This window comes from Agrococcus sp. KRD186, assembly GCF_017168255.1.
GTDB lineage: Bacteria > Actinomycetota > Actinomycetes > Actinomycetales > Microbacteriaceae > Agrococcus.
The window spans coordinates 1484947-1526051 of record NZ_JABFAP010000001.1 but is presented as its reverse complement, the minus strand read 5'-3'; the positions used below and the strand labels follow the sequence as shown (position 1 = coordinate 1526051).

Below are 41105 nucleotides of genomic sequence, written 5' to 3'. Positions count from 1 at the left end.
AACTGAGGCCGATACGCCGGTCCGAGCCGACCCTGTAGTAACACGACCCCCACACGCCCAACCGTCAACTTCCGCGCCACCGCGCGGAATCCCGGGCAACGTGTGCTCACCAGTTGCGGAACTCCGGACTATCGGGCTCGTGCCTTGGTGGGAGCTCGTCGTCGTGGTGGTGTCTCAGTCCATGGTCTCATTCGCGTTCGTGGGGATCGTCGGTTGGAGCCTTGTGGCGGACTGGCTGCAGACCGACAGGAGTAAATCCACAGATCGTCCATGACCCTTGCCGCTTATTGCTTGGAGTCCGAAATGAATGACGTGCAGGACCGAGCCGCCGTGGCATGTCCGGGCGATCTCGTCGTATCGGGTGGGCGGGCGTGCCACTTCTAGTTCACAAGACGGGCATTCCACGCGTGCTAACTGAGTAGCCATCGGTACATAAAGAATAGGACTCAGGGCCCACTGCAGCCGAAGGGTTCGCTTCCCGGTGGGGACCGCGGGAACGTCGGCCGCCGCCGGCGCAGCACCTGAGTCTATTTCTAGGTTTTCCGGCCGGTGGGCCGCCTTGCCGACACGCAGGTCCGGGACTGCTGCACGGATAGGTGTCGTTGATGATGGACCTAGATCGAGCCGTCTCTGTGGTCCTGAACCGGATTGACATACTCACGGCCTCGTAGTTTTGGGCCAGCATCTGGGCCTTGACGTCCGTCACTCTCTGCTGCGTCACGTTCACCCCGTTGTCGCGCAGCAGCTTCGTCATCGCTGATGGCGCGACCTCGTACTCCTTGGCTAGTGATCGCGCGCTTGCACCGGCTCCGGCTCGGTGCACGATCTCGGCGATGCGCTCAGGGCCAAGCCGTTTCTTCGGCGCCTGGGCGCGGTACGAAGGTGCCGTACCCGAACCCTCGTCTCGATCGCCAGGGATCGCCAGCTTCCGCAGCTGACTAGGGTTAAACCCTGCGATGCAATGGTTCGAGCAGACGTCAAGTAGGCCAGCAGTAAAGCCCTCGCAGACGCGGGGGCTTTCTTCGTTGCTGGCCTTCCCGCCAGCACTCCCTGCACCCCTGGTCGGTCCCGGCTGCGCATGCCATCCTGGCCGTGTGGCGGGGGAGTGGAAGAACTGGTCGGGGAGCGTGCAGTGCTCGCCCCGGCGACAGCATCGCCCGCGCGACGCTGACGAGGTCGCGACGATCCTGCGGCGTGCCCACGAGCGCGGCGGCACGGTCCGCCCCCTCGGTGCGGGGCACTCCTCGATGCCCCTCGTCGCGACAGACGACGAGCTCGTCTCGCTCGAGCGCATGACCGGCGTGCTCGCGGTCGACGCCGCGGCCGGCACCGCCGAGGTGCTGCCGGGCACGCCGATGGACGAGCTCGGCGCGCAGCTGGTCGAGCGCGGCGTCGCGATCGACAACTACGGCGACGTCGACTACCAGGCGATCGCCGGCGCGATCGGCACCGGCACCCACGGCTCCGGTGCGCGGCTCGGCAACCTCTCGTCGATACTCGTCGGCGGCACGCTCGTGACCGGCACCGGTGAGGCCGTGCGCTTCACGCGCGACGGCCACGACGCATCCGCCGACCTCGGTCAGGACGCGCTGCTGCCCGCTGCGCAGGTCTCGCTCGGTGCGCTCGGCATCTTCACCTCGCTCACCCTGCGCGTGCGGCCCGCCTACGAGCTGCACCGCACGAACTGGATGACGCACATCGACTGGGTGCTCGAGCACTTCCACGAGCTCGTCGAGGCCAACCGCTGCTTCGACTTCTACTGGTACCCGCGCAGCGACCTCGCGCAGGTGCGGATGCTGAACGAGCCGGGCGACGAGCCCGGCATCCGGCCGCCGGGGGAGCTGCGGCGAGAGGAGACCGGGCCCTCGTACGAGATCCTGCCCAACGATCGGCACCTGCGGTTCGAAGAGATGGAGCACATGCTGCCGCTCGATCCCGAGCTGCGGGCCTTCCGCGAGGTGCGCGAGCGGGTGAAGGCGAAACACCGCACCCGCGTCGGCTGGCGAGTGCTCGTGCGCACCATCGCCGCCGACGACGCGATGCTTAGCGGCGCGCAGGGGCGCCCCACCATGACGATCGCGCTGCTGCACAACGCCTCGCTGCCCCACGAGCACTACTTCGGCGACATGGAGCCGCTGCTGCTCGAGCACGGCGGCCGCCCGCACTGGGGCAAGAAGCACACGATGCGTGCCGCACAGCTGGCACCGCTCTACCTGCGGTGGAACGAGTTCGCACGCGTGCGCGAAGCGCTCGACCCCGATGGGGTGCTGCGCAACGAGCACCTGAGCGAACTGCTCATCGGCTCATCGGAAGGAGCATGATGTCGCACGATCCCGCGCGCACCCGGTGGGCGCTCTCGGCCGGCTGGATCCCCGAGCGCAGCACCGGCCACGAGCCCGAGGCGACCAGCCGCAACGTGCTGTGCCTGCTCAACACGACCGAGCGCGACGGCTGCGCGTCGATCATGATCTACCACGAGGACGCCGAGCCCGTGGGGCCCTACGAGGTGCCCGTGCGCGCTCGGCGCGTGCGCCACATCCGCATCAACGACCTCATCGACCCAGAGGCCGTGCCGCTGGGCGTGCCCTACGGCATCGCGGTCGAGTGCGACGTGCCGATGGTGGTGCAGCTCGCGCTTGTCGACACGAGCGACGGGCGATACGCCGTTGCGCTGCTGGGCGGCGTCGCCGGCGACTGAGCGGCGGCGCTCCTGCCGAGCCCGGAGCGCTCAGGCGAGTGCCAGGAACAGCTTCTCGAGCTCTTCGGTCGTCATCCCGTCGCGCGGGCTCTCCGGGTTTGCGACGCAGTCCTCCATCGCGTTCGCGACCACCATGAAGCCGGCGCGGTTGAGCGCGTGCGTCGCCGCCGAGAGCTGCGTCACCACGTCGCGGCACGGTTCGCCGTCCTCGACGGCCGCGATCACCGCATCCAGTTGCCCGCGTGCACGTTTGAGACGGTTCACGATCCGGCGCTGCTGCGCCGCCCGCTCCTCGGCGGCAGGCACGTCAGGCCTGGTCGGCAGTGGATGCGCGAGCAGCCTCCTGCTCGGCGATCTTCGCGCGCACCTCATCCATGTCGAGGTCGCGCACGGCGCCGATGAGCTGCTCGAGCTGCGGCTCGGGCAGGGCACCGGCCTGGTTGAAGACCATCACGCCGTCGCGGAAGGCCATCAGCGTCGGGATCGACGAGATCTGGAACCCTGCGGCGAGCTCCTGCTCGGCCTCGGTGTCGACCTTGCCGAAGGTGATGTCGTCGTGCTGCTCGGAAGCCTGCTCGAAGATGGGGCCGAACATGCGGCACGGGCCGCACCACGCGGCCCAGAAGTCGAGCAGCACGATGCCGTCCGACTCGATCGTCTGCTCGAGGGTGTCCTTCGTGATCTCTGTCGTCGCCATCCGGACAGCGTATACCCCGGGGGTATCGAGCGCCACTGGAGTGTCGCACGGTGGCGACTCGCCGCATCGAGTGCGAACCACGTGCATGCACGCCGCCCATGGGTCCCGCGGTCGTCGTCGCCGGCATCGCCGCCATGCTGTCGGGCGCTGTGCACGCGTGAATTGTCGGGCTCGAGACGCTGCGCTGGGAGCAGCTCTGGACGCGCCGCATCTTCGGCACGACCGCCGAGCAGGCGGCGCAGTCGAAGCGGCTCGCCGCCAATCAGGGCATCGACAACCTGCTGTTGGGCATCGCCGCGATCGCGGGCGTCGTCCTGCTGATGCTCGGTGTGACGGATGCGGAACTGGCGGTCGTGCTGACCGCCATCGGCATCATGCTCGGCGCGAGCGCTCGCCGACTGCTGCGCGCGGCGCTCGCGACCTGAGGTCCGCTGCGCGAACCGGAGCGGCGCTCCGAGCCGTCCCCGCGCCCGTCGTCAGCGCGGCGCCCGGTCTCACCGGCATCCGTCGTGTGCGCGTCGTCGTCCTCGGGCAGCGGCGACCCGTCCGCCGGGTCGCGCTCCGCTCGCAGCAGGCGGTCCTGCTGCTGGACCTCGTGTCGTAGCGCCTCACTGCTGGCGGCATGTCGCCGATCGATGAGTGGAGGTGCTCGGCGTTGTGCCCGTATCTCCACGAAGCGGTGCCCCGCTCGACCTGCCGCCAGCCGCGTCAGGTGGCCCATTCGTGCTCGATGACCTCGGTCTTGACCCGTGCGATCGTGGATGGCAGTCGAGGAGTCGGTGGGCCGCCGGAGGTTGAGCACGGAGTGCCAGGCAGGCCGATGCGATTCGATGGTGACCGAGCGGACGGACGCACCCGGTCAACTCCCCGCAACCTCAGGCCTGATATGCGACGACCCCCATCATCCCCGCTTCGCCGTGGTAGATGTTGTGGCAGTGGACGAGCCATCGGCCGGGATTGTCCGCGTCGAAGTCGACCGTGAGCGTCTGCTGCGGCAGCACCACTGAGGTGTCCTTGCGTGGTCCGCCGCCAGCGTGCTGGAAGGTATGTCCGTGCAGGTGCACCGGGTGCCACATGTCGGTCGAGTTGGTGAACTCGATGCGGACCCGCTCGCCGCTCCGGATCTGCCATGGCTGGTCCAGCGGCCGGTCGAAGTCGAAGCGGCGCCCGCCGAAGCCCCAGTCGTACTGCTCCATGCTCCCTGTGAGCTCGATCGCGAGCTGGCGGTCCGGCTGCCGGTTCGGCAGCGCCACGTCGCTCGCGGCCGTGAGCCGGTCCGCCGTCGCGACGAGTCCGCTGAGCTCCGGGATGTCGGCGTCGGGCGCCGGCGCGGACCCGGATCCGGTGCGGACGATGGCGAACCCTCGCGCTTCCTTGCCCTCGGCCGCCGCAACGAGAGGGAAGGCGCCGTCCGCGAGCGTGACGAGCACGTCGTACCGCTCGCCCATGCCAATCAGCACAGCGTCGGCCTCGAACGGCGTCACGGGGAAGCCATCGGTGTGCACGACGGTCATGCGATGGCCGCCGAGCGCGACCCGGAACGCGGTGTCTCCTCCCGCGTTGATCATGCGGATGCGCACGCGGCGACCGGGGGACGACGAGTAGGTCTCCGGGTCGGCAGCGGGCCGCCCGTTGATCAGGTACTCCGGGTAGAAGACGTCTCCGGCGTCGCCGCCCAGCAGGTCGGACTCCGCGCCCATCAGCATGTTGCCCATCGCCATCGGGCCCATGCCCTCCATGCCGGACATCGGCTGCATCCCGGCAGAGAGCTCCTCGAGCACCTGGTCCGGCGTCGCCGTCACCCCGTCGAGCCAGTCGTCGAGGATGACCACCCACTCCTCGTCGTACCGCAGCGGCTCGTTCGGATCATCGATGATCAGCGCGCCGTACAGCCCTCGATCGATCTGGGTGCCCACGTGCGGGTGGAACCAGTAGGTGCCGGCGTGCGGGGCGGTGTACTCATAGGTGAACGCGTCGCCAGCGGCGATCGCGGGCTGGGTGACGCCCGGCACGCCGTCCATGTCGTTGCGCAGCGCGAGGCCGTGCCAGTGGATCGTCGTCTCCTCCGGGAGCCCGTTGTCGAGCTTGACCCGGATGGTGTCGCCCACGCTCGCGCGAAGCGCCTGCGCGGGGATCGAGCCGTAGCTCCAGGTCTGTGCGCTCTTCCCAGCCAGGTCGAGCGCCGTGGGCGCCGCGCGCAGGTCGAACGACACCGTCCGGCCGGTGACCGCGCGTGCTGCTTCTGCTGTCCGCACCGGGCTCGAGGTCGGCGTCAGCAGCCGCGAGGATGCTGGCGTGCACGCCGTGAGCGCCATGAGCGTCACTGCCGAGAAGCCGGCGCCGAGCACGGCCCGGCGGGAGACGACGGCATCAGGGCGGGGGTTCACAGGCACAGCGGCTCCTTCGGCGGCGGGGCGCACCGTTGCCCCGAGGGGTGGATGGACCCGCTGCGAACGTCCTTCGCGCGCCGCGCAGGTGACGGTCCGGGGTCGATCTTGGAGGTCTCAAGCCTAGCGTGCGGCGCCACCCCTTCGACTCACAGCACCGAGAACACGACTCCTGCGGCGACGCCGAGCAGCAGGCTGAGCGCTGCGGCGACGACGGCGGTGCGTGCTGCCCCGACCCGGAGCGGTGCAGTCGGCTCGACGTGTGCGGGGTCTGCGGGACGGTAGAGGGGGATGATCCACCGCAAGTAGTAGTACAGGCTGATGACGCTGTTGGCCATCACCGCCACGGCCAGCCACACCGCGCCGCCCTGCCAGGCCGCGGCGGCGACGGTCAGCTTGCCGACGAAGATCGCGGTCGGCGGCGTGCCCACGAGTCCGAGCAGCGCGACGACCAGGGCCGCAGCAAGAGCCGGGTGCCGCCGCGCGAGTCCGCGGTAGTCCGCGAGGCTGCGGAAGCCGGGAAGCGCCAGGGTCACCGAGAATGCCGCGGCGTTGGTGACGGCATATGCCAGCACATAGAACAGCAGCGCCGGCAGCGCCAGCGTGCTCGTCGTCGCCACCGCTACCGGAACCAGCAGGAACCCGGCCTGCCCGACAGTCGACCAGCCCAGCAGCCGCCGCGGGTCGTCCTGGGTGTATGCCGCGAGGTTCCCCAGCGTCATCGTGAGGAGAGCGAGGACGCCGACGAAGACGGCGGCCGGCGCCGGATCTGGCAGAGCCTCCACGATCCGGAATGCGGCGAGGAACGCGCCGAGCTTCGGCACGGTCGTCAGGAAGGTCGCGACCAGCCCGTTCGCCCCCTGTGCCGAATCGGGCACCCAGAAGTGGCCGGGCACCGCTCCGGCCTTGAACATCAGACCCGAGAGCACCGCGGCGGCACCCACCGTCACCGCGCCGCCCGGAGCATCGGCGAGCGCGACAGGCAGCTCGCTGTACACACTCGTGCCGGACAGTCCGGTGAGGAGGGTGACTCCGAGCAGCAGCACGATGCCGAACAGCGCGCCGAGCAGGTAGGTCTTGAGCGATGCCTCCGCAGCGCGCGCTGTGCCCGCGAGGCCGATGAGGCCATAGAGCGGGACGCTCGCCAGCAGGAAGCCCACGGCGAGCACGAGGAGGTCCCCTGCCCCGGCGACGACGAGCGTCCCCGCGGCACCGAGCAGGACCAGCACAGTGGTCTCGCTCTCTCTCGGGGATCCGGCGATGCTGCCGCGGCCAGCGAGGAGCACGAGCGCAGTGGCACCCGTGACCGCGATGCGCGCCACCTGTGTCGTGGTGTCGACGAGGTAGTTGCCGGCGAACACAGCCTCGGGAGCGGCGCCGAACGTCATGGGCGCGACCGCGGCGCTCAACAGCGCCGTCGCTGTGGCGATGCCGTACGCCACGCCCTGTCTGGAGCGGGGGAGGAACGAGCCCGAGAGCAGCACGACGAGCGCGCCCGCGATCAGCACGATCTCGGGGAGCATCGCCCAGGCATCCATGCCCATGTCGGACTCCACCGGTCACCTGCCCACGAGGTCGACGAGTGTCGCAGCGGCCGGTTCGATCACATCGAGGATGACCCTCGGAAGCACACCGATGAGGAGCGAGAGCGCCAGCAGGGGTCCCGCCGACCACAGCTCGGTCGCCGACAGGTCGCGGAACCCGATCGAACCGCCGCGCGTCTCGCCGGCGAAGAGGCGCTGCACGGCCCGCAGGAACATCGCGGCGGTGAGCAGGATGCCGAGCAGCGCCACGGCGGTGATCGGGGCGGTGCCGACGGCACCTGCGAAGATCTGGAACTCGGCGATGAAGCCGGAGAAGGCTGGGAGCCCGAGCGACGCGAACGCGCCGATCGCGAACAGGGTGGTGAGCCTCGGTGCAGGACCCGCGAGGCCTCCGTATGCCGAGAGCTCGTAGGTGCCCGCTCGATCGCGCAGCACGCCGACGAGCAGGAAGAGCGCCGCGGTGATCAGTCCGTGACTCACCATCTGCGTCTCCGCCCCGACGATCGCCAGGCGCCGGGCATCGTCCGTGCCGCTGCCCACGAGGCCGGCCACGCCGACCGCGAGCACGACGTAGCCCATGTGGTTGACGGATGTGTAGGCGACCATGCGCTTGACGTCCCGCTGAGCGAGTGCGACGAGAGCGCCGTACAGCACCGAGACCACGCCGACGATGATGATGGGCCACGCCCAGTCCTGCCACGCTTCCGGGAGCATCGGCATCGCGATGCGCACGAAGCCGTAGGTGCCCATCTTCAGCAGCACCCCTGCGAGCACCGCGGACCCGATGGCGGGCGCATCGGTGTGGGCTGGCGGGAGCCAGGTGTGGAAGGGAACGGTGGGGGTCTTGACGGCCAGTCCGATCAGGATGGCCGCGAGCACCGCCCCGCCGATCACCGGCTCGCCCTGCAGCGGCATCATCTCGACGAGCTCGACCATGTCGAACGTCGGCGTGTCGGCAGAGACGTACAGTCCGATGAAGCCCAGCAGCAGTGCGAGCGACCCGAGGAAGGTGTAGAGGAAGAACTTCAGCGCGGAGCGCCCGGCAGTGGCTCCGTGACCCCAGCCGGCGATGACGAAGTACATGCCGACGATCGAGAGGTCGAAGAAGACGAAGAAGAGGATCAGGTCGGCAGCGACGAACACGCCGAGGCTGACGCTCTGCAGGAAGAGGAACAGTGCCGCCTGGATGCGCGGGCGGTCGTCGTCCCGCAGCGCATAGATGGCGCACGCGAGGAAGACGATCGCCGTCATCCCGACGAGCGGCAGGGACAGACCGTCCACGCCGATGTGGTAGCTGGCGCCGACGCCCGGGATCCACGCCAGGCGCTCCTCGAACGCGAGCTGGCCCTCCGGCGGCTCCTCGAAGTTCGCCCAGACCACGGCGACCAGCGCGAGATCCACTGCCGCAACCGCTACCCAGATCCAGCGTGCGACGCGATCCGGGATGGCCGGCACGGCGAGCAGCAGCGCGGCGACGAGCGGCAGGAAGACGATGGCACTCAGCATGGGTCACCTTTCGATCACGAGGAGGAGCACGACTGCAACGCTGAGCAGAGCGACCGCTTGCGCGTAGTAGTGGTGCAGTTGGCCGTTCTGCGCACGTGCGCTGTCGCGACCTGCGCGCCAGATGCGTCGGGCGAACCCGTCGACCGAGCGGTCGACCCCCCGATCGTCGAACGAAGCCGCACCGCGCGCGATCGCCAGCGACGCAGCCGCCGCGCCGTCGGCTGCCGCATCGATCCCGGCGTCATCGAGGGAGGCTGCCCTGCGCGCGATCGCCAGCGATGCCGTCGCCGCGCCATCCGCGGCCGCGTCGATGCCGGCGTCGTCGACACGCGCGAGGCGGTCCGCGAGTCGCAACGTGGGCCGTACCAGGAGCCGATCCGCGGCCAGCTCGAGTCCCAGCCAGTCGGCGGCCCAGCGCGGCTCGGGGGGCCGCCACCGCGTCGCAGCGAGCACCAGCACCAGGGCGATGGCCCCTGAGGCGACCAGCTCCCAGACGCCCGGCGCAGCAGGCTCCTGACCGATCGCCTGCGCGACCGCGCCACTGAGCGGCGGGAGCGCGAGCATGCCGAGCACCGCCGCGCCGGCTGCGAGCACCGCGACAGGGGCCGATTCGAGTGCGCCGACATGGCGGGTCCCTCGCTCGTCCTCGTCGTAGTGCGTCGCGGTCTGCGCGTCGGGTCTCCGCCAGATCGCGACGATCAGCTTGCCGGCGTAGACGGCCGACAGCGCGGAGGCAGCGAGGCCGACGATGTAGAGCCACAGCGACTCCTCGAGCGCTGCGGTGAGCACGGCATCCTTCGTCGCCCAGAGCGACAGGGGTGGGATGCCCGCAAGGGCGAGGGCCGCGATGCTCGCGGACACACCGAGCACGCGCCAGCGCCGCGCGGCACCGGCCAGGCTGGAGAGGCGTCGTGTGCCGAGCGCGGTCAGCCAGGCGCCGGCGGCGATGAACAGCGCAGCCTTGGTCGAGGCGTGCGCGACCAGGTGCGCGACACCGGCGCCCTGCGCGCTGAGGCCAGCGGCAAGCACGACGAACCCCAGCTGTGCCGCGGTGGAGGCGGCGAGCAGCTGCTTCACATCCCGCTGTGCCACGGCGACCGCGCCCAGCAGCAGCGCGGTTGCGGCACCGATCCATGCCGCAGCCGTGTCAGCCCAACCGGTCGATTCGAGCAGCGGCGCGGCGCGGAGCAGGAGATAGCCGCCCATAGCCACCATTGCCGCGGAGTGCAGCAGCGCGCTGACCGGACTCGGGCCATCCATGGCTCGGGAGAGCCAGAACGAGAAGGGCAGCTGCGCCGCCTTGCCGAGCGCCGCGACGAGGATGCCGGCGGCCACGACGTCCCGCCAGCCTGCCGTCGCGTCCGGAAGCGCGGCGAGTCCGAGGCCAGCGCCCCCGCCGAGCGCAGCACCCGCCGCCGCGTAGAGCCCGAGATCCCCGGCGCGGGTGGTGATGAACGCTGTGGTGCCGCTTGCCAACCGGTGGCCGTCGCGCCACCAGAACCCGATCAGCGCATAGGAGGTGGCTCCCATGATCTCCCAGGCGAACAGCAGCGTGACGAGGTTCCCGGCGACGGCGGTGAGCAGCGCCGCGGCGGCGAAGATCAGCATCAGGCCGTAGAACCGAGGGCGTCCCTCCCGGATGTCACCAGCAGCGAAGATCAGCACCAACAGCGTCACCGCGGCGACCGTCGGCAGCAAGATCGCGGAGAGCCCATCTACGCGCAGATCGAATCCGGCGCCGGCGATGAACGGCACGGCGGCGGTCGGCTGGGCGACCGCGACCACGACGGCGAGGACGAGGCTGACAGCGGCGACACCGACCGCGACGACTCCTGCCACGCGCTCCGCCCGTGGCAGGAGGCACAGCAGCGCACCGGCGATCGCAGGCAGCAGCACCAGTAGCCAGAGTGCGGCCGTCGCGCTCATCGCTCGACCCCGAGCCGGCTCACTGCTTCAGCTCCGACGCTGTGTCGGTCATGTCGCTGCCACGCACACGATGCACGAGCGTCGCCAGCGCGAAGCCCATGGCCATCTCGATCGTCATCGCGGCGATGATGACGAGCAGCAGCACCTGACCGGTCGGCTCGGGCGAGAGGAACCACCAGAACGCGCCCGCGGCGAGGATGACACCGTTGAGCATCAGCTCCAGGCCCATCATCACCATCACCACGACCTGCTGCGAGATCGCCCCGTACAGGCCCACGCTGAACAGCGCGGCCGCGATCAGGAGCACCATCTCCAGGGTCATCGGCCCACACCGCCCGGCTGCGGATCGTCGGCCTTCGGCCGTTTGAGGTCGTCGCCGTAGCGGTCGTAGCGACCGCGGTGCAGACTGAGGCTCACGCCGGCGATGATCGTCGCCACCATCACCGGGCTCAGCACGATCATGGCCAGCATCTTCGACTCCATGAGCGCCTCGCCGAGCGCCATGGTGACGCCCTCGGTCGGCGCCGGGCTGCCCGCGGGCCACGGTGTCAGCAGGATGCCGGCGGCGAGCAGCGCGAACGTGACGAGCGCGATGACGAGCGAGAGCCGCTTGTCGTGCACCATGCTCATCGGCATGAGCGCCGGGTTCATCCCCATGAACATGATCATGTAGACGGCCATGACCGCCATCTCCATGACCATCATCAGGATGGTGATGACGCCCAGATATGCCTGGTCGAGCAGCAGCAGATGCAGGCCGACCGCCACGAACGATATGGCGAGTGCGTAGGTGGCCCGCGCCATGGAGTTCACCCAGAACACCGCGACGCCGGAGAGCACGGCTATCACGCCCAGCGCCCAGAACATCACGTCGCCGATCAGGGTCATCGGTTCACCACCACCATTGCGACCAGTAGGTCCTGCAGCATCCCCGCTGGAATGAGCAGCATCCAGCCGACTTCCATGAACTTCTCGGGTCGCATCAGCGGGATCTTGCGCCGGATCCAGACGAAGGCGGCGAGCACCAGCACGGTCTTCAGCAGCGACCAGGACCACTCCGGCAGGAACGCGCCCGAGCCTCCGCCCAGGAACAGTGGCACCGCGAATGCCGCGCCCGCGACGAGCACGCCATAGCGGCCGGCGAAGAAGACGAGCCGGTCCACGCCCGACAGCTCGGCGGCGACCCCGCCGGCGATGTCGGATCCGAGCGACGAGCCGAACGGGCCCCACACGGAGAACGCGACCACACCGACCGAGTAGATCACGAACGCCACCGGCATCCACACGATGAACCAGAGCTCCGACTGCGCTGCCACGATCGTGCCCACATTCAGGCTCTCGGCGGCGATCGCCGGGGCGATGAGCGCGAACATCAGCGGCAGCTCGTACGCCACGGCGAGTGCGAGGAAGCGGTAGCCGCCCACGAGCGCGTGCGCCGAATTGCCGCCCCAACCGACGAGCCAGACGAAGGCCCAGACCAGCACATCCATCGCGTTGAACCAGACCAGTCCCGCCTCGAAGTCGAACAGCGTCCACTCGCCGAACGGGACGACGGTGATCTTCAGCAGTGCCGCGACGAGCATTCCGCCGCCGCCGATGCGCCACAGCAGCGAGTCCGCTGCCACGGTGGTCCGTCGGCGCTGCCGGAGCAGGCGTGCCGTTTCCGCTGCGGGCCAGCGGAGCGCTGCTGCTGGAGATCCGCCCTGCGCCCTTGCAGCAAGCATCCCGTCGAAGGTCACCGCTGCGAACACCAGTGCCGCGAGCAGTAGGGCGCCAACGACCGCCCACCATGGTCCGACCTCGATCACGGTGTCAGTCATGAGCATGCCGATCTGCGGCGAGCGAAGGCAGACCGAGACTTGCGACGACGAGCCTTGCGGCTGCGAGGTCGAGACCGGTCACGAGCTGCGGCAGCGCCGTGATGAGGCGTCTCGCGTCTCGTCGTTCCTCGGTGGAGCCGTTGATCGCATCGCGCGCGGCGCCGAGCATCCCCAGGAGCCGATCGAAGACGCCGCCCGCGTGCGCCAGACCGAGGTGCTGGGCGAGCGCGGAATCGTCCACGACTCCCAGCCGGCCCAGGCTCCAGCGGAGCAGAGAACGGCGGATGCGGCGCTCGAGACGTTCCAGTGCCGTCCCGGCCGTCGAGGCGTCGCCGCGCAGCAGCGCGCTGCGGAGTCGGCGCGCATCGGCTGCGAGGTCTGACGCTCCCGCGAGCGCAAGCACCGCGGCCGCATCGTCGCAGTGTCGAGCTGCCGCGTCGCGGCCGCCAGGCGCGCTGAGCCCCTCCCACGCGTCGTCGAGCGCACGGGCCTGCGCCCGGGTGATGACGTCGCCGTTCAAGGAGCAGTGCAGCACGAGGCCCGGCGGCCAGTAGGGCAGCACGGGACCGAGCTGTACCTTCAGCGTGTCCATCTCCAGTCCATCGCGGTCGGTGGCCCCGTCGGCCAGAGGGATCCCCCCTGGTGCCATGTCCATGCCGGAGTGGTCCATGCCGGAGTGGTCCATGCCGGAGTGGTCCATGCCGGAGTGGTCCATGCCGGAGTGGTCCATGGTGCTGTGGTCCATGCCGGAGTGGTCCATGGTGCTGTGGTCCATGCCGGAGTGGTCCATGGTGCTGTGGTCCATGCCGGAGTGGTCCATGGTGCTGTGGTCCATGCCGGAGTGGTCCATGGTGCTGTGGTCCATGCCGGAGTGGTCCATGGTGCTGTGGTCCATGCCGGAGTGGTCCATGGTGCTGTGGTCCATGCCGGAGTGGTCCATGGTGCTGTGGTCCATGCCGGAGTGGTCCATGGTGCTGTGGTCCATGCCGGAGTGGTCCATGGTGCTGTGGTCCATGCCGGAGTGGTCCATGGTGCTGTGGTCCATGCCGGAGTGGTCCATGGTGCTGTGGTCCATGCCGGAGTGGTCCATGGTGCTGTGGTCCATGCCGGAGTGGTCCATGGTGCTGTGGTCCATGCCGGAGTGGTCCATGGTGCTGTGGTCCATGCCGGAGTGGTCCATCTGGCTGTGGTCCGTGCCGCCGTGGCCCATGCCGGAGTGGTCCATGCTGGCACCGCCTGGCGACTCGCCGTGAGCTCCGCTCGCCGAACTCACGCTGGCGACGCGCGGACGCGTCCTCGCGTCGTCGGCATGCGCGTCCACCGCGGACAGGTTGCGGCGCGCCTGCTCCAGACCCGGTAGCACCTCGGCCGCACGGTCGACCTGGATCCGCACGCGCGGACCGGGGAGCTGCTCCCAGATGCGGTCCACGGTCGCCGCCAGTTCCGGCCCCGCGGAGCCGCACACCACCAGCACATCCGCATCCGCGGGAGACAACGATACGTGCCACCCGAGTGCGACGGTCGCATGCTCCGCCTCCACTCGCGCCCGCCAGCCGTCCGGCGCCTCGACGAGGAGGACGTGGACACGCTGCGCGGCAAACTTCGCGAGCGCATGCGTCACGCCCACCGGAAAGCACCTTCCCGCCAGGCCCAGAACACTGCGACGAACAGGACACCGAGGAACAGGAACATCTCCACGACGGCGGTCGGACCCATCGTGGCCACCACGACCGCCCACGGATACATGAAGAGCATCTCGATGTCGAAGGCGAGGAACACGACGGTCGCCACGTACCAGCGCGCGTGGAAGCGGGAGAGCGCGTGCTGCTCCGGGTCTGAACCTGAAAGGTACGGCAAGGAGACGATCGGGCGGCGGTCGACGGTGACGAGCAGCGAAGCACCGTACAGCAGAACGATCGCCACCAAGGCGATCCCAAGCATCGTCACGACCCCAGCCACGGTTGCCCCTTTCCTCCTCGGACCCTACCGAAGAGGTGTCCCAGGGCGCACCTCCTGAGCAGTCGACCTCCTCCGCGCCGTCGCGCCCGGGCGGAGTCGCAGCCGATCAGTATGCGTCGGACCTACCGCGGGAGTGCTTCAGTCGCGCGACCGCCGCTTCCGAGCCGCGCGCCATGAGCGTCACGTCAGCGGCGACGAAGACGAAGGATGCGCCGCGGGCGATGCAGCGGTCGGCGTCGGCCTCCGCGAAGGTGTTGACGCCGACGGGCTTGCCCGCAGCCCGCACCGCATCGATCGTCGCGTCGACCGCATCCACCACCGCCTGCTCCGAGGGACGCCCAGGGTGACCCATCGATCCCGCGAGATCCGCGGGGCCGATGAACACCGTATCCACCCCGTCGACCGCTGCGATCTCGGCCGCGTTCGCGACGCCCGCGGCGGTCTCGATCTGCACGGTCACCGACACGTGCGCATCCGCATCCTGCACATAGCCCGCGATGCGGCCCCAGCGCGACGAGCGGGCGAGAGCCGAGCCGATGCCGCGAGTGCCCGCGCGAGCGTCCTCGCCGCCCGGGTAGCGGGCTGCGCGGACGGCAGCCTCGGCATCCGCCGCCGTCGAGATCATCGGCACGAGCAGGTTCTGCGCGCCGAGATCGAGCGCCTGCTTGATGATGACGGGGTCGTTCCACGGCACGCGGATGATCGTCGTCACCGGGTATGCGGCGGCCGCCTGCAGGATCGGCAGCATCTCGGAGATCGAGATCGGTCCGTGCTCGCCGTCGACGAGCAGCAGGTCGGCGCCGGAGCCGGCCATGATCTCGGCGGCGACGGAGCTGCCGGATGCGTTCCACAGGCCCACGAGCGGAGCCTGCGCCGCGGCGAGCGCGTCGCGGAAGGTGCTCACCGGAACGTCACCGCGACGGTGCCCATGTCCTGGAAGTGGACGGTGACGACGTCACCGGGCTGCACCCACACCGGACGCGTGAAGGAGCCGGCGAGGATGAGCTCGCCCGCCTCGAGCCGGTCGCCGTGCTGGGCGAGCTTGCCCGCGAGCCATGAGACGCCGTTGGCGGGGTGCCCGAGTACGCCGCCGGAGACACCGGTCTCGATGATCTCGCCGTTCACGAGGCAGTGCGCCCCGACCCACGCGAGGTTCCGCTCGCGCGGGCCGACCTCGACGTCGCCGACGACGATCGCGCCGAGCGCCGCATTGTCGCTGATCGTGTCGACGATCGTGCGGCCCTCGAGCTCGATGTGCGAGTCGAGGATCTCGAGCGCCGGCACGACGACCTCGGTCGCGTCGAGCACCTGCTCGACGGTGAGGCCCTCGCCCTCGAGGGGCGAGCGCAGCACGAAGGCGAGCTCCACCTCGACGCGCACGTTCGACCACTGCGCGTGCTCGACCGTGTCGCCGGAGCGGTAGGCCTGGTCGGCGAAGATGACGCCGTAGTCGGGCTCTGCGATGCCGGTCGCGAACTGCATCGCCTTGCTCGTCAGGCCGATCTTGCGGCCGACCAGCCGGGCTCCGGCCTCCTCGCGGCGCGCGCGCCAGATGCGCTGCACCGCGTAGGAGTCCTCGATCGTCGCCTCGGGGAAGCGGGTCGAGATCCTCTCGATCGTGCCGCGCGAGCGTGTGGCCTCGGCGAGCTCGTCCGCGATCCGCGTCACGGTCGCGTCGTCGAGGCCCCGCCCGGGCCCGGATCCGGCGGACCCAGACTGCACAGGACCGGCCGTCACAGCTGGTGTCCGAGCTTGAAGCCCTTCGCCGCCTCGCCGCGATACGTGCCGTCATCGTCGCCGGCGCGCGTGTAGGAGAAGCCGTCGGCCCCGATCGTGACCTCCAGCTCGCTGGAGTCGGTGCGCTCGACGACCTCGACGAGGTTGCCGTCGAGGTCGAGCACCGGCGATGCCTCGGTGTACCAGGAGGGCACGACTGGGTTGCCCCACCAGTCGCGGCGCTGGTTGTCGTGCACGTCCCACGTGATGACGGGGTTGTCGGGGTCGCCGGTCCAGTAGTCCTGCGTGTAGATCTCGACGCGGTGCCCGTCGGGGTCGGTGATGTAGAGGTAGAACGCGTTGGACACGCCGTGGCGGCCCGGGCCGCGCTCGATGTGGTCGGACATCCGGAGCGCGCCGAGCTTGTCGCAGATCTGGATGATGTTGTGCTTCTCGTGCGTCGAGAACGCGATGTGGTGCATGCGCGGGCCGTTCCCGCCCGTGAGCGCCGTGTCGTGCACGGTGCCCTTCCGCTGCATCCACGCGGCGTAGGTGACGCCCTGGTCGTCCTGGATGTCCTCGGTGACGCGGAAGCCGAGGTCCTCGAGGTACTTGCGGCCGCGCGGCACGTCAGGGGTGACCTGGTTGAAGTGGTCGAGGCGCACGAGCTCGCCCGCCGAGATCAGGTCGTAGCGCTGGTGCAGGCGCTCGGCGTGCTCGGTGGCGTAGAAGAACTCGTACGGGAAGCCCAGCGGGTCCTCGACGCGCACGCTGTCGCCGAAGCCCTTCTGGAAGCCGTCGGCACGACGCTCGGTGCGGCAGCCGAGCTCCCGGTAGTAGGCCTCGGCGCGGTCGACGTCCTCGGGGGTGCGCACCCGGTAGGCGAACGCGGCCACCGCCGCGACCGGCCCCTTGCGCAGCACGAGGTTGTGGTGGATGAACTCCTCGAACGACCGCAGGTAGATCGCCTCGTCGTCCTCCTCGGTCACGTGCAGGCCGAGGATGTCGACGTAGAAGCGACGGCTCGCCTCGAGGTCGGTGACCACGAGGTCCATCGCCGCGCAGCGGATGATGTCGGGTGCGGGGACACCGGGCTTTGGGATCTCGGGCTTCGGGATCTCGGGCTTGGGGATCTCGTTCATGGGTGCTGCTCCTTCGAAGTGTGCGGGGGTGTCAGGCGGATGCGCCGAAGCGGGTGGTGTGGACGTCGCCGAGCGTGATGTGCACGGCCTGCTGGTCGCTGTAGAAGTCGAGCGAGCGGTAGCCGCCCTCGTGGCCGAGGCCGGACGCCTTCACGCCGCCGAACGGGCTGCGCAGGTCGCGCACGTTGTGGCTGTTGAGCCACACCATGCCCGCTTCCACGTTCTGCGAGAACAGGTGCGCGCGCTTGAGGTTGTTCGTCCAGATGTAGGCGGCCAGGCCGTAGCGGGTGTTGTTCGCGAGCTCGAGCGCCTCCTCGTCGGAGTCGAACGGGGTGATCGAGACGACCGGGCCGAAGATCTCCTCCTGGAAGATGCGCGCATCCGGCGCCACATCGGCGAACACGGTCGGGGCGACGTAGTTGCCCTCCGGCAGGCCCTCGGGGCGGCCGCCGCCGGCGAGCAGTCGGCCCTCCTGCTTGCCGAGCTCGACGTAGGACATCACCTTGTCGAAGTGCTCGGGGTGCACGAGCGCGCCCACTTCGGTCTTGGGGTCGTGCGGGTCGCCGACGACGATGTTCTTCGCCCGCTCGGCGTAGCGCTCGAGGAACTCCTCGTAGATCGAGCGCTCGACCAGGATGCGGCTGCCGGCGGTGCAGCGCTCGCCGTTCAGCGAGAAGACGCCGAAGAGCGTCGAGTCGATCGCGGCGTCGAGGTCGGCGTCGGCGAAGACGACGGCCGGGCTCTTGCCGCCGAGCTCCATCGAGAGCGCCTTCAGGTGCGGCGCGGAGTTGCCGAAGATGAGCTTGCCGGTGCTCGACTCGCCCGTGAACGAGATGAGCGGCACGTCGGGGTGCTTGACGAGCGCGTCGCCGGCGGTCTCGCCGAAGCCGTTGACGAGGTTGAACACGCCCTTGGGCAGCTCGGCCTCCTCGAAGATGCCGGCCCAGAGCGAGGCCGACAGCGGCGTGAACTCGGCGGGCTTCAGCACCACCGTGCAGCCGGAGGCCAGCGCGGGGCCGAGCTTCCACGACTCGAGCATGAAGGGCGTGTTCCAGGGGGTGATCAGGCCTGCGACGCCCTTGGGCTTGCGGTTGACGTAGTTGACCTGGCTGCCGGGCACCTTGTAGGTGTCGTCGCGGCCGGCGACGATGAGGTCGGCGAAGAAGCGGAAGTTCTCGGCCGCGCGCTGCGCCTGGCCCCTCGCCTGCGTGATCGGCAGGCCGGAATCCCAGGACTCGAGCTGCGCGAGCTCCTGGTCGCGCGACTCGACGATGTCGGCGATGCGGCTGAGGATGCGGGCGCGCTCGCGGTTCTTCATGCGCGGCCAGGGGCCCTCGTGGAAGGCGCGCGTGGCGGCGGCCACGGCGAGGTCGATGTCGGCCTGCTTGCCGGAGGCGGCGACGGTGTAGTCCTCGTTCGTCACCGGGTTCAGCACGCCGAACGTGTCGCCGTCGACGGAAGGCACGCGCTCGCCGTCGATGTAGTGGGGGATCAGGTCGGGGATGCCTGCGGGCTGGTTCGCCATGGTGGCTCCTTACGGTCGGTTCTGGCTGGTGTCTGCGTGCGAGCGGTGGAAGTAGGCGTCGGGCGTCGCGAGCCGGTGGGCGCGCACGGCGAGCTCGATGCTCCGCGGGTCGGAGCCCTCCTCGATGAGGCCGAGGATCGCCTCGTGCTCGTCGACGGAGGGTAGTGCGCGGCTGGGCACGAAGGAGAAGGTCGACTGACGCAGTCGGGCGAGGCGCTTCCAGCACGTGTCGATCACGTCGCCGAGGACGGCGTTGGGCGAGACGTCGCTGAGCCGCCGGTGGAAGGCCTCGTTGAGGGCGGTGAACTTGACCGGGTCGAAGGCCGCCAGTGACTCGCGCATCTGCTCGTTGATCGCGCGCGCCTCATCGACATCGCTCTTCGAGTAGAGGCCGGCGGCGAGCGAGATGGCGGCGCCCTCGACGAACGAGAGCGTCTCCATCGTGTCGTGGTACTCGAGCTCGTCGATCTCGGCCACCCGGGCGCCGATGTTGCGCTCGAAGGTGACGAGGCCCTCGGCCTCCAGTCGTCGGATGGCCTCGCGCACGGGCACGACGCTCATGTCGAGCTCGCGGCCGATCGCGTCGAGCACCAGGCGGTAGCCGGGGGAGTAGCTGCCGTCGACGATGCGGTCGTGGAGCAGCTGGTAGGCGCGCTGCGACTTCGACGGCGCGGTGGCGCCAGCGGTTTTGGCGACCTCGGCCGCCTTGGCGCGCGTGGGGCTCATCGCTCGTCCGCCGCCGGCGCGGAGCCCTGCGTCGCCTCATACTTCGCGCGCCACTGGGCGTTCATCGGGAAGAGCCCGTCGAGGCGCTCACCGGCATCCATCTGCTGCGCGATGTACTCCTCGGCGCGCTCTGCCTCGATGCACTCGGCGACGAGCTCGCGCACCAGCGCGGGCGGGATGACGAGCACGCCGTCGCCGTCGGCGACGATGACGTCGCCGGGCTGCACGGTCGCGCCCCCGCAGGCGACGGTCTCGTCGAAGCTCCACGGCACGTGCAGCCGCCCGAGCACCGCGGGGTGGCCGCCGCCGTGGTAGGTCGGCACGCCGATCTCGGTGACGACGTCGAGGTCGCGCACGCCGCCGTCGGTGATGATGCCGGCTGCGCCGAGGTGGCGGGCGCGCAGGGCGAGGATGTCGCCGAGCGTGCCGGAGCGGTTGTCGCCGCGCGCCTCGATGACGACGACGTCGCCCTCGTGCAGATCGTCGAAGAGGCGCTTCTGCGCGTTGTAGCCGCCGCCGTGGCTCTTGAACAGATCCTCGCGGTTGGGCACGTAGCGCAGCGTGCGCGCCGTGCCGACGATGCGCTTGCCCGGCTGCGTCGAGCGCAGGCCGTCGATCGAGACGTTGTTGAGCCCGCGCTTGCGCAGCGCGGAGGAGATGGTCGCCAGGGCGATGGTCGAGAGCTGCTCGCGCAGCTCGTCGTCGAGCACCGGTGCGGCCGCCTCCTGGAACTCGGAGATCGGGCGACCGGATGCGTCGGCCCACTGCTCGGGCGTCGGCTTCGGCTGTGCGGAGTACGCCGGCAGCTGCTGCTCACCCACCCGCACGGTGGAGGTGAGGCGGCCGGTGGAGACCTGCTCGCCGCGCAGCGTCGTGGCGGTGACCTCGACCTCGACGGACTGGCCGGGGGAGAAGGTGGAGGCGTTCGCGGGCGTGCCGGTGAGGATGACGTCGCCGGGCTCGAGCGTGACGAGCTGTGAGAGATCGCTCACGATCTGCGCGAGCGAGAAGATCAGGGTGGAGGTCGAATCCGCCTGCACGAGCTCGCCGTCGAGCCAGGTGCGCACCTCGATGGCGTTCGGGTCGAGCTGCGCGGCATCCAGCAGCTTCGGGCCGATCGGGGTGAAGCCGTCGCCGCCCTTGGAGCGGATGTTCGAGCCCTTGTCGACCCAGCGCAGGTCGAACACGCCCAGATCGTTCGATGCGGTGACGTACGCGACGTGACCCCACGCATCCGCTTCACTCACAGCGCGGGCAGCGGAGCCGATCACGACGGCGATCTCGCCCTCGAAGCCGAAGATCTCGGTGCCTGCGGGAGCGACGACCTCGCCACCGAGGGAGAGGGAGGTGGCGGGCTTGAGGAAGTAGCCGGGGGCCTCGGGGGTGCGGCCCTTCTGGGCGGCACGGGCGCGGTAGCCGATGTGCATCGCGAAGATCTTCGGGGGCCGGGAGCCGAGCAGCTGCCAAGCGTCGACTGCGGCCTGAGGGGCGCCCGTATCGGGCTGCGACGATGCATCCATGCGGGCATCGTATACGATTCCGAATCTCATCTGCAAGGGGGTGACCGGTCCCGCGACGACACGCCTGGGACAGCCCCCTTGACCGTCGTGCATGAAATCGTATATGTTCCATCCAGTCCCGGGCCGAGCGGCCCTCTTCCTGACAAAGGAGTCAGCGTGTCCCACAGCACGACTCACACCAGCGCACGCGAGCGCAACAAGGTCCTCGCCGCTGTCGTCGTCGGCACCACCATCGAGTGGTACGACTTCTTCATCTACGCCTTCATGGCGAACCTGGTCTTCGCGCAGCTCTTCTTCGAGCCGGCCGGCGCGCAGCTCGGCCAGATCATCTCGCTGGTGTCGATCGGCATCTCGTTCCTGTTCCGACCGCTCGGCGCCTTCCTCGCCGGCCACTTCGGCGACAAGGTCGGCCGCCGCCCGATGCTCGTCATCACGCTGCTGCTGATGGGCGCGTCGACCACGCTCGTCGGCGCACTGCCCACCTACGAGGCGATCGGCATCCTGGCGCCGATCCTCCTGATGCTGCTGCGCATCCTGCAGGGCCTCTCGGCCGGCGGCGAGTGGGGCGGTGCCGTGCTCATGGCCATCGAGCACGCCCCGTCGAACCGCCGCGGCCTCTACGGCTCCTTCGTGCAGGCGGGCGTGCCGATCGGCATGCTGCTGGCGACGGGCATCCTGGCTGCCATCCGTGCGATGTTCCCCGGTGACTCGTTCCTCGAGGTCGGCTGGCGCATCCCGTTCTTCATCTCGATCATCCTCGTGCTGGTCGGCTTTATCGTGCGCCGCTCGGTCGACGAGTCGCCCGTGTTCCAGGAGATCAAGCAGACGGCGCAGCAGGAGTCCGCGCCGATCATCCAGGTCTTCAAGAAGTACGGCGCGATCGTCGCGTTCGCCGCGATGGTCTTCATGGCCAACAACGCCACCGGGTACATGACCACCGGCGGCTACGTGCAGGGCCTGGCATCGCGCCCGGTCGACGGCACCCCGCCCGGCTACGGCTTCGACCCGGTGGGCGTGCAGCTGGCGGCGTTCGCCGGCTCGCTGTCGTGGCTCGTGTTCACGTTCGTCGCGGGTTGGCTGTCGGACCGCATCGGCCGCAAGACGCTCTACCTCATCGGCTGGGCGACCCTCGCCGCGGGCATCGTGCCGCTGTTCACGCTCGTGCAGACCGGTGTCGCCGGTGTCGCGTGGGCGACGATCATCCTGGGCGTCGGCCTCGGCCTCACCTACGGTGCGCAGGCCGCCTGGTACGCGGAGTCGTTCCCGGCCTCGATCCGCTACTCGGGCGTCTCGATCGCCTACGCGATCGGTGCAGTGATCGGTGGCGCGTTCGCACCGACCATCGCGCAGGCGCTGCTCAACGCGACCGGCTCGACGTGGGCGATCGTCGGCTACCTGCTGGCGACGGTCGTGATCTCGGTCATCGGGACGCTGCTGATGAAGGACCGCACCGGTGTGCCGCTCTCGATCGAGTACGAGCACTCGGGCCACTGGGAGACCTTCCGTCGCGGCGACGCGTACGAGGAGCTCTCGCCGGTCGACGCCGAGGCGCACGCCGCCGCCGAGCGCCCGAAGGCCTGATCGGTCGCTTCGCCGCGCAGACGGGTCCCGCTTCGGCCGGGCCCGTCTCGCGTTGCGCCGGGGTCAGTCGACGACAGTCGCGTCGTCGAGCGGCGTGCCGCGCTCGTAGGGGCCGAAGAACAGATCGGCGCCGTCCTCGGTGAGCGCAGCGCCGGTCGCGCGCACGCCGTCGAAACCGCTGAGGGTCGCGAACCGCAGCCGCGCGGGGGCTTCATCGGGATCGGCGATCTCGAGCGCCCAGTCGCCGTCGCCGCCCACGATTGCAGGATCGGCGATGACCACGCGCATCATGCCGCTGTGACCGGTGAGCGTCACCGTGCCGCGGAACGCGAGGTCGCCGGCGGCGGGGAAGCGGAACCCGCCCTCGACCTCCTCGGCACCGCCGGCGAGCGTCACAGCGCCGTCGGGCATGCCTCGCACGTAGCCGAGCAGGGAGGCCTTGATGCCCCAGCGCAGGGCGCTCATCGGGGCTGCGGCCAGGGCAGCGACCTGGCGTAGTCGATGAGCGCTCGGGCGCGTGCGGTGGGAGCCGGAGTGGCCGGCCAGATGACATCGACGCCCACCGGCGCGACCGGCGGCGCGATCTCCTTCATCGCCACAGGATAGCCCTCGTAGCTCGCCGGATTGGCGGGCCGCTGCACCAGGATGCCGTAGCCGAGGCCGCGCCCCACCAGCGCCCGCACTGCCTCGTAGCTCTGCACCCGGTGGCGCACTCGCGGCGCGAGCCCGCGGGCGGCGAACAGCGACATCGTGTGCTCGCTCGAGGGCGGCGCGTCGAGCAGGATCAGGTCGCGCTCGACGAGCTCGTCGAGGCGCACCGAGTCGGCGCTCGCGAGCGGGTCATCACCGGCGACCACGACGTGCGCGGGCAGCTCGAAGAGCTTCGCGCGCTGCGGCTCGCCGGGGATGAGCGTGTCGTAGACGAAGGCCACATCGACCTGCCCAGCCTCGAGCCGGCCCTGCAGGCGGTCGTGGGTGGCCTCGAGGATCGCGAGCTCCACACGCGGGTGGGCGCGCCCGAACCCCTGCAGCAGGGCGGGCAGGATCGTGGGCGCGAGCGTCGGGTAGCAGCCGATGGTGACGGGCCCGACGAGCTCGCCCGGGGCGCCGCGCAGCGACGCCTCGAGCTCGCGGGACGACGCGAGCAGCGCGCGGGCGCGAGCGACGACATCCGCCCCCGTGCTCGTCAGCGTCAGGCCCCTCGCGCGACGGCGCACCGTCAGCGGCGTGCCGAGGCCGCGCTCGAGCTCGGTGATCGCCTCGGAGACCGCCGAAGGGGAGGCGTGCAGCCGCGCGGCGGCGGCGGCGATCGTCCCCTCGTCGGCGGCGCAGACCAGGAAGGAGAGCTGCCGGAGCGTGAAGGCGGGCGCTTCCAAGCGTTCGATCATCGGTTCCTCCGATGTTGATGTGTCGATAAATCCGCTTTCCCAACGGTAGCGGGCGCGGGCACACTGAGATCGTGCGCGATGGATGCGCACCGACCACGAGGATGTGTGTGCCATGCCGAGCAAGGAAGCTCCCGTCGCCGACTGGGTGACGATCCCGGACCTCTACAGCGACCCGTTCCCGATCTACGAGCGCCTGCGCGCCGAGGGCGGCGTGCACTGGGTGCCGGCGGTCGGGCGCTACCTCGTCTCGTCGTACCAGGCGGTGCACGAGACCGAGCTCGACCAGACGACCTTCTCGGCCAACGAGCAGGGCTCGCTGCAGATCCGGGCGATGGGGCACTCGATGCTGCGCCGCGACGACCCCGAGCACTACCTCGAGCGCAGGGCCTGGCAGCCGACGCTGCGGCCGGGCGTCGTCAAGCGCCACTGGCGGGGCGTGTTCGAGCAGACCGCCGAGCGCTACCTCGAGGAGATGCTCGCGAAGGGCAGCGCCGCCGATCTGATCTGGGACTTCGCCGCCCCGTTCGCGGCCGAGAGCCTGCGCCAGATCATCGGCCTGCACAACGCCACGCAGCAGGATCTGCAGCGCTGGTCGCAGACCCTGATCGACGCGACCGGCAACTACGCCGACGACCCTGCGGTGTGGGCGAAGGGCAAGCGCTCCTTCGACGAGGTCGACGCGGTGCTCGACGAGATGCTGCCGTGGCACGCGGCCAACCCGAACGAGTCGCTGCTGTCGCAGCTGCTGCGCATCCCGGGCTACGAGATGCCGATGGAGCGCATCCGCGCGAACGTCAAGATGACGATCGGCGGCGGGCTCAACGAGCCGCGCGATGTGCTCGGCGTCGCCGCCTGGGGGCTGCTGTCGCACCCCGAGCAGCGCCGCGCCGTCGAGGCCGACCCGAGCCTGTGGCATGCGGCGTTCGACGAGACGCTCCGCTGGATCGCCCCGATCGGGCTCTACTCCCGCCAGACGACCCGCGAGGTCGACCTGACCGGTGTGCGGCTGCCCGCCGGGGCACGACTGGGCATCTGCATCCTCTCGGCGAACCGCGACGAGCGCGTCTGGGACGACGCGTCCGCCTTCGACATCCGCCGCGAGGTGAAGCCGCACCTGGCCTTCAGCAAGGGCGTGCACGTGTGCCTCGGCGCCTGGGTCGCGCGCTCGGAGATCGCCGATGTGGCGCTGCCGATGCTCTTCGGGCGACTGCAGGGGCTGGAGCTGGTGCCGGAGGACCCTGCGGAGATCGGCGGATGGGTCTTCCGCGGCATGCTCAAGCTGCCGGTGCGCTGGTCGTCGGTGACGTCAGGCGCCGCCGCTGCCACGACCGCGCCGACTGCCGCGGTGCGGGCGGGCGGGCCCGCGCCCCGGATCGGCATCGTCGGCTCGGGACCGGCTGGCTCGTTCACCGCGCAGGCGTTGCGCCGGCGGCTGCCGGCCGCCGAGATCGACGTGCTCGACGCACTGCCGGTGCCGTACGGGCTGATCCGTTCGGGCGTCGCCGCCGACCATGGCGGCACGAAGTCGGTCGCGCGGCAGTTCGACCGGCTCTTCCTGCACGAGGGCGTGCGCTTCCGCGGCAACCTGCGCGTCGACAACGGTGCGCGCGAGGGGGCCGTCTCGATCGACCGGCTGCGCTCGGCGTACGACGCGGTCGTGCTCGCCTCGGGGCTCCGGCTCGACCGGCCGCTCGGCATCCCGGGCTGTGAGCTGGGCGGTGTGCACGGCGCCGGCCGCATCACCCGGCTGCTGAACGCGCACCCGGACGAGCCCGCCGCGCCGTCGCTCGGCACGACGACGCTCGTGGTCGGGCACGGGAACGTCGCGATGGATGTCGTGCGGCTGCTGGCCCGCGACGAGGCGGAGCTCGACGGCACCGACGTCGACGACGACGCCCGGCGCGCGCTCGCCTCCGAGCTGCGCACCATCCACGTCGTCGGCCGCAGCGCGCCGACGGCCGCGAAGTTCGACCCCGTGATGGTGCGCGAGCTCGCCGGCCTCTCCGGCGTCGCCCATCGCGTGCACGGCGCCGACCTGGGGCTCGTCGAGCCCGGCAAGGACGCCCGGCTCGACGCGGTGCGGCTGCTCGACGAGACGCGCCCGCAACTGCCGCGCATCACGGTCCACTGGTGGTTCGGGCTCACGCCCGAGCGGCTCGTGGGCGACGGCTCGGTCGAGCACATGGTGTTCGCCGGCACCGCTGCCGACGCCGAGGTCTCGATCCCGACCGACTCGGTGGTGACCGCGGTCGGCTTCGCCGGCGACGCCGAGACGCTCGCGGTGCCCGGCGCCCATCAGGACGGCCGAGTGGAGGCGGGCCTCTACACCGCCGGCTGGCTGCGGCGCGGCCCGCGCGGCACCATCCCCGACCAGCGCACCGACGCGCGCGAGCTCGCCCGCACGATCGCCGAGGACCTCGAGACCGGTGCAGTCGCGATCGGCGCGCCGGGCCTGCCGGCGATCACCGGCGAGACCGGCTTCGACGGCTGGCGCCGCATCGACGTGCGCGAGCAGCTGGGCGCCGCGCCTGGCCGCTCGCGCGCGAAGCTGCGCGGCGTCGCGGCGCTGCTCGAGGCGGCCGCCGACGAGACGATCCCGCTGCCGGAGATCGAGGCAGAGACGGATGCGACCGGTGACGGCGGTGCGCCGGTCACGGTGCTGTTCGGCACCGAGTCGGGCGGCGCGGAGCTGGTCGCCGAGGAGCTGCGTCGCACGCTCGCGCACCGCGCCGACGTGGTGGTGCAGGATCTTGCCGACATCGCGCCCGACGACCTGGACGCATCCCGCCTGCACCTGGTGGTGTGCGCGACCTACGGCGACGGCGAGGTGCCGACGAGCGCCCGACCCTTCCACCGGGCGCTGGCAGCGCGGCCGGATCTCGCGGGGCTGCGCTACGCCGTGTTCGGCATGGGCGACCGCAGCTACACGAAGACCTACTCGCGCGGCTCGGAGCTCATCGACGAGGCGCTCGCCACGTGCGGTGCGATCCGGGTCGGCGAGTACGGCCGGCACGACGCGGGCGGGCCGGTGCCGGCGGCCGAGGCAGCAGTGGACTGGGCCGACGGCGTGCTCACCGAGGCGCTCACGCCGGTCGCGACGGTGTAGCGGCGCGGCGGCTCAGCCCTCGGCCATCGGCTGCTTCGGCAGTCGCTTCACCCGCGCCCGGCGCTTCGGGCGGGCCGGGATCATCGAGCGCATCTCCTCCAGCCGGCCGAAGCACAGCAGCCGGTCCTCGGCCTGCAGCACCTCGCGCCCCTTGGGGTTCGGGATCACCGCGGTGCCGCGGTGCAGCGTCAGCACCGTGATGTCGCGATCCCACAGGCCCGACTCCTTGATGCTCAGCCCGACCAGGTCGGCATCGCCGTGCACCTCGAGCTCGGCCACGCCGAAGCCGGTCGAGACGCTCAGGCGCTCGCGCACGTCGATCTGCGGGAAGGCGACCTGGTTGCCGATGTAGTCGATGATCGCGCCGGCGATGTCGAGGTTCGTCGCGAGCTCGATGCCCTCGAGACCGGGGGAGGAGTTGACCTCCATCACGAGCGGCCCGTCGTTGCCCTCGAGCATGTCGACGCCCGCGACCTTGAGGCCCATGATCTGCGCCGCGCGCACCGCGACCCGCTCGTACTCCGGCTCGAGCGCGACCGCCTCGACGGTGCCGCCCCGATGCACGTTCGAGCGGAACTCGTCGCCGACGGCGGTGCGGCGCATCGCACCGACCACCCGGTCGCCCACCACCAGGGCGCGGATGTCGCGGCCCTTGCTCTCCTGCACGAAGTGCTGGATGAGCACCTGCTGCCTCGTGCTCTGGAGCGTCTCGATGATCGCCTCCGCCACCTTGATCGAGGGCGCCAGGATCACGCCGATGCCCTGCGTGCCCTCGAGCAGCTTCAGCACCACGGGCGCCCCGCCGACGCGCTCGATCGCGGGGATCACGTCAGCCCGGTTGCGCACGAACGCCGTCTCGGGCATCCCGATGTCGTGCCGTGCCAGGATCTGCGTCGCGCGCAGCTTGTCGCGCGAGTTGCTGATGCCGTTGGCGGTGTTGGGCGTGTAGACGTCCATCTGCTCGAACTGCCGCACGACCGCGGTGCCGAAGTAGGTGATCGAGTTGCCGATGCGCGGCAGCACCGCGTCGTAGTCGCGCAGGTGCTTGCCGCGGAAGAGCAGATCGGGCGCGCCGCCGGAGAGGTCGATGGCGAAGCGCAGCGTGTTCAGCACCTTGACGTCGTGGCCGCGCTCGACCGCGGCCGCGCGCAGGCGCCGCGTGCTGTACGAGCGCGGTGCGCGGGAGAGGATCGCGAGCCGCACGAGGGCACCTGCCTTTCCTGGTTGGATTGCCGCATGGGCAGAGACCATCCAAGCACCCCGGCGACCGCCGGCTGGCGCGAATGGGTCGCACTGCCGGCGCTCGGGGTGCCGCACGTGAAGGCCAAGCTCGACACCGGTGCCCGCACGAGCGCGCTGCACGCCTTCGACCTCGAGGAGCTCACGCGCGACGGCGCCGACTGGGTGCGGTTCGCCGTGCACCCGTGGCAGCGCTCGAAGGCCGACGAGGCGGTCGTCGAGTGCCCCGTGCACGATCGCAGGCGCGTGCGCTCGTCGACCGGCCACGAGCAGGAGCGCATCGTCATCCGCACGGCGATCGCGCTGCTGGGGCGCTCGGTGACGACCGAGGTGACGCTCACGCGCCGCGATGAGATGGGGTTCCGGATGCTCGTGGGGCGAGAGGCGCTGCGGCAGGGGTTCCTGGTGGATTCGGCCGCGTCGTATTTGGGCGGCCGCCCGCCCCGCGGGGTGCGGCTTCGCAATCGGGGGCGCAGTGGCGCGTGAGTCGTTCGCGATCGGCGCGGTGCGGGTGCGCGCCGGTCAGGCGAAGAGCGTCGAGCTGCCGATCACCAAGCTCGTCACCGGCGGCGACGTCTCGCTGCCGGTGCGGGTCGTGCACGGCCGCGAGCCCGGGCCGGCGGTCTGGCTCGACGCGGCGATCCACGGCGACGAGGTGCTCGGCGTCGAGGTCGTGCGGCAGGTGCTCGCCCTGGTCACGCCACGCACGCTGCGCGGCACGCTGCTGGCGGTGCCGGTCGTCAACGTGCTCGGCTTCATGACCGGCGATCGGTACCTGCCCGACCGGCGCGACCTCAACCGCTCGTTCCCGGGCGCGGCGCGAGGCTCGCTCGCGAGCCGCATCGCTCACCTGCTGATGACCGAGGTGGTCGCCAAGTGCGACGTCGGCATCGACCTGCACACCGGCGCCGACCACCGCGACAACCTGCCGCAGATCCGTGCCGATCTCGACCACCCCGAGACACGCAGGCTCGCGGAGGCGTTCGCCGCCCCGGTGATGCTGCACGCGAAGCTGCGCGACGGCTCGCTGCGCCAGGCCGCGCGCGAGGCGGGCGCCATCGCCCTGCTCTACGAGGCGGGCGAGGCGCTGCGCTTCGGCGCCGAGCCGATCGCGGCCGGCGTCGACGGCGTGCTGCGAGTGCTCGCCGCGCTCGACATGATCGACGACGCGCCCGAGCCCGCGGTCGCACCTGCCGAGAGCCGCGAGAGCGGCTGGGTGCGGGCCCGCGGCACCGGCATCCTGCACCTCGACGTCGAGCTCGGCGAGCGGGTGGAGGCCGGCGCCAGGCTCGGCAGGGTGGCGGATGCGTTCGGCACGGCCGGCCGCATCGTGCGTGCCGATCGGGCCGGCATCGTCATCGGCCTCACCCGTGCCCCGATCGTGCACGCGGGTGATGCCGTCGCGCACATCGCGGTGCCGGTGGCGCTCGAGGCCTGAGCTCAGCCCAGCAGACCGAGCGCGCCCGTCACGATCAGCGCCGCTCCGCCGAGCACCGACAGCGCGATGATCGACCAGCGCACCACGGTGGGCTTGACGAGGTGCGCGAGGCGATTGCCGAGCAGCACGCCCCCGACCACCGGAATGCCGAGCACCAGCCACGCCCACAGCGGCCAGTCGGGGCTGCCCTCGGGCGCCACGAACGGCCGGATGGCGACGATCACGCCGCTGACGATCACCCAGAACGGCTGCATGGTGGCGACGAAGGTGCGGTCCTGCCAGCCGGAGAGCAGCGTGTAGACGCCGAGCGCGGGTGCGCCCATGCCGACGCTCGCGTTCAGCACGCCGATCGTCGCGCCGGTCACCACCCGCAGCGCCGGCCCGTCGTGCGAGCGCTCGGCGCTCGTGAAGGCGACCGTGATGACGACGCCTGCCATGGCGATGACGCCGACGGCGATGCGCAGCACGTCGGTGTCGAGCCCCTTCGCCAGCAGCAGCCCCGGCACCATGAGCGCGATCGCGGGCACGGCGAGCCAGAGCAGTCGCTTCCAGTCGATGTCGTGCCACACCTTCGGCAGGATCACGATGCAGGCGATCGCGCCGTAGAGGTTCACGACCAGCACCGCCGCGAGCGGACCGGCGACGAGCGCGACCGCGGGGGTGACGACGAGCCCCCAGCCCATGCCGATCATGCGCTGGCCGGCGGCGCCGATCAGCACGGCCACCAGCGCGACGACGAAGGAGACGAGATCCATGCGCGGCGACCCGCTAGCGCAGGTCGGCCTCGATCGCCCTGGCGGCCCGCAGCACGGCGGCGCCCAGCGCCTGCGCATCCGGCTCGCCGACCGTGACCACCGCGACCGACGCATCCGTCGTGCCGCGCGCCCTGATCGGGGCGCCGACCGAGGTGATGCCCTGGATCACCTCGTTCGCGCTCACCGCGAAGCCCTGCGCGTGCACGTCGGCGACGGCCGGGTGCATGGGCTCGTCGTGGCCGAGCTCGCGCCACGCTGCCTCGCTCAGCATGGCCTGCAGGGCGATGCCGGGCGCGCCGAGCGCGATCGGGTGACGGTGGCCGGGATGCTGGGCGACGGATGCGTTGACGCCGCGGGGCACGGCCGTCACGAGGGTGACGGCGTCGTCGCCGTCGCGCACGGTCAGGAAGGCGGTCGCGCCGAGCTCATCGGCGAGCTGCTGGAGGTGGGTGAGCGAGGCCGACTGCAGGTCGTGCTCGACGTCGCGGGCGAGGATGACCAGCTGCGGGCCGAGCGAGAGCATGCCGCCGCTGTCGCGCACGACCAGGCGGTGCTCCTCGAGGGTGCGCACGAGGCGGTAGGCGACCGAGCGGTGGACGCCCAGCAGCGCTGCCAGCGACTGGATCGACTGGCTGCCGTGGTCGGCCAGCAGCGACAGGGCGGTGAGCCCGCGGGAGAGTGTCTGCGAGCCGCTGGTCTCGGGCTTGCCCGCAGCGCTCTCGGGCTTCGCCGTGGTCTCGGGCATCGTCGCTCGCTCTCGTCACCATCGCGCCCGCGGGCCGTTCGGCTGCGGACTCATGATCGAGCATAGAACAGCGCGTTCAGATAGTGGAACCTGCGGGCGCACTCGTCATGCGGTGCCGGCGATGCCCGCGATCCCCGTCGCGATCACCGCTGCGCCGCCGATCAGCGAGAGCACCACGATCGTCCAGCGTGCGACGCTCGGCGAGATGCGGTGGGCGATGCGATGCGCGAACACCGTGCCGGCGGCAGCCGCCGCGCCCGAGCCCAGCCACGCCCACCACGGCCACTGCGGGAAGCCCTCGGGCACAAGCACTGCGCGCTGCCCGAGCGTGACGAGGTTGAGGATGACCCAGAACGGCTGCATGGTCGCGGCGAGCACGCGCGCATCCCAGCGGCTCACGAGCGCGTACGCGCCCACGAGCGGCGCGCCGACGCCGACGGCGGCGTTGAAGCCGCCGATCGCGACGCCGGAGACGAGCCGCGTGGTCGCGCCGTCGAGCGTGTGCGAGGTGCGGGTGAAGGCGACGGAGACCAGCACGCCCGCGATCGCGACGATGCCGATCGTGATGCGCAGCGCATCCGTCGACACCACGCGCGCCAGTAGCAGTCCCGCGACGCTCGCGGGGATCGCTGGCACCAGCAGCCAGGCCATGCGGCGCCAGTCGATGTCGCGCCAGACCCCGGGCAGCATGAGGGTGCAGGCGACGACCGCGAAGATGCAGTTGAGCGGCACCGCGGCGATCGGGCCGGCGACGATCGCCGAGACCGGGCCCATGACAAGCCCGAAGCCCAGGCCGATGACGCGCTGCGCGACGGTCGCGACGAAGAGGGCCGCCGCGTAGAGCAGCAGCGTGACGGGATCGATCACGCGACGGGGGCAGTCGCCCGCGCGCGATCAGCGCGGCGAGTCAGAGCTCGATCGCGTCGCCGGGGGAGAGGCGGTGGTGCTCGCCGCCGCCCTCGCCGACCGCGCCCTCGATGCGCGCGTGCGCCATGGCCAGGCCCATCTCCGACAGCGGGGCGTCGTGCACGGCGAAGGTCATCTTCGGCGCGACCTCGGTCACGAAGTCCATCACCTCGCCGATCTTCAGCCAGGGCGCGCCGGCGGGGGTCGCGAGCAGCTCGACCGGCACGTCGGGCACCGCGTAGGAGTCGCCCGGGTAGTAGAAGCGCTCGTTCACGAGCACGCCGAGGTTGTCGACCAGCGGGATCGAGCGGTGGATCTCGGCGTGTGTGCCGCCGAAGAAGCGCAGCCGGAAGGGGCTGGCGGTGACCCGCTCGCCCGCCTCGACGACCGTCACGTCGAAGCCTTCTGCGGCCTCGGCGACGCCGGCGGGGCCGTAGATCGGCACGTTCGGGTTGCTGGCGCGGAGGGTGGCGAGGTGCTCGGCATCCCAGTGGTCGGCGTGCTCGTGCGTGATCACGATCGCGACGAGTCCCGGCGCCGAGATCGGGCCGGTCTGGTTGCCCGGGTCGATGACGAGGCTCTGCCCCTCGTCGCCGAGGATCATGCACGCGTGCTCTCGCTTGGTCACTCGCATGCCAGCCACGATATCGGCCGCGCGCCCGAGGGGTCGAGTCGCGCGTGTCCGGCGGTCCGGCGCGGCGCTCGCCGCGGCGGCGGCGGCCGTAGGCTCAGACGGTGCAGGTCGTCGTCGCCTCCAACCCCACTGCGCGCTTCGGCCGCGCCGCGCCGGTGGGCGCGATCGTGGCCGCCCGCATCGCCGACCTGGGCCATGCGGTGCAGCACATCGCCGCGGTCGACTACGCCGGCCAGCTGGAGCAGACGCGCTTCGCGATGATCGGGGCGGATGTGCTGGTCGTCGTGGGCGGGGACGGCATGGTGCACCTGGCGGCCAACATCGTCGGCGGCACGTCCAAGCGGCTGATCATCGTGCCCAGCGGCAGCGGCAACGACTTCGCGAAGACCCTCGGACTCGGTTCGACCGAGCAGGTGGTCGCCTCGTTGGAGGCGCTGCTGGCCGCCGAGCCCGACCGCATCGACCTGGTGCGCATCGAGCATCCCGACGGCGTCGCGCTGGCCGCCGGCATCGTCTCGGTGGGCTTCGACGCCGACGTCAACGTGCGCTCGTTCGGCTTCACCCGGGTGCCGAGCCGGCTGCGCTACCAGGCCGCCATCCTCGCCACCGTGCTGCGGCCGAGGCACCGCAGCTTCCAGGTGCGGCTCGACGGCGGAGAGGCGCGCACCTGGCGCACGCTGGTGGCCGCGATCGCCAACAACCGCATCTTCGGCGGCGGCATCCCCATCGCGCCGGGGGCCGATGTGCGGGACGGTCGGCTGACGGCGGTGTTCGCCGACGAGCTCTCCTACCCGCGCTTCCTGTGGCTGCTCGGCAAGGTGCTGCGCGGCCGCCACGAGGCCGATCCGCGCGTGCACGTGGTCGAGTGCGAGACGGCCGAGCTGGCGAGCGGCGAGACCGTGATCGTGTGCGCGGACGGCGAGATCGTCGGGCGCCTGCCGGTGCGCTGCAGCGTCATGCCGGGGGCGCTGCGGGTGCTGCGCATCCGCTGATCGCGAGCGCGCCGCCGCCGATTTGGCGCACGGGCAGATCGTGTGGCAAACTATCCAGGTTGCAAACGCAAGTGAAGCGACAAGGCCCCATCGTATAGCGGCCTAGTACGCCGCCCTCTCACGGCGGTAACGCGGGTTCGAATCCCGCTGGGGTCACAGCAAAAGAGCCCCCGGTCCACAGACCGGGGGCTCTTCGCATGCGCGGGCAAGGATCCCGCGGGCAGACCGCGCGCTGCGCGGCCCGCGCCGAGCGCAGACGGGACGGACCCCGGCCGCCGGCCGGAGCCCATCCGCTCGCCCGTGGCTACCGCGAGGCGGGCCGCAGCGCGCCGCGGAAGAACGCCGCCAGCTCGGCCGTCGCGCCCAGCGGCAGGATGTGCGCCACGTAGTGGTCGGGGCGCACCACGACGACGGCGCCATCGCGCGAGATGCCGCGGATGTCGAAGATGTCGTCGTCCGGCAGCGCCGCGTAGACGTTCTCGAGGTTGACGAGCTCGAACGGTCCCACGATCGGCTTGAACGCATCCGGCACCCGGTTGAGCCAGACGTCGTCGTGCTGCTGCTGGTAGATCGCCCGGATGTCGAACAGCGAGCTCGTGTCGGCACCGGCGGGCGTGTGCACGACGATGGGCGATTCGGGGGCGTTCGCGATCCACTCGGCCCAGTCGGTCATCGCCGATGCCTCGCCCGGAGCTGCCGCGTCGGCGAAGGCGTAGATGCGCCAGCGGCCGTCAGCGGTGTGGAAGTGGCCGATGTGCACGTCGTTCGTGTCAGCAACCTTCGTCGCGCGCGCCGACTTGAAGCGCTTGCCGAGCGGGAAGCCGGTCGCGAGCTCCTGGTGCGCGGTGTCAGCGACGATCATCGACGGCACGTACTCGGTCATGAAGCCGGCCGGGAACTCCATCGTCTGCGTGTAGAAGTCGGCGACCGCCTGCGGGTTCTCGAACTCGCTCGCGGGCTTCGCCATGAGCGTCGACCACTCCTTGTCGAAGTCGATGAGGTTCTGCGCGACCACCTGGCGCTCGAGCGAGTAGGTGTCGAGCAGCGCCTCGTCGGCGCGGCCGTCGAGGACGTGGCCGAGCTTCCAGCCGATGTTCCAGCCGTCCTGCATCGACACGTTCATGCCCTGGCCGGCCTTCGCGCTGTGCGTGTGGCAGGCGTCGCCGGTGATGAACACGCGCGGCGTGCGCGTGCCGCGGTCCTCGGCCAGCACGTCGTCGAAGCGGTCGGTGATGCGGTGCCCGACCTCGTAGATCGAGCTCCAGGCGATGTCCTTCACGTCGAGCGAGTACGGGGCGATGATGTCGTTCGCCTTGCGGATGACCTCTTCCATCGGGGTGCTGCGCACCTTGTGGTCGTCGTCCTCCGCCACCTCGCCGAGGTCGACGTACATGCGGAACAGGTAGCCGCCCTCCCGGGGGATGAGCAGGATGTTGCCGCCCGAGGCCGACTGGATCGCGCACTTCGTGCGGATGTCGGGGAAGTCGGTGTTGGCCAGCACGTCCATGACGCCCCAGGCGTGGTTGGCCGACTGGCCGGCGAGCGTGCAGCCGATCGCGCTGCGCACGCCGCTTCGGGCGCCGTCGGCGCCCACGACGTACTTGGCCCGGATGGTGCGCTCGCCGGTGCGCACGCCGTCGGTGTGTGCGACGGTCGCCTCCACCGGGTACTCGCCCTCGCCGGTGACGGTGAGTCCCTTGAGCTCGTAGCCGTAGTCGGGCGTGAGGCGGCCGGGGGCGAAGGCCGCGGCCTCGGCGAAGTAGTCGAGCACGCGCGCCTGGTTGACGATCAGGTGCGGGAACTCGCTGATGCCGGCGGGGTCGTCCTCGGGGCTCGAGGTGCGGATGATGCGCGAGGGGTCCTCGGGGTCGGGGCCCCAGAAGGCCATCTCGCTGATGCGGTAGGCCTCGGCGATGATGTGGTCGGCGAAGCCGAACGCCTGGAACGTCTCGACGCTGCGAGCCTGGATGCCGTCGGCCTGCCCGATCGCGAGGCGGCCGGGGCGTCGCTCGATGATGCGCACGTTGACATCCGGGAACTGCGCGAGCTGCGCCGCCGTGATCATGCCCGCGGGGCCGGAGCCGACGATCAGCACGTCGACCTCGTCGGGGAGGTCGGCCGGCCGGTCGAGGCCGATGCCTGCAGCGGGCTGCACGCGCGGGTCGGTGGATACGTATCCGTGGTGGTGGAACTGCACGGGGCTTCCTCACTCCTGTGTGAGACGACTGACGTCATCGTCGTGGTGTTCTCTATATGAACACGTGCTTCGATTATTGCTCTCGAGCATACGGGCGTCCTCGCGATGAGACAAGCATCGGCCCCCGTGGCCACATGGCTGCCGCACATCCGCGCCCGAAAGGATGAAGCGGTCTGACGAGAGGAGACACATGCAGTGTCCGAACGACGCGACCACGCTCGTGATGAGCGAGCGCAGCGGCATCGAGATCGACTACTGCCCCGAGTGCCGGGGCATCTGGCTCGACCGGGGCGAGCTCGACAAGTTGATCGAGCGGTCGGCCGAGCAGCCTGCGCCGCAGTGGCAGCAGGCGCAGCCGCAGCCGGGTCCAAACCCGCAGCACGGGGATCAGCAGCGCCCGGCCGGATCGTCCGGCGGGCTGGGCGCCGCGGCCGAGCGGCTGCTCGGCGAGGTGCAGCGGCGCAGCCAGGGGCGCGACGACCGCTACGACGAGCGCCGTGACCCACGGTACGACGACCGGCGCGACGGCCGGTACGACGAGCGCCGCGACCCGCGCTACGACGACCGCCGCCGCAAGGGCAGCTGGCTGGGCGACATCCTCGGGTAGTCGCGCGTCAGCCGAGGAGGCACAGCGCCCGCACGGCGTCGCGCTCGGCGTCACCGCACCCGGCCGTCGCGCGGTGCCATGTCACCGGATGAGGATGGATTCGCATTCCGTCACCAGTCGAGGATCAATTCGGTCGCATCCGCACCGCGTCCTCATCTGGTGACGCCTGCGCCCTGTGGCGTCGTGCCACAGCGCGCCGCCGCGCCGCCGCGTCGGTCGGCGTCGCCGTCCGGAGTGCACTCTCCACAGCGCGGGACCATGCCGGGGCCAGGAATCGAGTCCGTGCGCCAGAGTCCTCGCATGCGTGACATCCAAGTGGACGTGCTCGCCGCCGGCGGCGCAGCGACCCGCAAAGCTCTGCGCGCCCGTGGGCACACGAGCCGTCAGATCCGCGCCGCAGTGGAGCGGGGTGAGGTGCAAGCGGTCGGCCGCAGCTGGGTGATGCCACTCGAAGCCGACGGCGCGATCAAGGCTGCGCTGGCAGCGGGCGGCGTGCTCGGCGGTGCCACGGCGTTGCGCACCTACGGCGTGTGGGTCACCGAGGAGCCGCGGCTGCAGATCGCGACGAGGCCGACCACCGGGGTCGCGGCCACGTCAGCGGGGGACCGCATCTGGGAGTCGTTCGAGGTGGATGACAAGGCGTGGCGCGTCAGCGTCGTCGACGCACTCGCCCAACACGCGCGGCGAGTGGAGCGAGAGCACGCGGTCGCCTCGATCGACAGCGCCTGGCATCGTGGGCTGATCGCCGAGCGCGACCTCGACCCGCTGTTCCGGAAGCTTCCGCAGCGATGCGCGCGGTGGCGCGGGCTGCTCGACCCGAAGGCCGACTCCGGGCTCGAGTCGCTTGTGCGCGTGCCGTGCCTCGACAGGGGCTGGCGGGTCGAGTCGCAGGTGCCGGCGCCTGGCGGTGGTCGCAGCGACCTGCTGCTCGACGGCTGGCTGTACGTCGAGGCGGACGGCGACGAGTGGCATGACAACGAGCGACAGGCGGCGAAGGACCGGCGTCGCAATCGTGCGATCACGGATCAGGGCGACCGGTGGTTGCGGTTCGGCTACGCCGAGGTGGTCCACGAGCCGGATCGCACGATCTCGACCATCGAGCTCGTGATGGCGCAGGGCCGCCCGGGTGTGCGGCTGGCGGGCTGACGCGCGGGCGTCGCGAATTGAGGACGAACACCCGGAGAAGCGGAATCCATCCTCATCCGGCGACGGATCGCGAATCCGTCCTCAGCTCGGGACGGGGTGTGTGAGGCCGCTGAGCGCCGTCTGCCGCGGCGCCGCGGCGGGTCAGCGCTGTCAGCCGAGGAGGCCCAGCGCCCGCACGGCGTCGCGCTCCTCGGCGAGCTCGGCGACGGAGCGGTCGAGCTGTGCGCGCACATCCCGATCGACGTCGAGGCCCTCGACGATCGACCACTCGCCGTGCGCGGTCGTGACGGGGAAGGACGAGACGAGGCCCTCCGGCACGCCGTAGTCGCCGCGCGAGAGCACCGACATCGAGGTCCAGTCATCGGCCGGCGTCCCCAGCATCCAGGAGCGCACGTGGTCGATCGTCGCCGAGGCGGCAGAGGCTGCCGACGAGGCACCGCGGGCCTCGATGATGGCGGCGCCGCGGTTGGCGACGGTCGGCACGAACGTGTCCTTCACCCACGCGCGCTCCACCAGATCCACCGCAGGCTGACCGGCGACCACGGCGTGCGTCACATCGGGCACCTGCGTCGCAGAGTGGTTGCCCCACACGATCATGCGGCGGATGTCGCCCACGGCCGCGCCGGTCTTGGCTGCCAGCTGCGCCAGTGCGCGGTTGTGATCCAGGCGAGTGAGCGCCGAGAAGCGCTCCCGAGGGATGTCGGGCGCGGCCGCCGCTGCGATCAGCGCGTTCGTGTTCGCCGGGTTGCCGGTGACGGTGATGCGGATGTCGGCGCTCGCGTGCTCCTGGATCGCGCGTCCCTGCGAGGCGAAGATGGCACCGTTGGCGGCCAGCAGGTCGCCGCGCTCCATGCCCTTGCTGCGCGGCCGCGCGCCCACGAGCAGCGCGTGATCGGCACCCTCGAAGGCGACCCCCGCATCCGCCGTCGTGTCCACCGCCGCCAGCAGCGGGAAGGCGGCGTCGTGCAGCTCCATCACGACGCCCTCGAGGGCGGGCAGCGCCGGCTCGATCTCGAGGATGCGCAGCCGCACGGGCCGGTCGGGCCCGAGCATGTCGCCGGCGGCGATGCGGAACAGCAGCTGGTAGCCGATCTGGCCGGCGCCGCCGGTGACGGTCACGGTCACGGGGCGGGGTGAGGAGGCGTCCATGCCCCCATCCAACCGCCGCGGGCGCCTCACAGCCAGTGCTTGCGCTTGAACGCCAGATACAGGCCGAGCGCCAGCAGCACCATCAGCAGCAGCGCGAAGGGGTAGCCGAGCAGCCAGTGCAGCTCGGGCATGGTGCGGAAGTTCATGCCGTAGATGCCTGCGATCAGCGTCGGGGCGAAGAGGATCGCGGCCCATGAGGTGACCCGCTTGGTCTGGTCGTTCTGCACCACCTGCTGCTCGGTCATCGCGCGCATCTCATCGTTCTGCCGCTCCGTCACCCGCGCTGCCGCCAGCTGCAGCAGGCCGGTGAGCAGGGTGCGCATGCCGCCCGCCCGCGCAGCGGTGCGACGCGCGTGGTCGTCGACATCGCGCAGGTGCCGGTGCAGCTCGTCGGCGTCGTCGGGCAGCCGGCCGGCGAAGCGCTCGACGATCCCCGCGATGGGCTCTGCCACCCGCTCGAGCGCCAGCACCCGCCGCATCGCCCGGTACACCTCGACCGTCGCCGGGTCGGCGTCGCCGAAGAACGCCGACTCGAGCTCGACGATCTCCTCCCGCAGCTCCTCGGCGAGGTCGGCATGCGCATCGGCGGTGTCGTCGAGCAGCAGGTACAGCAGCGCCGCGGGGGAGCGGGGCACCGATGGCGTGCCCTCGGCGAGCCGCGCGCGCAGCGCCTCGAGCGGGCTCGACCACGAGACCGTGACGGCGCAGCGCTCGGCGATGATCGCGTGCAGCTCCTGCGGCTCGAGCGCGTCACCCCGCCGCTCGAGCCGGTGCACGACGCAGTAGGTGATGCCGTCGTAGGGCTCGAGCTTCGGCCGCTGCCCGCGCTGCAGCACGTCCTCGACGAGCAGGTGGTGCAGCTCGAGCTCGCGCGCGACGGCCAGCAGCTCGTCCTGGCTGGGATCGACGAGCTCGATCCAGGCGAAGCCGTCGTGGCGCGCGGCGGATTCCAGCAGCTCGTCGAACGGCACGCGGCCCGCGACCCTGCCGTCGGCCGTCCAGACGGATGCGTCAGCGATGGCCATGCGCGATCCCTCCGGTGCGGCTCACGCTCGCAATATAGGCCCAGCGGTCCACCTCACGCCCGGCGTTCGCCGAAAGAGGATCGGCGCGGGGTCGCGCGTAGACTTGGCAGACGGGCTGCACTGCCTTCGTCGGTGCTCGGGAGCCCGTCCGTGTTGGGAGAGAACCGTATGGGCAAGACGCTCGCTGAGAAGGTGTGGGACGACCACGTCGTCGTGAAGGGCGAGGACGGCGCGCCCGACCTCATCTACATCGACCTCCACCTCGTGCACGAGGTGACCAGCCCGCAGGCCTTCGACGGGCTCCGCCAGGCGGGCCGCGCCATGCGCCGCACCGACCTCACGGTCGCGACGGAGGATCACAACACCCCGACGCTCGAGATCGACAAGCCCATCCAGGATCCGACCAGCCGCAAGCAGATCGAGACGCTGCGCGAGAATGCCGCCGAGTTCGGCGTGCGCATCCACTCGCTGGGCGACAAGGAGCAGGGCATCGTGCACCTGGTCGGCCCGCAGCTGGGGCTGACCATGCCGGGCGTCACGGTCGTCTGCGGCGACTCGCACACCTCGACGCACGGGGCGTTCGGCGCGATGGCGTTCGGCATCGGCACGAGCGAGGTCGAGCACGTGATGGCGACCCAGACGCTGCCGCTCAAGCCCTTCAAGACGATGGCCATCAACGTCGAGGGCGAGCTGCGCCCGGGCGTGACGGCGAAGGACATCATCCTCGCCGTGATCGCCAAGACCGGCACCGGTGGCGGCGCCGGCTACGTCTTCGAGTACCGCGGCAGCGCCATCCGCGCGCTCTCGGTCGAGGGCCGCATGACGATCTGCAACATGTCGATCGAGGCGGGTGCCCGCGCGGGCATGGTCGCGCCCGACGAGACCACCTTCGCGTACGTGAAGGACAAGCCGCACGCGCCGCAGGGCGCCGACTGGGATGCGGCCGTCGAGTACTGGAAGACGCTGCCCACCGACGACGACGCGGTGTTCGACAACGAGATCTTCATCGACGCGAACGAGCTCGAGCCCTT

At 70.8% G+C, this 41105-nt stretch carries 37 protein-coding genes and 1 tRNA gene (1 of these 38 running past the window's edge); 12 read left to right on the top strand and 26 right to left on the bottom strand.

Going from position 1 to position 41105, the window contains the following annotated elements; genetic code table 11:
- Positions 1-956: 956 nt before the first annotated feature.
- On the top strand, positions 957-2321 hold the full coding sequence (locus J1M46_RS07340; protein ID WP_241249051.1) for a D-arabinono-1,4-lactone oxidase: 1365 nt from the start codon (positions 957-959) through the stop codon (positions 2319-2321).
- On the top strand, positions 2321-2698 hold the full coding sequence (locus tag J1M46_RS07335) for a sensory rhodopsin transducer (protein WP_206447216.1): 378 nt from the start codon (positions 2321-2323) through the stop codon (positions 2696-2698). The genes J1M46_RS07340 and J1M46_RS07335 overlap by 1 nt, the downstream gene beginning before the upstream one ends.
- Positions 2699-2728: 30 nt before the next feature.
- Here J1M46_RS07335 and J1M46_RS07330 read toward each other — a convergent pair whose 3' ends face one another.
- Together J1M46_RS07330 and trxA are read right to left on the bottom strand one after the other, a co-directional pair.
- Positions 2729-3004 (bottom strand): metal-sensitive transcriptional regulator, encoded by a 276-nt coding sequence (locus J1M46_RS07330; RefSeq protein WP_342384313.1) that lies wholly within the window; start codon positions 3002-3004, stop codon positions 2729-2731.
- Position 3005: 1 nt separating this feature from the next.
- Positions 3006-3395, bottom strand: coding sequence for a thioredoxin (trxA, locus tag J1M46_RS07325; protein WP_206447214.1), 390 nt, complete (start codon positions 3393-3395; stop codon positions 3006-3008).
- A gap of 161 nt (positions 3396-3556) precedes the next feature.
- Here trxA and J1M46_RS07320 point away from each other — a divergent pair, with 161 nt between their 5' ends.
- Positions 3557-3820, top strand: a complete 264-nt coding sequence (locus J1M46_RS07320; RefSeq protein ID WP_206448630.1) for a DUF1304 family protein — start codon at positions 3557-3559, stop codon at positions 3818-3820.
- Positions 3821-4270: 450 nt separating this feature from the next.
- Here J1M46_RS07320 and J1M46_RS07315 read toward each other — a convergent pair whose 3' ends face one another.
- The 14 genes from J1M46_RS07315 to J1M46_RS07245 all read right to left on the bottom strand — a co-directional run bounded on the left by J1M46_RS07315 (position 4271) and on the right by J1M46_RS07245 (position 21166).
- Positions 4271-5710, bottom strand: coding sequence for a multicopper oxidase family protein (locus J1M46_RS07315; protein ID WP_206448629.1), 1440 nt, complete (start codon positions 5708-5710; stop codon positions 4271-4273).
- A 221-nt stretch (positions 5711-5931) separates the two neighbouring features.
- The gene (locus J1M46_RS07310) at positions 5932-7326 is read right to left on the bottom strand and encodes an NADH-quinone oxidoreductase subunit N (RefSeq protein ID WP_206447213.1); all 1395 of its coding nucleotides are present in this window, start codon (positions 7324-7326) and stop codon (positions 5932-5934) included.
- Positions 7327-7341: 15 nt separating this feature from the next.
- Positions 7342-8832 carry a complex I subunit 4 family protein gene (locus tag J1M46_RS07305; protein ID WP_206447212.1) on the bottom strand — a complete coding sequence of 497 codons (1491 nt, stop codon included), beginning with the start codon at positions 8830-8832 and terminating at the stop codon, positions 7342-7344.
- 3 nt (positions 8833-8835) lie between these two features.
- The gene (locus J1M46_RS07300) at positions 8836-10758 is read right to left on the bottom strand and encodes a proton-conducting transporter transmembrane domain-containing protein (RefSeq protein WP_206447211.1); all 1923 of its coding nucleotides are present in this window, start codon (positions 10756-10758) and stop codon (positions 8836-8838) included.
- A 19-nt stretch (positions 10759-10777) separates the two neighbouring features.
- Positions 10778-11080: an NADH-quinone oxidoreductase subunit NuoK gene (locus J1M46_RS07295; RefSeq protein ID WP_206447210.1), complete on the bottom strand. Its 303-nt coding sequence runs from the start codon at positions 11078-11080 to the stop codon at positions 10778-10780.
- Positions 11077-11646 carry an NADH-quinone oxidoreductase subunit J gene (locus J1M46_RS07290; RefSeq protein WP_206447209.1) on the bottom strand — a complete coding sequence of 190 codons (570 nt, stop codon included), beginning with the start codon at positions 11644-11646 and terminating at the stop codon, positions 11077-11079. The genes J1M46_RS07295 and J1M46_RS07290 overlap by 4 nt, the downstream gene beginning before the upstream one ends.
- Positions 11643-12578: a complex I subunit 1 family protein gene (locus J1M46_RS07285; protein WP_206447208.1), complete on the bottom strand. Its 936-nt coding sequence runs from the start codon at positions 12576-12578 to the stop codon at positions 11643-11645. Before J1M46_RS07285 ends, J1M46_RS07290 begins: the two co-directional genes overlap by 4 nt.
- Before the next feature lie 1617 nt (positions 12579-14195).
- On the bottom strand, positions 14196-14501 hold the full coding sequence (locus tag J1M46_RS07275; protein ID WP_342384311.1) for an NADH-quinone oxidoreductase subunit A: 306 nt from the start codon (positions 14499-14501) through the stop codon (positions 14196-14198).
- Positions 14502-14643: 142 nt separating this feature from the next.
- A complete protein-coding gene (locus tag J1M46_RS07270; RefSeq protein ID WP_206447207.1) occupies positions 14644-15441 on the bottom strand; it encodes an aldolase/citrate lyase family protein in 798 nt (265 codons plus the stop codon).
- Entirely contained in the window at positions 15438-16205 is a 768-nt protein-coding gene (locus J1M46_RS07265) for a 2-keto-4-pentenoate hydratase (RefSeq protein ID WP_342384310.1), read from the bottom strand. The genes J1M46_RS07270 and J1M46_RS07265 overlap by 4 nt, the downstream gene beginning before the upstream one ends.
- Positions 16206-16270: 65 nt before the next feature.
- Positions 16271-17395 (bottom strand): 3,4-dihydroxyphenylacetate 2,3-dioxygenase, encoded by a 1125-nt coding sequence (gene hpaD, locus J1M46_RS07260; RefSeq protein ID WP_206447205.1) that lies wholly within the window; start codon positions 17393-17395, stop codon positions 16271-16273.
- A 31-nt stretch (positions 17396-17426) separates the two neighbouring features.
- A complete protein-coding gene (gene hpaE, locus J1M46_RS07255) occupies positions 17427-18920 on the bottom strand; it encodes a 5-carboxymethyl-2-hydroxymuconate semialdehyde dehydrogenase (RefSeq protein WP_206447204.1) in 1494 nt (497 codons plus the stop codon).
- A gap of 9 nt (positions 18921-18929) precedes the next feature.
- Positions 18930-19646 carry a GntR family transcriptional regulator gene (locus tag J1M46_RS07250; protein ID WP_206447203.1) on the bottom strand — a complete coding sequence of 239 codons (717 nt, stop codon included), beginning with the start codon at positions 19644-19646 and terminating at the stop codon, positions 18930-18932.
- The gene (locus tag J1M46_RS07245) at positions 19643-21166 is read right to left on the bottom strand and encodes a fumarylacetoacetate hydrolase family protein (RefSeq protein ID WP_206447202.1); all 1524 of its coding nucleotides are present in this window, start codon (positions 21164-21166) and stop codon (positions 19643-19645) included. The genes J1M46_RS07250 and J1M46_RS07245 overlap by 4 nt, the downstream gene beginning before the upstream one ends.
- 156 nt (positions 21167-21322) lie before the next feature.
- On the opposite strand from J1M46_RS07245, the gene J1M46_RS07240 reads away from it, so the two are divergent.
- Positions 21323-22747, top strand: a complete 1425-nt coding sequence (locus J1M46_RS07240) for an MFS transporter (RefSeq protein ID WP_342384309.1) — start codon at positions 21323-21325, stop codon at positions 22745-22747.
- 63 nt (positions 22748-22810) lie between these two features.
- Here the strand turns inward: J1M46_RS07240 and J1M46_RS07235 are convergent, their stop codons facing one another.
- Positions 22811-23212: an HtaA domain-containing protein gene (locus tag J1M46_RS07235; protein ID WP_206447201.1), complete on the bottom strand. Its 402-nt coding sequence runs from the start codon at positions 23210-23212 to the stop codon at positions 22811-22813.
- Positions 23209-24135: a LysR substrate-binding domain-containing protein gene (locus tag J1M46_RS07230; RefSeq protein WP_206447200.1), complete on the bottom strand. Its 927-nt coding sequence runs from the start codon at positions 24133-24135 to the stop codon at positions 23209-23211. The genes J1M46_RS07235 and J1M46_RS07230 overlap by 4 nt, the downstream gene beginning before the upstream one ends.
- Before the next feature lie 112 nt (positions 24136-24247).
- Here J1M46_RS07230 and J1M46_RS07225 point away from each other — a divergent pair, with 112 nt between their 5' ends.
- Positions 24248-27241 carry a cytochrome P450 gene (locus J1M46_RS07225; protein ID WP_206447199.1) on the top strand — a complete coding sequence of 998 codons (2994 nt, stop codon included), beginning with the start codon at positions 24248-24250 and terminating at the stop codon, positions 27239-27241.
- Between the two features lie 12 nt (positions 27242-27253).
- On the opposite strand, the gene J1M46_RS07220 is transcribed toward J1M46_RS07225, so the two are convergent.
- Positions 27254-28444 (bottom strand): RimK family alpha-L-glutamate ligase, encoded by a 1191-nt coding sequence (locus J1M46_RS07220; protein ID WP_206447198.1) that lies wholly within the window; start codon positions 28442-28444, stop codon positions 27254-27256.
- A 33-nt stretch (positions 28445-28477) separates the two neighbouring features.
- Here J1M46_RS07220 and J1M46_RS07215 point away from each other — a divergent pair, with 33 nt between their 5' ends.
- Positions 28478-28966 carry an ATP-dependent zinc protease family protein gene (locus J1M46_RS07215; protein ID WP_206447197.1) on the top strand — a complete coding sequence of 163 codons (489 nt, stop codon included), beginning with the start codon at positions 28478-28480 and terminating at the stop codon, positions 28964-28966.
- Positions 28956-29918, top strand: coding sequence for a succinylglutamate desuccinylase/aspartoacylase domain-containing protein (locus J1M46_RS07210; protein ID WP_206447196.1), 963 nt, complete (start codon positions 28956-28958; stop codon positions 29916-29918). Before J1M46_RS07215 ends, J1M46_RS07210 begins: the two co-directional genes overlap by 11 nt.
- Positions 29919-29920: 2 nt before the next feature.
- Here the strand turns inward: J1M46_RS07210 and J1M46_RS07205 are convergent, their stop codons facing one another.
- The 4 genes from J1M46_RS07205 to J1M46_RS07190 all read right to left on the bottom strand — a co-directional run bounded on the left by J1M46_RS07205 (position 29921) and on the right by J1M46_RS07190 (position 32958).
- A complete protein-coding gene (locus J1M46_RS07205) occupies positions 29921-30673 on the bottom strand; it encodes a sulfite exporter TauE/SafE family protein (RefSeq protein WP_206447195.1) in 753 nt (250 codons plus the stop codon).
- 13 nt (positions 30674-30686) lie between these two features.
- Positions 30687-31418 carry an IclR family transcriptional regulator gene (locus J1M46_RS07200; RefSeq protein ID WP_206447194.1) on the bottom strand — a complete coding sequence of 244 codons (732 nt, stop codon included), beginning with the start codon at positions 31416-31418 and terminating at the stop codon, positions 30687-30689.
- A gap of 105 nt (positions 31419-31523) precedes the next feature.
- Positions 31524-32285 carry a TSUP family transporter gene (locus J1M46_RS07195; protein WP_206447193.1) on the bottom strand — a complete coding sequence of 254 codons (762 nt, stop codon included), beginning with the start codon at positions 32283-32285 and terminating at the stop codon, positions 31524-31526.
- A 40-nt stretch (positions 32286-32325) separates the two neighbouring features.
- Complete coding sequence (locus tag J1M46_RS07190; protein WP_206447192.1) at positions 32326-32958, bottom strand: MBL fold metallo-hydrolase; 633 nt, start codon at positions 32956-32958, stop codon at positions 32326-32328.
- 101 nt (positions 32959-33059) lie between these two features.
- On the opposite strand from J1M46_RS07190, the gene J1M46_RS07185 reads away from it, so the two are divergent.
- The gene (locus tag J1M46_RS07185; protein ID WP_206447191.1) at positions 33060-33950 is read left to right on the top strand and encodes a diacylglycerol kinase family protein; all 891 of its coding nucleotides are present in this window, start codon (positions 33060-33062) and stop codon (positions 33948-33950) included.
- Positions 33951-34033: 83 nt separating this feature from the next.
- A tRNA-Glu gene (locus J1M46_RS07180) sits at positions 34034-34106 on the top strand.
- Between the two features lie 148 nt (positions 34107-34254).
- Here the strand turns inward: J1M46_RS07180 and J1M46_RS07175 are convergent.
- A complete protein-coding gene (locus J1M46_RS07175) occupies positions 34255-36147 on the bottom strand; it encodes an FAD-dependent monooxygenase (RefSeq protein WP_206447190.1) in 1893 nt (630 codons plus the stop codon).
- A 190-nt stretch (positions 36148-36337) separates the two neighbouring features.
- On the opposite strand from J1M46_RS07175, the gene J1M46_RS07170 reads away from it, so the two are divergent.
- Together J1M46_RS07170 and J1M46_RS07165 are read left to right on the top strand one after the other, a co-directional pair.
- Positions 36338-36754 carry a TFIIB-type zinc ribbon-containing protein gene (locus J1M46_RS07170; protein ID WP_206447189.1) on the top strand — a complete coding sequence of 139 codons (417 nt, stop codon included), beginning with the start codon at positions 36338-36340 and terminating at the stop codon, positions 36752-36754.
- Positions 36755-37054: 300 nt separating this feature from the next.
- A complete protein-coding gene (locus tag J1M46_RS07165) occupies positions 37055-37900 on the top strand; it encodes an endonuclease domain-containing protein (RefSeq protein WP_206447188.1) in 846 nt (281 codons plus the stop codon).
- A 150-nt stretch (positions 37901-38050) separates the two neighbouring features.
- Here the strand turns inward: J1M46_RS07165 and J1M46_RS07160 are convergent, their stop codons facing one another.
- Both J1M46_RS07160 and J1M46_RS07155 read right to left on the bottom strand, forming a co-directional pair.
- Complete coding sequence (locus J1M46_RS07160; RefSeq protein WP_206447187.1) at positions 38051-39049, bottom strand: malate dehydrogenase; 999 nt, start codon at positions 39047-39049, stop codon at positions 38051-38053.
- A 26-nt stretch (positions 39050-39075) separates the two neighbouring features.
- Positions 39076-40074: a CorA family divalent cation transporter gene (locus J1M46_RS07155; protein WP_206447186.1), complete on the bottom strand. Its 999-nt coding sequence runs from the start codon at positions 40072-40074 to the stop codon at positions 39076-39078.
- A gap of 168 nt (positions 40075-40242) precedes the next feature.
- On the opposite strand from J1M46_RS07155, the gene leuC reads away from it, so the two are divergent.
- Positions 40243-41105: the 5' portion of a 3-isopropylmalate dehydratase large subunit gene (leuC, locus tag J1M46_RS07150; RefSeq protein ID WP_206447185.1), read on the top strand. The gene runs 562 nt beyond the window's last position; only the first 863 of its 1425 coding nucleotides appear in the window; it begins with the start codon at positions 40243-40245; its stop codon lies beyond the right edge, outside the window.

Bases quoted from the DNA above. Each gene is read 5' to 3' on its own strand.
- J1M46_RS07225 (WP_206447199.1), top strand. From the start codon at position 24,248: ATGCCGAGCAAGGAAGCTCCCGTCGCCGACTGGGTGACGATCCCGGAC.
- J1M46_RS07295 (WP_206447210.1), bottom strand. From the start codon at position 11,080: ATGACCCTGGAGATGGTGCTCCTGATCGCGGCCGCGCTGTTCAGCGTG.
- J1M46_RS07290 (WP_206447209.1), bottom strand. From the start codon at position 11,646: ATGACCCTGATCGGCGACGTGATGTTCTGGGCGCTGGGCGTGATAGCC.
- J1M46_RS07235 (WP_206447201.1), bottom strand. From the start codon at position 23,212: ATGAGCGCCCTGCGCTGGGGCATCAAGGCCTCCCTGCTCGGCTACGTG.
- J1M46_RS07155 (WP_206447186.1), bottom strand. From the start codon at position 40,074: ATGGCCATCGCTGACGCATCCGTCTGGACGGCCGACGGCAGGGTCGCG.
- J1M46_RS07300 (WP_206447211.1), bottom strand. From the start codon at position 10,758: ATGAGCGCGACGGCCGCACTCTGGCTACTGGTGCTGCTGCCTGCGATC.
- hpaE (WP_206447204.1), bottom strand. From the start codon at position 18,920: ATGGCGAACCAGCCCGCAGGCATCCCCGACCTGATCCCCCACTACATC.
- J1M46_RS07200 (WP_206447194.1), bottom strand. From the start codon at position 31,418: ATGCCCGAGACCACGGCGAAGCCCGAGAGCGCTGCGGGCAAGCCCGAG.
- J1M46_RS07160 (WP_206447187.1), bottom strand. From the start codon at position 39,049: ATGGACGCCTCCTCACCCCGCCCCGTGACCGTGACCGTCACCGGCGGC.
- J1M46_RS07205 (WP_206447195.1), bottom strand. From the start codon at position 30,673: ATGGATCTCGTCTCCTTCGTCGTCGCGCTGGTGGCCGTGCTGATCGGC.
- J1M46_RS07250 (WP_206447203.1), bottom strand. From the start codon at position 19,646: ATGAGCCCCACGCGCGCCAAGGCGGCCGAGGTCGCCAAAACCGCTGGC.
- J1M46_RS07230 (WP_206447200.1), bottom strand. From the start codon at position 24,135: ATGATCGAACGCTTGGAAGCGCCCGCCTTCACGCTCCGGCAGCTCTCC.
- hpaD (WP_206447205.1), bottom strand. From the start codon at position 17,395: ATGAACGAGATCCCCAAGCCCGAGATCCCGAAGCCCGAGATCCCAAAG.
- J1M46_RS07190 (WP_206447192.1), bottom strand. From the start codon at position 32,958: ATGCGAGTGACCAAGCGAGAGCACGCGTGCATGATCCTCGGCGACGAG.
- J1M46_RS07215 (WP_206447197.1), top strand. From the start codon at position 28,478: ATGGGCAGAGACCATCCAAGCACCCCGGCGACCGCCGGCTGGCGCGAA.
- trxA (WP_206447214.1), bottom strand. From the start codon at position 3,395: ATGGCGACGACAGAGATCACGAAGGACACCCTCGAGCAGACGATCGAG.
- J1M46_RS07305 (WP_206447212.1), bottom strand. From the start codon at position 8,832: ATGCTGAGTGCCATCGTCTTCCTGCCGCTCGTCGCCGCGCTGCTGCTC.
- J1M46_RS07170 (WP_206447189.1), top strand. From the start codon at position 36,338: ATGCAGTGTCCGAACGACGCGACCACGCTCGTGATGAGCGAGCGCAGC.
- J1M46_RS07285 (WP_206447208.1), bottom strand. From the start codon at position 12,578: ATGACTGACACCGTGATCGAGGTCGGACCATGGTGGGCGGTCGTTGGC.
- J1M46_RS07165 (WP_206447188.1), top strand. From the start codon at position 37,055: ATGCGTGACATCCAAGTGGACGTGCTCGCCGCCGGCGGCGCAGCGACC.
- J1M46_RS07340 (WP_241249051.1), top strand. From the start codon at position 957: ATGCAATGGTTCGAGCAGACGTCAAGTAGGCCAGCAGTAAAGCCCTCG.
- J1M46_RS07315 (WP_206448629.1), bottom strand. From the start codon at position 5,710: ATGGCGCTCACGGCGTGCACGCCAGCATCCTCGCGGCTGCTGACGCCG.
- J1M46_RS07310 (WP_206447213.1), bottom strand. From the start codon at position 7,326: ATGGGCATGGATGCCTGGGCGATGCTCCCCGAGATCGTGCTGATCGCG.
- J1M46_RS07335 (WP_206447216.1), top strand. From the start codon at position 2,321: ATGTCGCACGATCCCGCGCGCACCCGGTGGGCGCTCTCGGCCGGCTGG.
- J1M46_RS07245 (WP_206447202.1), bottom strand. From the start codon at position 21,166: ATGGATGCATCGTCGCAGCCCGATACGGGCGCCCCTCAGGCCGCAGTC.